Below are 56,778 nucleotides of genomic sequence, written 5' to 3'. Positions count from 1 at the left end.
CCAGACCCGCGCCAAGCCCCTGGGCCTGGAAGTGCGCCTGGCCAATTCGGCCGAAGAATGGAACACCCTGCTGGACGGCGACTACTTTGCCGTGCTGGCCCAATACCCCGCCACCAGCGGCCGCATTGACGACCTGCGTGCCGACGTGGAAAAGGCCCATGCCAAGCAAGCTGCCTTCATCGTGGCGGCCGACCTGCTGGCGCTCACCCTCATCACGCCACCCGGCGAACAAGGTGCCGACATTGTGGTGGGCACCACCCAGCGTTTTGGCATGCCCATGGGCGCCGGGGGCCCCCACGCTGCCTACATGGCCTGCCGCGACGAATTCAAGCGCAGCATGCCTGGCCGCCTGGTGGGCGTGAGCGTGGACGTGCATGGCAAGCCCGCCTACCGCCTGGCCCTGCAAACGCGCGAACAGCACATCCGCCGCGAAAAGGCCACCTCCAACATCTGCACGGCCCAGGTACTGCCCGCCGTGATCGCCAGCATGTACGCCGTGTACCACGGCCCCGAAGGCCTCAAGCGCATTGCACAGCGCGTGGCTGCCTATACCGCCGTCCTGGCCCAGGGCCTGAAGCAGCTGGGCGCCCCAGTGCGTGAGCAGGCGACCTTCGACACGCTGAGTCTGCACACCGGCGCCGCTACCAAATCCATAGCTGCTCGCGCAGTGCAGATGGGCGCCAATCTGCGAATTTACTTTGAAGAGTACCTGTGCATCTCGCTGGACGAGACCACCACACGCGCCGACATCGAGCTGCTCTGGAAGATCTTCGCCAAGGACGGCCAGGCGCTGCCCACCTTCGATGCGTTTGAAAAGGGCGTGGAGCCGCTGATCCCCACCGAGCTGCGCCGCGCAAGCAGCTACCTGACGCACCCGGTGTTCAACACCCACCACAGCGAGACGGGCATGCTGCGCTACATCCGCCAGCTGTCCGACAAGGACCTTGCACTGGACCGCAGCATGATCCCGCTGGGCTCGTGCACCATGAAGCTCAACGCCACCAGCGAGATGATCCCCATCACCTGGCCCGGGTTCGCCAACGTGCACCCGTTCGCCCCCGCGGACCAGCTGGTGGGCTACAAGGAGCTGGACGAGCAGCTGCGCGCCTGGCTGTGCCAGGCCACGGGCTACGCGGGCATCAGCCTGCAGCCCAACGCGGGCTCGCAGGGCGAATACGCTGGCCTGCTGGCCATCAAGGGCTACCACGAGTCGCGTGGCGAAGGCCACCGCAACATCTGCCTGATCCCCAGCAGCGCACACGGCACCAACCCCGCCAGCGCCCAGATGGTGGGCATGCAGGTGGTGGTGACGGCCTGCGATGCCAATGGCAACGTGGACCTGGTGGACCTGAAAGCCAAGTGCGAACAACACAGCGCCAACCTGGCCGCCGTGATGATCACCTACCCCAGCACGCACGGCGTGTTCGAGACCAGCGTGAAAGAGCTGTGCGCCCTGGTGCACAGCCACGGCGGCCGCGTGTACGTGGACGGCGCCAACATGAACGCACTGGTCGGTGTGGCCGCCCCCGGCGAGTTTGGCGGCGACGTGAGCCACCTGAACCTGCACAAGACCTTCTGCATCCCCCACGGCGGTGGCGGCCCCGGCGTCGGCCCCGTCTGCGTGGTGGAAGACCTTGTGCCCTTCCTGCCCGGCCATGCCACAGCGGGCGTGGCAGGCGGCGTGGGCGCCGTCAGCGCTGCCCCGCTGGGCAACGCTGCCGTGCTGCCCATAAGCTGGATGTACATCCGCATGATGGGCGCCGAAGGCCTGCAGGCGGCCACCGAAACCGCCATCCTGAGCGCCAACTACATCAGCGCACGCCTCAAGGACCACTACCCCACGCTGTACGCGAGCGAAAACGGCCATGTGGCCCACGAGTGCATTCTGGACCTGCGCCAGCTCAAGGACACCAGCGGTGTGATGGCCGAAGACGTGGCCAAGCGCCTCATTGACTACGGCTTCCACGCGCCCACGCTGAGCTTCCCGGTGCCCAACACGTTGATGGTGGAGCCCACCGAGAGCGAAACCCTGTTTGAGCTGGACCGCTTCATCGACGCGATGATCGCCATCCGCGACGAGATCCGCCAGATCGAAGCAGGCAAGCTGCCGCAGGACAACAACCCGCTCAAGAACGCCCCGCACACCGCAGAAAGCCTGCTGAGCGGCGAGTGGAACCGCCCCTACACCCGCGAAGCGGCTGCCTACCCCGTGGCTGCACTGCGCAGCAACAAATACTGGTCGCCCGTGGGCCGCGTGGACAACGTGTGGGGCGACCGCAACCTGAGCTGCAGTTGCATCCCGGTGAGCGACTACGCCTGACCCTGCCATAGCGACCCCGGCGGCGCGTCCGCTGCCGTGGCTCTTGGCCTTCCAAGCCCTGGCGCTCGCGTGCCCAGGGCTTTTTTCGTGGTGCCGCTCCCACAGGCCGTGGCACGAACGCGCATAAGATCGCGGGCTGCGTTGTGATTCACTCTTTCAGGAGCCCCCTTTGCGAAACCTCTTGTGCCTCTTGCTCGCCACCGTTGTGATGGCCCCCGCCGCCATGGCCCAGACCTCCAAGCCCGTCACAACGGCCAGCGGCTTGATTTATGAATCACTCAAAGACGGCACGGGCGAATCGCCCAAGGCCACCGACACGGTCAAGGTGCACTACAAGGGCACGTTCCTCGACGGCAAGGAGTTCGACAGCTCCTACAAGCGCGGCGAACCCACCTCGTTCCCGCTCAATCGCGTGATCCCTTGCTGGACCGAAGGCGTGCAGCGCATGAAGCCCGGTGGCAAGGCCAAGCTGACCTGCCCACCTGCCATCGCCTATGGTGCAGCCGGTGCGGGCGGCGTGATTCCCCCCAACGCCACGCTGAACTTCGAGATCGAGCTGATCTCCGTCGGCCGCTGATCCCATGCTGCTGAAGGTCGGCGACCTCGCGCGGCGCACCGGGCTCACGGTGCGCACGCTGCACCACTATGACGAGGTCGGACTGCTCAAGCCCTCGGGCCGGTCGGACGCAGGGTACCGCCTGTACAGCCAGGCTGACGTGCAGCGGCTGCATGGCATCCAAACCATGCGCCAGATGGGCCTGGCGCTCAGCGACATTGCCGAGCTGCTGGCGGGCGACGGGGTAGCACCCGAGCGCATCATCGGCCAGCAGATCCGCGCGCTGGACCAGCAGATCACCCAGGCCACAGAGCTGCGCGGGCGCCTGACCATGCTGCGCGACGGTCTCATGGCGGGTGCCGAGCCCGACATGGGCAACTGGCTCGAAGCGCTGGCGCTGATGACGACCTATGGCAAGTACTTCAGCACCACCGAACTCAAGCAGATCTTCACCAACTGGAGCCTGATCGAGGCCGACTGGCTCATTGTGAAAGACTTGGTGCGCAGTGCCATGGACCGCCAGCTGCCACCCGATTCGCCCGAAGTACAGGCATTGGCCTACCGCTGGATGGCGCTGATGCTGCACTGGATGGGGGGCGACCTCGATCTGCTGGAACGCTGGGGCCACATGTTCCGCACCGAGCCCAGCGCCCAGGGGCGCAACCATGCGCCGCCCGGTGACATGATTGCCTATGTGGAGGCCGCCATCGATCTTCGCCTGGCATTGCTGATGAAATACCTGACCCGCGACGACCTGCGTACGCTGGGCCATGTGCCGCACACCGCCTGGTCGGCGCTGGAACGCGATGTGCAACAGTTGCTCGACCGCCAGATACCCACCCACCACGCCGACGCAGCGGCTGCGGCCCTGCGCTGGAACGCGCTGTTCAACCAGCTGACACGCAACGATGCGCAATTGCGCCACAAGCTGCTCACGGCGTCGGCCAACGAGCCGCTGTTGCAGGCCGGCTCGCCGCTGAGCGCGCCTGTGCGTGCCTACCTGCAGGCAGCGCTGGCACAGGCGATGCCAACGCCTACTTGGACCGCTGCAGCTGCCGCCCCTGAGGCGGCCACACCGTCGCCAAAAAGCCACTGAAAGTGCTTGACCCTCACGCAACGTGAGGCCTCACAGTCGGTCCCCATGAACGGATCGACACCCTCTTCCAGCAGCTCCGGCCCCACCCGGCGGCTGCACGCGCTGGACAACCTGCGCGCCACCATGATGTGGCTGGGCATCGTGCTGCATGTCTCGGTGCTCTACATGAGCCGGCCATCGCCCCTGCCCTGGCACGACGACCAGTCCAGCCCCATGGCGGACCTGCTGGTGGCGGTGATCCATGCCTTTCGCATGCCCTTGTTTTTCATCCTCGCCGGGTTCTTCGTGGCGGCACTGGTCCAACGGCACGGGCTGGCTGGCATGGTGCGCAACCGGCTGCGCCGCCTGGGACTGCCCTTTGCGCTGTTCTGGCCGCCGCTGTTCGTGGGCTGCGCGTTGCTCGGGCTGATGTTCCTGCACCGCATGGCCTATGGCACCTGGGGCGTGGACCGTAGCTTGCTATCCCGGGGCCCCAACGTGCCCCAGGGTCCGCCCACCATGCACCTGTGGTTCTTGTGGATGCTGTTGTGGCTGGCGCTGCTGACGCCCGTGGCATGGACAGCGGTGCGAGTCTTGCCACACAAGATGCAGCAGGCCCTGCAACGCAGCGCCCTCTGGCTGGGTGGCACGCCCACCGGTCTGCTGGCGCTCACCCTGCCGCTGGCCTGGATTGGCGCGGGCTACGACCACGGCATCGTCACGCCCAGCGGTTCCTTTCTGCCGCCGCTGGCGGAATGGATACACAACGGACTGTTTTACGGCTTTGGCCTGTGCCTGTATGTGCACCGCAAGGCGCTGATGACACGCTATGAACGGCACTGGCCTGCGCTGGCGGGCCTGGGGCTGGTGGGCTTTCTGCTCACCGCGCTGCTGGCAGAGGTGCTGGCTCAGCCCGAGGCATCGGCCTTTGTGCTGGTGCTGGTCACCGGGGCGTTTACCGATCTGCTGGCCGCGCCCGTATCGGCCACGCGCCACCTGCAGTTCTGGATGGCGCTGGCCTACAACAGCGCGTCGTGGCTCTGGAGCTTTGCGTTGATCGGGCTGTTTCTCCGCCATGTGGGCCAGCCCCGCGCCTGGCTGGCCTACCTGGCCGACAGCTCGTACTGGGTGTACCTGGTGCACCTGCCACTCACGATCGGCCTGGGTGCGCTGCTGTACGGCCTGCCTATCCCAGCCCTGGCCAAGATGCTGATCAACGTGCTGGCCACAACGGCCCTGTGCCTGACCAGCTACCACCTGTTTGTGCGTTTTACCGCGGTGGGCCGCTTGCTCACGGGGCGCACGCACACCCGTCATTCTTTGGGAGACCTCGCTCATGCGACCTGATACCTCACCCCGTCCTGCCCCCTTACCCGGCGCAGGCCCTGCAACCCCACCCGCAGACCCGCGCGCCGCGCTGCTAAAGGACCGCAACTTCCGCTGGATGATTGGCGGCTCAGCCCTGTCCATGCTGGGCGACCAGTTCACGCTGATCGCGCTGCCCTGGCTGGTGCTCCAGATGACGGGCGACACGCTGGTGCTGGGCACCGTGCTGGCCCTCATCAGCGTGCCACGCGCGCTGTTCATCCTGATCGGCGGCGCGCTGGTGGACCGCCATTCGCCCAAGCAGGTGCTGATGATCACCAAATACGTCAACCTGGTGCTGCTGGCCGCGCTGGCTGGGCTGGTGTTTGCTGGCACGCTGTCGTTGTGGATGGTGTATGCGCTGTCGCTGGGCATTGGGTTGGCCACGGCCTTCAGCATTCCGGCCGGCACGGCCATGATGCCGTCGGTGGTGGCACGCCCCCAGCTGCAGGCCGCCAACGGCATCAGCCTGGGCCTGCGGCAGCTGACGATGTTCCTGGGGCCCTTGCTCGCGGGGCTGTTGATTGCACTGTTTGGCGCCGGTGGCGCGGCCCACACCGCTGCGGATGCGCCAGCACACGCCAACGCCACTGGCATCGGCATCGCCTTCGCGCTGGATGCGCTGAGCTTCGCCGTGTCGGCCTGGACGCTGTCCAAGGTGCAGCCCCTTGTAGGCCTTGCGGGCCTTTCCGCCCCCACGGTCGCGCCACAGGCGGTGCTCGCATCGGTGGCGCAGGGCCTCGGTCACTTCTGGCGTGACAACGAGCTGCGCACCTGCTTTTTGTACTGGAGCGCCATTGCCCTGTTCATCATGGGTCCCATCCATATCGCCATTCCGGTGCTGGCCAGCAGCAGCCCCCAGCTCGGTGCCGCCGCCTTCGGCATCATCGTGGGCGCCCATGGTGCGGGCACGCTGCTGGGCATGGTGGTGTCGGGCATGGTGCCCCGGCTGCGGTTCGGCAGCCTGGGCATGACCATCCTGGCGTTCGACGCCATCATTGGCGCGCTGTTCATGCCGCTGGGCCTGATCACCGCCGTGTGGCAGGGCGCGGTGCTGATGCTGGTCATCGGCCTGCTTGGCGGCTTCATGCAGGTGAGCGTGTTCACCTGGATCCAGCACCGGGTCCCGCCCGCCCTGCTGGGCCGCGCGATGAGCCTGTTCATGTTCATCTTCATGGGCCTGGCACCCATCTCGGCCGCCGTCACCGGCTGGGTGATGAAGAGCATCACGCTCACCCAGCTGTTCGCGGCCAGCGGCGGAACGCTGGTGGTGCTGGCGGCACTGGCCTTTGTGCTCACACCCATGCGCCGCGTGACGGATGCAGCGCCCGCCACACGCTGAGGCTCCCCACGCAAAAAAGGCTGGACCACTGTCCAGCCTTTTTTGTGCCTGAGGAGGAGATCCTCAGACTTCGGTCACGAACTGCTCGCGGGGGCGGCGCACCTTCTTCAAGTTCACCAGCCAGTCGCCTTCGTCGGCGCGGTAGCCCAGCGGCAAGATGGCGACGCTGCGCAGGCCGCGTGCCCGCAGGCCCAGGATTTCATCCAGCGCGTTGGGGTCGAAGCCTTCCATGGGCGTCGAGTCCACTTCTTCAAAGGCCGCAGCGATCAGGGCTGCGCTCATGCCGATGTAGGCCTGGCGGGCTGCGTGCTGGAAGTTCACTTCGGCATCGCGCTGGGGGTAGCTGCTGAGCAGCATCTGGCGGTAGTTTTCCCAGCCTTCGTTCTTGAAGCCACGCTGGTCATTGGTCAGGTCGAACATCATGTTGATGCGGTCGGCCGTGTAGTTGTCCCAGGCCGCAAACACCAGCAGGTGCGAGCCGTCGGTGATCTGGGCCTGGTTCCAGGCGATGGGCTGGATCTTGGCGCGCACAGCGGGGTCGGTCACCACGATGATTTCGAACGGCTGCAGGCCGCTGGAGGTGGGCGCCAGGCGGGCGGCTTCCAAAATGCGCTCCACCTTCTCTTGCGGCACCTTCTTGGCGGGGTTCATCTTCTTGGCGGCGTAGCGCCATTGCAGCTTGTTCAGCAGGGGTTGGGCGAGGGTGGTGTCTGTGGTCATGGCAGCGTCCTGAAAGAAGTTGTGGATCAAGGGATGTATCGATGGTGGAACTGTAGGCACCCCACGGTGGTTCGGTAAGCCCTGCCAAAGAAACGGATTGTTCGCAATTCATCAACAATCAACCCACAAGCGCTTTGCAACCGCGCTCTGATGGTGCAGCCGCCATTGCGTGGTGCCAGATGGGCAGGCGTACACTTGAGAAAGCCTGGGCGAGCGCCCGGGCACGCACCCGGCTGACCGCGCCCCTTCATGAGTGAACCCGACCTGTCTTTTCTGGACCCTGCAGGCCGCCAGCCCGCAGCTGCAGAGCACATGCCCCGCCCACCTGCCAGCTCATCCAGCCCATCCCGCACGCCCGGCGCTTCGGCAGAGGGCCTGGTGGCCGATCTGCGCGCCTACCAGGCCGAGCTGGAAAACCAGAACAAGGTGTTGCGCTACAGCCAGGCCGTGGCCGAGAGCGCCTACGAACGCTTCGAGACCCTGTTTGCCAGCGTGCCGTTGGCCCTCATGGTGGTGGATGACCACGACATGGTGGTGCAGGCCAACTCCATGGCGCACCGCTCGTTCCAGCCCACCGAGCGCGACCGGCCACTGACCGCGCTGATGCCCTTTGTGTGCCCGCAAGACGCCGCCCGCGTGCGCGAGGCCTTTACCCAGGCGCAAGACCTGGGGCACAGCGAGGTCAAGGAGGTGGTCTTCCTCATCAGCGACGCCGCGCGCATCACCGGCGACCTGCACATTGCCCACATCGAGGCACCGCAAACCAGCGGCCCACCGCTGTCGCAGTTTTTGTGCGCCGTGATCGACCAGGGCCCGCTGCTGGCCGAGCGCCAGGCCTTGCAGCACAGCGCCGAAACCCTGCAGCAGCGCAACGAGCAGATCCGCGCCAGCGAAAAGCGGCTGGAGGCCGTCATCAACTCCGCGCTGGACGCCATCATCTGCGTGGACCAGCACCAGCGCATCACCGTCTTCAACCCCACGGCGGCCGCGCTGTTCCAGTGCAGCGCCAGCGATGCGCTGGGCAGCACGCTCGACCGATTTTTGCCCGACGCGGCGCAGGCGCTGGCATTTGCCCAGCTCACCACGCAGGCCCTGCTGGGCGAGATGACGGCCCTCACCGCCAGCGGCAAGGAGCTGGCGGTGGAGGTGAGCGTGTCGTTCGAGCGCCATGCAGCAAGCGTGGGCGGCGGCGAGACCACCACCGTGTTCGCGCGCGACCTCACCGGTCGTAAAAAGGCCGAGGCGCACCGTAATGAACTGGAAGCCCAGCTGCGCGAGTCGCACAAGATGCAGGCCGTAGGCACCATGGCGGGGGGCATTGCGCACGACTTCAACAACATCCTGGGCGCCATTCTGGGCAATGTGGAGCTGGCCAAGGCCGACTGCGCAGCAGGCTCGCCCGTGCTGGAGAGCCTGCTGGAGATCGACAAGGCCGGCCGCCGCGCGCGCGACCTGGTGCGCCAGATCCTCACCTTCAGCCGCAACGAGCCCCCGCAGCGCTCGGCCGTGTCGCTGGCCGAGGTGGTGCACGACACCGAGCGCCTGCTGCGCGTGACCCTGCCCCCAGCCATCGAACTGCACATGCAGCTGCAGGCGGGCCTGCCGCCCGTGCTGGCCGATGCCACGCAGGTCGAGCAGGCCCTGCTCAACCTGTGCACCAACGCCGTCCATGCGATTGGTACCGAGCGCGGCAGCATCCATGTGGAGGCCGCCACGGTGCAACCCGACCAGCGCCTCACCGAACGCCTCGGCCTCGCGCCCATCGACTATGTGGCCCTGACGGTGCGCGACACCGGCCCCGGCATGGACGCCGCCACGCTGGAACGCATCTTTGAGCCCTTCTTCACCACCAAGCCCGTGGGCCAGGGCACGGGCCTGGGCCTGGCGGTGGTGCACGGCGTGATGCGCACACACGAAGGTGGTGTGGACGTGCAGAGCACGCCCGGCCAGGGCAGTCGGTTCACGCTGTACTTTCCGGTAGCGACTGATGCCACGGCCAGCACCCCAACCAGCGCGGCGGCCGATGTGCCCACCCACCCGGCGCCGCAGACACAGCCCCCAGCCACCGAGGCTGCAGCGTCCGCACCAGTCCACACCGCACCGCCCAGCACCACACCCGCCAAGAAGCACCACGTGATGTACGTGGACGACGACCAGGCCCTGGTCTTTTTGGTACAGCGCCTGCTGCGCCGCCGGGGCTACGAGGTCAGCGGCTATACCGACCCCCACGAGGCCACGGCCGCGTTGCGGGCCGCCCCACAGGCCTATGACCTGCTGGTGACCGACTACAACATGCCCGGCTTTTGTGGTGTGGATCTGGTGCGCGAGGCCCGCCTCATCCGCCCCGACCTGCCCGTGGCCCTGGCCTCGGGCTACGTCACGGCCGAGATCGAACAGGCCGCGCTGGCCGAAGGCGCGCAGGCCCTGATCCATAAACCCAACGACGTGGAGGAACTCTGCGCCACCGTGCAGCGGCTGATCGTGGGCCATGACCCTGCCTGAGCCCGTGGCAGATGGCGTACAGGCGCTGTACGAAGACGATGACCTGCTGGTGCTGTGCAAGCCCTCCGGCCTGCTGTGTGTGCCCGGCCGGGGGCCCGACAAGCAAGACTGCCTGAGTGCCCGCGCACAGCTGCGCTGGCCCGGTGCGCTCGTCGTGCACCGGCTGGACCAGGCCACCTCGGGCCTGGTTCTCATGGCACGCCACATCGACGCGCAGCGCCGCCTGGGTCACGCGTTTGCCGAGCGCCTGGTGCACAAGCGCTACCAAGCGGTGGTGCAAGGCCGGCTGGGCACCGTGGGCGGCGACTGGAGCGAGATCGACCTGCCCATTGCCGCCGACTGGGAGCGGCGCCCGCTGCGCGTCATCGACCACGGCGTGGGCAAACCCAGTCTGACCCGCTGGCGCGCGCTGGCGCACGACGCGACGGCACAGACCACACGCATTGAGCTGGAGCCCCTGACCGGCCGCACCCACCAATTGCGCGTGCACCTGGCCGCCATCGGCCACCCCATCCTGGGCGACGCGCTGTATGCCGATGCCGCCACGCAGGCACAGGCGCCACGCCTGCTGCTGCACGCCAGCCACCTGGCCTTTGCGCACCCCGGCACGGGGGAGCCGGTAGCACTGGAGTGGGCGGCCGATTTCTAGCCAAATTACCCGCTAGCGCTAGTGAAACATGCGCAGACCGCTATCCATTCGATAGCAAAAGTATGTGCTGGTCACCGCCCTCCCGGCGGCACGGGGCGCGACATGGCCCACTGCACGGCCAGGATGCTTGCCAGCACCACCAGCATGCCCACCAGCGACACCCCCGTCATGGCCTGCCCCAGCAGCGCCCAGCCCAGCAGCACCGCCGTGACGGGGCTCAGCAGCCCTAGCGACGACACCGCCACCGACGGCAGCCGCGCGATACCACGGAACCACAGCGCATAGGCCACCAGCGCGCCTGCCAGGCTGAGGTACAAATAACCCGCGATATTGGTGAGGGTGAGTGCAGGCAAAGGCGGGTCCACCGCCCACGCTACCGGCGCCAGCATGAGGCCGCCCGCCAGCAACTGCCAGCCGGTAAACGCCAGCACCGGCAAGTCAGACAGCCAGCGCCGCGACCAGAACGTGCCCGCCGCCATGCACAGCGTGCCCACCAGCGCGGCCGCCACGCCCACCATGTCCCAGCGCGCACCGGGCGACAACAGCAGCGCCGCCATGCCCAGCACACCGAAAGCCCCCGCAGCCAGCGCCAGTGCGGACGGGCGCCGGTGGTCCAGCGCCCAGGTCAGGCCCATCACCACCAGCGGCCCCACAGCGCCCACCACGGCCGCCACGCCGCCGGGCAACCGGTAGGCCGCCACAAACAGCAGCGCCTGGAACACGCCAATGTTCAGCGCCGCCAGCACCAGCAGGCGCCGCCACCCCACCCAATCGCCCCAGGCCGGCCAACGGCGGCACCACAGCACCAGCAGCAAGCCCGCGGGCAAGGTGCGCAGCAGCGCGGCGGTAAAGGGCCGGTCGGGCGGCAGCAGCTCGGTGGTGACGATGTAGGTCGAACCCCAGATGACGGGCCCGAGCGCCGTGGCAAGCGCATCCAGCCATACCGAAGAGCTTGCTGTGGATTGTGCAGAGGTCATGTATTTATCTTCAATTCAAGACAATTCAACCACCACAAGCCCATGGCCACCCCACGCCCACCCGACACCGTCGATGCCATCCTGGCCCAGTGGAAGCGCGAGCGCCCCGACCTGGACGCCAGCCCCATGGGCCCCATCGGGCGCATCAAGCGCTGCGCCGTGCTGCTGGAGCGGCGGCTGGATGAAACCTTTGCCGAGTTCGGCCTGAGCCGCTGGGAGTTCGACATGCTGGCCACGCTGCGCCGCAGCGGCGCGCCCTACTGCCTGGCGCCGACCACGCTTTTCTCCACGCTCATGGTCACGTCCGGCACGATGACGCACCGCATGGCCAAGCTCGAAGGCCAGGGCTGGATTGAGCGCCTGCCCAACCCGGCCGATGCCCGCAGCTCGCTGGTGCAGCTCACGCCCCAGGGGCTGGAGCTGATCGACCGCGCGGTGGAGGCCCACGTGGCCAACGAACACCCCATCCTTTCGGCCCTCAAGGCGGCCGACATAGCGGCTCTGGACGCACGGCTGGCCTTGCTGCTGGCATCTCTTGAGTCACGCAGAGGGCAGTGACGGCTCCCGCCCCTGTGTACTGCGCAGTAACATGGCGGGATGCCTCAAAACCACCTCTACATCCTTACCGGCGCATCGCGCGGCATGGGCCTGGCCATGGCCCAGCAGCTTTTGCGCAGCGGCAACACCCTGATCTGCATTGCCCGCAGTGCCAACGACGACCTGGCCGCCGAGGCCCGGGCCGCAGGCGTCACCATTGAACAGTGGCAGCAAGACCTGTCGCAGGGCGAGCAGGCGGCCCATAAGCTGCAAGCCTGGCTGCAGGCCCAGGGCCCGCAGGCGTTTGCCAGCGCCACCCTCATCAACAACGCGGGCATGATCCCGCGCATTGCGCCGCTATCGGCCAGTGACGTGGACGACCTGGCCACCGCCCTGCGTGTGGGGCTGGAAGCGCCCATGCAGCTCACCGCCGCCTTCCTGGGCGCGACGGACACCTGGACGGTGCCGCGCAAGGTGCTCAACATCTCGTCGGGCCTGGGCCGCCGGGCCATGGCCTCGCAGGCCGCTTACTGCGCCGCCAAGGCGGGCATGGACCATTTCACGCGCTGCGTGGCGCTGGACGAGGCCCTCAAGCCCCATGGGGCCAAGGTATGCTCGCTGGCTCCCGGTGTGATCGACACCGACATGCAGGTCCAGCTGCGCGGCGCCGACCCGGCCGCCTTCCCGGACCGCCAGAATTTCGCCAACCTCAAGACGGGTGGCCAGCTCACATCGCCCGCCGACGCCGCCACCCGCGTGCTCGCCTGGCTGGAGCGCGCAGACTTCGGCATCAACCCGGTGGCCGACGTGCGCGAGGCGTGAGCCCGATTACTCCTAATTTGATAGCTGCTACCGCATGATTCACTAGCGCTTGCAGCCGTTTTGACCTGAATTTCTCTGAAAGGACCTCCCCATGACCCGTGAAGTCGTCGTCGTCAGCGCAGTGCGCACCGCCATTGGCACCTTTGGCGGCAGCCTCAAGGACGTGCCCCCCACAGAACTGGGTGCAATCGTCGTGCGCGAATCGCTCGCCCGCGCCAACGTGGAAGGCAAGGACGTGGGCCACGTGGTGTTCGGCCACGTAGTCAACACCGAGCCCAAGGACATGTACCTGTCGCGCGTGGCGGCCATCAACGGCGGCTGCGCCGAGGGCACGCCCGCGTTCAACGTCAACCGCCTGTGCGGCTCGGGCCTGCAGGCCATCGTCAGCGCCAGCCAGTCCATCCTGCTGGGCGACACCGACGTGGCCATTGGCGCCGGAGCCGAGAACATGAGCCGCGTGCCTTTTGCCAGCCTGAACATGCGCTGGGGCGCCCGCATGGGCGACACCAAGATGGTGGACATGATGATCGGCGCGCTGCACGACCCCTTCCACAACATCCACATGGGTGTGACGGCCGAGAACATCGCCGCCAAGTGGGGCATCAGCCGTGAAGACCAGGACAAACTGGCGGTCGAGAGCCACAACCGCGCCGAACGCGCCACGCAAAACGGGCTGTTCAAGGACCAGATCGTGCCCGTCACCCTGAAGAGCAAGAAGGGCGACGTGCAGTACGCCACCGACGAGCACTTCCGCCCCGGCGCCACGATGGACGACCTGGCCAAGCTCAAGCCCGTGTTCCTCAAGGAAAACGGCACGGTGACCGCTGGCAACGCCTCGGGCATCAACGACGCGGCCGCCGCCGTGGTGCTGATGGAAGCCGGTGCCGCCAAGGCCCGTGGCGCCAAGCCCCTGGCCCGTCTGGTGGCCTATGCCCATGCGGGTGTGGACCCCAAGTACATGGGCATCGGCCCCGTGCCCGCCACGCAGCTGGCGCTGAAAAAGGCAGGCCTTACCGTCAACGACCTGGACGTGATCGAAGCCAACGAGGCCTTCGCCGCCCAGGCCTGCGCCGTGACCAAAGACCTGGGGCTGGACCCCGCCAAGGTCAACCCCAACGGCTCGGGCATCTCGCTGGGTCACCCCATTGGCGCCACCGGTGCGCTTATCACGGTGAAGGCGCTGCATGAACTGCAACGCATCCAGGGCCGCTACGCGCTGGTGACCATGTGCATTGGCGGCGGCCAGGGCATTGCGGCGATTTTTGAACGCCTCTGACCCGCACTGACCTGCACGCGGGTGCGCACACTGCCATCGCCACCCGCGATGCTGCCACCCGCTATTGGCAATGCGAGCGCCACAGTCGATCAGCGATCATTGGCGCCCGCTGCCCCAGATCAGCCGGGCCCCAGAAGCTGCCCCCCAGCAACTCAAAGACGGCCCGCACACCACTGAACCGACGGAGACACCCCTCACCATGATGCGCACCCTGCTTTCCTTCACCGCCCTCGCCTTCGCGCTGGGCACCACAGCCCACGCCCAGGCGCCAGCCCCTGCGGCGGCCTACCCGGCCAAGCCCATCCGCCTGATCGTGCCCTTCCCGCCCGGCGGGGGCACCGACATCCTGTCGCGTCTGGTGGCCACCAAGCTCACCGAGAGCGCCAAGTGGACCGTGGTGGCCGACAACCGCGCCGGCGCGGGCGGCACCATCGGCATTGGCGAGGCCGTCAAGGCCGCGCCCACGGGCTACGAGCTGGTCATGGGCCAGAAGGACAACCTGGTCATCGGCCCCTGGCTGTACAAGAACCTGCCCTGGGACCCCACCAAGGACCTGACCGCCGTGGCCCATGTTGCCTACACGCCCGTGGTCATTGCCACCAGTGCCAACTCCAAGTTCAAGACACTGGCCGACGTGGTGGCTGCCGCCAAGGCTGCGCCCGGCACCATCACCTACGGGTCGCCCGGCAACGGCACCTCCATCCACCTGGCGGGTGACCTGTTTGAGAAGGCTGCGGGCATCAAGCTCAGCCACATCCCGTACAAGGGCTCCAACCCCGCGCTGATGGATGCGCTGTCGGGCAACGTGGACTTGCTCATGTCTTCGGTGCCATCGGCCATGGCCCAGATCAAGTCGGGCAAGCTGCGCCCGCTGGCCGTGACCTCGGCCAAGCGCAGCTCGTCCATGCCCGAGGTGCCCACCGTGTCCGAATCGGGCTTCAAGGACTTTGATGTGAGCACCTGGTACGGCGTGTTTGCGCCCGCCGGCACACCGGCCACCGTGGTGAACGTCGTCAATGCAGAAATCAACAAGCTGCTGGCCACCCCTGAAATGAAGGCCGCCATCCACGCCCAGGGCGCCGAGCCCGAGGCCATGTCGGCCGCTCAGTTCAACACCCTGCTCAAGGCTGACTACGCCAAGTGGAAGGGCATTGTGGAAGCCTCGGGCGCAAAGATTGAGTGACCCCCTGCGGCGCTTGCTGCAATAAAAAACGGCTCCGAAAGGAGCCGTTTTGCATGGGGCAAAAACAATCAGTCCCGCACCACCAGCACAGGGATGTGCACCACACCCAGCACACGCTGCGTGACGCTGCCCAGCACCAGCTTTTCCAGGCCACGGCGGCCATGCGAGCCCATCACGATGAGGTCGGCGCCCGTGCTCTCCAGCGCGCGCAGGATGCCGTCGTGCACTGCATGGCCCTCCCCCACCACGGTGGTGACCTGCACACCCGCATCGGCCATGGCCTGCTTGGTGGCATCCAGCGCTGCGTTGGCCTCGGCCGTGGCGGCACTGATGTATTGGGCCTGTCCGTAGGCAAAGTCGGCACCCACGCCGGTGAAGGGATACGGGTCGATCACATACACCGCAGTGACGGCGCTGCCAAAGGTCTTGGCCAGGCCTGCGGCCTTGGAGACGGCCAGCATGGAGGTCTTGGAACCGTCGACAGGAACCAGAATGTGCTTGAACATGGTGCTACTCCTTGAATGAGGGGTGAGACCAGGCTTGTGGCCTGACCATGGGCGACAGTGTGAACCGCCACCATACCCCGCATCTTGATTCGCATCAAATCGGATGCACTTCTGCCGCAGTGTTCACCCCCCCGACGGCGCCTGCCCCACCACGTCCGCACCCTGGAAGTTGCCCCGCCGGCAGGTCACCACCAGGGTGTCGCGGTAGCCCCCGTCCTGTAGCGGCTGGATAGGCGTGGACTCGTGGATCATGCGCGCATCGTCCAGCAACAGCAGGGACCAGGGCTCGGTCAGCGTAAAGCGTTGTCCGGCAGGGCCGTTGGCCTCAAACACCCGCGTCTCACCGCCCTTGACGCCCTCGCGCCCCACCAGAAACACCGCAACCAGATCCACGCCATCGCGGTGGGCACCTTCGGGTGTGGGGCGGCCGATGCCGTCAGTGGTGTCGATGCGGAACTGGTGCGCCTCGACAAACCAGGTCACCGGGGCCTGAGGCCCGGCAAACACAGCGTCCGACACGCCCGCCAGAGCGGCGAGCAACTGCTGCCACACGGGCTGCGCTACGGTCGCGGGCTCCATGGGAGCAAACCAGCGCTCCATGCCGCCGTGCAGGGCGTTGTACTCCACTGGCTGCCAGTGGGCACGGTGCGGCACCTGCTGCATCTGTCCCTGCTGCAGCACAAAACAGGCATGGCGGCGGCGACGGTAGCGGCCACCATCCTTCAGAAATTCATCGGGAGGAAGAGCTGCCCAATCGGTAATGAGTGCCATGAGCGCCGACAGATCACAGCCGACCCACTCGGCCACTGCGGCCGGGCTGAGCACCGCAAAACCGCTGTGGCGCAACTGGCTGGCAACATCAGCCGGTTGGGTGAAAGGGGGAGAAAAGGAGACTTGGGCCATAGAGGCCCGAGCTTAACCGCTGGTGCGGCCCCCTCTTCTGCGCGGGCGCAAACCCTGCGAAATGCAGGGGGCTCAGTCCCGATGGCCATGGCCCTTGCCACGGCCTTCTCCGCGCCCGGGACCGCGATCGTGGTCATGGCGGTCATCGTGGCGATGGTCATGGTCCCAGCGGCGGTCGTCCCGGCCATGGGGCCCGCGGTGCGGGTTGCCGCGGCGGGGAGGTGGCTCCTGCACAAAATACACCGGCTGGCTGCAGGCGTTATAGCGTGCGCAGTGCTTGCTCCAGTTCTTGGCATGGCCGGGCGGCACGTACATGTAGATGGGCGCACGGGGCACCACCACCGCAGGGCGCTGGATGATGACGGGCTCTGCGTATAGCAGCGGTGGTGGTGGCGCGTTGCCAATATTGATGCGGCCATACACACCGGGAGCCAGTTCGCCCCCCACGGTGGCGTTGACATAGGCCTGCGCATGGGCGCCGCCGCCCAGGCCCAGCAGCGCCGCGGCAGCCGCGCCAGAAACAAGAAGGCGGATCGTGGGAAATAGATTGTTTTTCATGGAAAGCTCCTGCGGACTGCCCCACCCTGCACACGAACATCGATGCAGGGTGAAGGAGGCCGTGTGTCAGTCATACGGTTGGCCGTACGATGGGTCACATGGCGTGCCGTACCTTACACCGTTCACAGGCTACCCAATGTCAGCCAATGGCGACAATTGTGGGCAACCCATGGGCAGCCCAGGGGTAACGCCCAGCGGAGGGTACCCTGCCGACAAAAAAGGCGTCACCAGGTCGTCGCGCTGGCCACCGACTGCACCAGTGCATCGGCAGGCCCGGGGCGCCCGAACAGGTAGCCCTGCCAGGTGTGGCACCCCAGACTGGCCAGCATGTCGCGTTGCTCCTGGGTTTCTACGCCCTCGGCAATCACCCCCAGGTCCAGACTGTGGGCCAGGGTGACGATGGTACGGGCGATGCTGGCGTCATTGGCATCGGTGAACAGATCGCGCACAAAGCTCTGGTCGATCTTGAGCTGGTCAAGAGGCAGGCGTTTCAGATAGCTCAGGCTCGAGTAGCCCGTGCCAAAGTCATCCAGTGAGAAGCCCAGGCCCGACGCACGCAAAGTGTCCATGCGCAGGATGGTGTCCTCCACATCGTCCAGCAGCAGAGTTTCCGTCAACTCCAGCTTCAGCCGGTGCGGGTTGGCGCCGGTTTCTTCCAGTACGCCCAGCACTTCATCCACAAAGTGGCTGTGGCGGAACTGCCGGGCGCTCACGTTCACGGCCAGGGTCCAGTGGGCTGTCTGCGGGTCGCGGGCCCACTCCACCAGTTGCAGGCAGGCCGTGCGCAGGATCCACACGCCCAGCGGCACGATGAGGCCTGAAGCCTCAGCCACTGGGATGAACTCGGCGGGCGACACCAGCCCGCGCTGCGGGTGCTGCCAGCGCACCAGGGCCTCGGCGCCCACAATGCCGCGCTGCTGGTGGATCTGCGCCTGGTAATGCAGCAAGAATTGCCCGTCGCGCAGGCCGTCGCGCAAGCCCGCCTCCAGCAGCGTGCGCGCGGTCACGTTGGCCTGGGTGCGCGGGTCAAAGAACCGCAAGGTGTTGCGGCCAGCGCCCTTGGCCTGGTACATCGCCAAGTCGCCGTGCTTGAGCAATTCGTCCACCGAGCCGCGCGCATCCGCATACAGCGCGATGCCGATGCTGCAGGAGCTGTGGTGCGCGTGGCCGTCGAGCTGGTAGCTCTGGCTGAGCGCCTGCAACACCGTGCGGCCCACCGTTTCGGCCTGGGCAGCGGCCTCGTGCACCTGGGGACTGAGCCCCTCCAGCAGCACCACAAATTCGTCCCCTCCCAGGCGTGCCACGGTGTCCCCCATGCGCACACAGCCCCCCAGGCGCGCAGCCACCTGGCGCAGCAGCTGGTCGCCCAGCTCGTGCCCTTGGGTGTCGTTCAGGTCCTTGAAGTTGTCCAGATCCACAAACAGCAGCGCACCGCCCGCGCCTGAGCGTGCGCTGGCGGCCAGGCTGTGTTGCAGGCGGTCATTCATCAACCGACGGTTGGGCAGGCCGGTGAGCGGGTCGTAGAAGGCCAGCAGGCGGATTTCCTCCTCGGCCGCCTTGCGGCTGGAGATGTCTGTCTGCGTGCCCACGTAATGAGTGATCTCGCCGCGCGGCGAACGCACAGTGGTGATGGTGATCCAGGCCGGGTATTCGGTGCCGTCCTTACGCCGGTTCCACACCTCGCCCTGCCACATGCCGCTGGAGTGCAACGTGTTCTGCATGGCCGCGTAAAAAGACGCATCCTGCCGGCCCGAGTGCAGCAGGCGCGGCGTCTGGCCCACCAGTTCATCCACCGAGTAGCCCGTCAGCCGCTCGTAGGCCTGGTTGGCCTTGAGGATGCGCTGGTCTGGCCCCGTCACGATCATGCCCTCGAACGACTCGAACACCGTGGCAGCAATCTGCAGTGACTCTTCGGCCTTGCGGCGCTCGGTGATGTCGGTGGAGATGCCGCACAGCGCATAAATGCTGCCGTCCGCATGGCGCAGCGGTATCTTGATGGACAGGAACGCACGCGTCTCGCCCGTGGCGGCGGGGGTGTTGACTTCTTCAGCCTCCAGCGTCTCGCCGTCCTCCAGCACCCGCCGGTCATTGGCCCTCAGCCGTTGCGCCGTGGCTGCGTCGAAAAACGCCGCATCGTCATGGCCCAACACCTCGTGCGCCGGCCGGCCAAAGTAATGCAGCGTGTGGTGGTTGGCGTATTGGTAACGGTAGTCTTTGCCCTTGATGTAGATGAGCGCGCCCACGCTGTCCAGAATGGTGGCGAGCTTTTGCTCGCTCTCCCGCAGGTGGCGCGTACGCTCTTGCACCTGCCGGCGCAAGATGGCGACCATCAACGCAGCCAGTAAGCTGAACGCCACCAAGCCCGCCAATCCTCGCCATACCCAGGGCGAAATCTGCACCCCGGGGTCTTGCCCGCCCCAGTGGCGCATCACCTGGGCATACGCGGGGTCCGCGCCACTGCGCCATGCCTCGACCGACCGGTCGATGGCCGCCAGCACCTCGGCGTTGCGCCCGGGGCCGGTCGCGAAGAAGAGCGCAGCGGGCTGGAACACAATGCCCGTATCTACCACCCCGTAGCGGGCCGAATGAAAGTTGCCGAACAGGTGGTTGGAGATGACCGCATCGGCCTCGCCCCGCTGCACCATGGCAAACGCTTCGATGAGGCTAGGGGCATCCACCAGAGACACCTGGATGCCAAAGCTGTCCACCATATTCAAGAAGGTGGACCGCTGCACGGAGCCCTTGAGCACCGCCACCCGCTTGCCCTGCAGGTCGAAAAGCGAATAGATGGGGGCGCCCGAGGTCCGGTAGATCTGCGACCAGCTGTGCAGCACCGGCAGGCGGTGAAAGTCGTACAGGATCTCGCGCTCGGGCGACCGGGCCACATCGGGCATAAGGTCCAGTTGCCCCTCTCGCAGCGCATCCAGGCAGTCCTGCCAGCTACAGGGCACATATTTCAGGGTCCACTGCTCGCGGGCCGCCACCAGTTGCAGCAGGTCCACAAAAATGCCTGCAGCCTTGCCATCGGCATCCACAAACACCTTGGGCTCGTTGGAATACACCCCCACACGCAGCTCGCGCGGGGCGGCGGCGATGCTGGCGCTGGCCGTCAATACGGCCACCCACACAATGCCTTTGAGCCACGCGGCGCAGCGCCGCACCAGCCAGTTCACGCCAGGTTTCACACCGGCCCCCTTGGTGATGGAGAACCCATAGTAACGAATGCTTGCAAAAACCTCCAAAAATTAACTGCCGTGCGCCGGTTGGGTTAGCATCTGCTCCACCCCCCCGCCCCGCCCAGGAGACAGCGATGCCCCATGAACGCCGCCACTTCGTCCGCGTTGGTTTTGATGCGCCGGCCCTGCTGACCACGGCCACCGCTGCGTTCAGCGTGCATGTGCTGGACCTGTCCCTCAAGGGCGCGCTGATCATGGTGCCGGCACAGGCGGCATTGGGGCAAGGCACGTTGTGCCAACTGACCATTCCCCTGGCCGACACGGGCAACCACATTGCCATGTCCACCGAGGTGGCCCACGTGCAGGGCCTGCACACCGGGCTGCTGTGCAAGGGCATCGATCTGGACAGCGTCACCCACCTGCGCCGCCTGATCGAGCTGCAACTGGGCGACCCCGCCCTGCTGGAGCGGGACCTGGGCGAGCTGACGATGGCGGGCGCGGCGCACTGACGGCTGCCGCAGGCGCGAGCGGCGCTGCTGCAGCGGCGCCTCTTTTTCTCTTTGCGCGCTGGTCAGACCAGCCGGTGCCGCCCGATCACTGCGCCTCCTGCTCCTGCAGTGCGCGCCACATCACCTTGCCGCTGCCGCTCTTGGGCAACGCAGGCACAAACTGCACGATGCGCGGCACCTTGTACACCGCCATGTTCTCGCGGCACCAGTCGATGATCTGCTGCTCGGTGGTGTCCTTGTGGGTGGCACGCAGCACCACCACGGCCTTCACCGTCTCGCCCCGGTAGCTATCCTTGGCGGCGATGATGCAGGCCTCCTGAATGGCAGGGTGGCGGAACATCAGCGCTTCGACCTCGGCAGGCCACACCTTGAAGCCGCTGGCATTGATCATGCGCTTGAGCCGGTCGGTCAGGAAGAAGTACCCGTCCTCGTCCATGCGCCCCAGGTCGCCCGAGCGGAAGAACCGCTTGCCCTCGAACTCGATGAAGGCCGATGCCGTGGCATCGGGCCGCTTCCAGTAGCCCTCGAACACCTCGGGGCCATGGATGATGATCTCGCCCTGCTCGCCCACGGGCAGTTCCTGCAACGTGTCGGGGTCGATCACCCGCGCATCGGTGCTCATGAACGGAATGCCCAGGCACTGCTGCTTGGGATGGTCGGGCGGGTTGGCGTGCGACGGGGCGGCCGTTTCGGTCAGGCCATAGCCTTCCGCGTAGCGCAGGCCGTATTGCTCCAGCAGGCGCTGCGCTACAGCCTGCGGCATGGCCGCGCCGCCCCCGCCGATATAGGCCAGGCTGGACAGGTCATAGCTGGCAAAGTTCGGGCTACCCAGCAGGTCGATGACCATGGTGGGAATGTTGGTCCAGGTGGTGACCTGGTAACGCGATATCAGGCGCCCGGCCAGGTCGCGGTCCCAGCGGGGCATGATGACCAGCGTGGCGCCGCAGTAAATGGACGTGTGCATCACGCTCACCATGCCGGTGATGTGGAACATGGGCACCACCGCAAGCGTCACATTGTCGGCAGACCCATTGCCCCACAGGCTGCTGGCCACCGCATTGTGCATGACGCTTTTGTGCAGGTGCATGCAGCCCTTGGGGAGCCCCGTGGTGCCGCTGGTGTAGGGCAACAGCGCCAGGTCAGTCGGGCCCACCGACAAGGCCGGGGGTGCGTCGGTGCATGCCAAGGCGTCCACCCACGCGTGGGCCTGCCCGCCCTCCAGCGCAGGCAAAGGGTGGCGTGTGCCCAGCCAGTCCATCCACGCCTCGGGCGGCGCATCCATGCCGGTCACGGCCACGTCAAACGCATCCGAGAACTGCGTGACCACCAGATGCGCCAGCCCCTCGCCAGCGGCCAACGCGTTGCTCGCCTTGGCCATCTCCGGGGCCAGATCGCCGGTGGTGATTGCCACCTTGGTGTCGGGGTCGGTGATGTAGTGCTTGAGTTCCTCGGCCCGGTTCATGGGGTTGACCGGCACCACCACTGCGTTGGCCCGAAGGATGGCAAAGTGCGCCATCACCAGCTGCGGGCAGTTCTGCATGCACAGCACCACCCGGTCGCCACGCTGCACCCCCAACTGGGCCAGCCGCGCAGCCAGGCGCTCCGCGCCTTCCATCAGTTGCTGGTAGCTCACAGTGGTCCCGAAAAACACCAGCGCGGCCTTGTCGGGGTAACGGCGTGCATTGGTCGCCAGGTTGTCCCATAGCGAGGTGGCAGGTAGCGTGATGGCATGGGGAAGACGGCGGGGCCAGAACTTGTAGTGAGGTCGCATGGGGCTGGATTTCCTTAGAAGCCACCAGCCTAGGTCGCATGGAGCCCGAGGACATTGGGGATGCCACTGATGCATGGTCGCGCAGGTGACCGTTGCACCATGGCGCGCAGACGGAACACGCTGTCGACGAAAACAAGTGGTTACCAAATGCCTTGCCGCTAAGATCGCCGGAAGGCAGCAGTGCTGGGTCCACGCGTTCATTCAGCCAGTTGCCGCACGAAGGCCGACGTCGCCCCGCCCTCAACACACCGCATCACACTCTGCACAGCATGCTCACAGCCCTGTACTACGCATTGATGCTGCTCGTCGGATATGTCTGGTACCGCTATGGGCAAAAGCTACTGCGCCAGGGCCCACGGGACGACAGCGGCGAGTACACCAAATCACCACTGGGACCTTTCAGCTTTCTGGTCGTGGCGGGGATCGGGTGCTATCTGCTATACGAAGCGTTGCGCGCTATGGTTCTGCGCCAGATTCCGTGCGTTGGCAAGGGCTGCGCAGGGCAGATCTACACGCTGGCCGAGCATGCCGACAAGTATTGGGCGAACCTGTTTTTCGTGGTGTGGATGGTGGTTGCGCTGGCGTATGCCATGTACGTGACCTTCAAGCTCTGGACACGGCCCTGACGTCCGCAGGCACCTGTCCGAGTCGTGCTGCCCGGTGGGCCAACTCACATCGCATATCGCTGCCGGGCGCACGACCTGCAGACCAGCAGCCCTTTCAGCTTTGAATCTGCGCCCACAGCTTGTCCAGCCGCTTCACACTCACCGGCTGCGGCGTGCGCAGCTCTTGCGCGAAGAAGCTCACACGCAGTTCCTCCAGCAGCCAGCGCAGCTCTTGCATGCGCGCATCCACCGCCCCCTTGCGCTCGGCCACCAGGCGCCAGTAGCGCTGCTCTTGCGGGCGCAGTTCGGCCAGCTTGGCTGCGTCGCGGGCGGGGTCGGCCCGGTACTTGTCCAGCCGTAGGGTTATGGCCTTGAGGTAGCGGGCGTAGTGCGCCAGTTGCGCCCAGGGGGCCACGGCGATGAAGTTCTTGGGCACCAGGCGTTGCAGCTGTTGTTGCGCGTCGGCCGTCGCATCCGGGGCGTTCTTGGTGTCCTTGATCTTGCGGGCAGCGGCGGCGTATTCGGTGAGGATGGTGGCGGCCAGGCGGGCCACCTCGTTGGCGATCAGCGTGAGGCGGCCCCGGCCCTCTTCCACGCGGCGCTTGAAGGCATGTTCGTCGGTAGGCAGCGGGTCGAGCAGGAAGGCACGGTCCAGCGCCACGTCGATGATCTGGGTGCGCAGCTCTTCCTGCGTGCCCAGGGGCATGTAGGCCACGGCCATTTTCTGCAGGTCGGGGATATTCTTTTCCAGGTACTTGAGCGCGTCCTTGATCTGCAGCGCAAACAGGCGGCGCAGGCCGGCGCGGTGCTTGGCGGCGGCCACTTCGGGCTCGTCGAAGACCTCGATGGTCACAGCGTCGCCGCCATCGATGAGGGCCGGAAAGCCGATGAGCATCTGGCCGCCCTTTCTGATTTCCATGAGCTCGGGCAGCTCGCCAAACGTCCAGGTGGTGTAGCGTTGGCCAGCGGGCGCCGATGGGGGCGCGTTGACAGGCTTGACGGCGGCAGGGGGCGCACTCTTTACTCCTGATCTGATAGCACCTTGGGCATGATTCTCTAGCGCTTGCGGCGCTTTTTGCTTCAGATCCGCTGTATCGGCGGCTGTACTGCCCAATTTGAGCCCCGCCAGCGCCTGGAAGGCCCCCCGCGCCTTGGCGCCCCACTCCGCCTTGAGCGCGCCCAGGTTGCGGCCATGGCCCAGCTGGCGGCCATGCTCGTCCACCACGCGGAAGTTCATGAACAGATGTGGGCTGAGCATGTCGAGCTTGAAGTCGGCGCGCTTCACGTCCAGCGAGGTCTCGTCGCGCACCTGCTTGAGCAACACATCGGTCAGGCTGCCCGTGCCAAAGCGCTCGGGCGCACCCAGCAGCTCGGCCAGGCGCGTGGCAGATTCGGGCAGCGGCACAAAGCGGCTGCGCGGGCGCTGGGGCAGGCTTTTGAGCAGGGCCTGGATCTTGTCCTTGAGCATGCCGGGCACCAGCCATTCGCAGCGCTCTTCGCTCACCTGGTTGAGCACAAAGAGCGGGATGGTCACGGTGATGCCGTCACGCGCATCGCCGGGCTCGTGCAGATAGCTCGCAGCGCAGTCCACGCCCCCCAGGCGCACCGTCTTGGGAAAGGCGTTGGTGGTGATGCCTGCAGCCTCGTGGCGCATCAACTCCTCGCGGGTGAGCTTGAGCAGGTCGGGTTGCTTTTTGCTTTCCTCGCGGTACCAAGCCTCAAAGCTGTGGCCGCTGCACACTTCGGGCGGCAGTTGCTGGTCGTAGAAGGCGTAAATCAGCTCATCGTCCACCAGCACGTCCTGCCGGCGGGACTTGTGTTCCAGCTCTTCAACCTTGGCGATCATCTTCTGGTTGGCGGCCAGGAAGGGCAGGCGCGTCTCCCAGTTGCCGCCCACCAGGGCTTCGCGGATGAACACCTCACGCGCAGCGTGCGGGTCCACCTTGCCGAAGTTCACGCGGCGGTTGTTGTAGACCACGATGCCGTAGAGCGTGGCGCGCTCCAGCGCCACGACCTCGGCAGACTTCTTCTCCCAATGCGGGTCCAGCAGTTGCTTCTTCAGCAAGTGGCCGCCGATCTGCTCCAGCCACTGCGGCTCGATGGCGGCGATGCCCCGGCCAAACAGGCGCGTGGTCTCGACCAGTTCCGACGCGATGATCCAGCGGCCGGGCTTTTTGTTCAGGTGCGCGCCGGGGTGCTTGTAGAACTTGATGCCACGCGCGCCCAGGTACCAGTCTTCCTCGTCGCTCTTGCAGCCGACGTTACCCAGCAGGCCGGCCAGCATGGACAGGTGCAGTTGCTCGTAGCTGGCGGGCTGGGTGTTGATCTGCCACTTGTGCTCGGTCACCACCGTGAGCAGCTGGGTGTGGATGTCGCGCCACTCGCGCAGGCGGCGGATGCTGATGAAGTTCTGGCGCAGCAGCTGCTCGTACTGGCGATTGCTGAGCTTGTGGGTGGCGGCTGGGGCGGCGGGTATTGCTGCTGCAGCAGCCGCTGCAGGCGCGCCGCCGCGCCGCTCCACGGGCAGGTACGCCTGCGACGGCGCCTTCTGCGCGGCCATGGCCTTTTGGGCGCGGGCCGACGGCAGGCTCGGCGCCCCGCCCCGGGCCTCGTTGATCCACTTCCACAGCTTCAGATAGCCGCTGAACTCGCTCTTGTCGTCGTCGAACTTGGCATGCGCCTGGTCGGCTTGCTGCTGCGCTTCCATGGGGCGGTCGCGTACGTCTTGCACGCTCAGGGCGCTGGCGATGATGAGCACCTCGTCCAGCGCCTTGCGGTCGCGCGCCTCGATGATCATGCGGCCCACGCGCGGGTCCAGCGGCAGGCGCGACAGCTCCACGCCCATGGGCGTGAGTTCGTTGGCATCGTCCACCGCGCCCAGCTCGGCCAGCAGCTGGTAGCCGTCAGCAATCGCGCGGCCCGAAGGTGCCTCGATGAACGGAAACTGCGTGACGTCGCCCAGGTGCAGCGACTTCATGCGCAGGATGACGCCTGCCAGCGAGCTGCGCAAAATTTCGGGGTCGGTAAAGCGCGGGCGGCTGTTGAAGTCTGCCTCGTCATACAGACGGATGCAGATGCCGTTGGCCACCCGGCCGCAGCGGCCGGCGCGCTGGTTGGCCGCAGCCTGGCTGATGGGCTCGACCAGCAACTGCTCCACCTTGCTACGGAAAGAATAGCGTTTGACGCGCGCTGTGCCTGCATCAATGACGTATCGGATGCCCGGCACCGTGAGCGAGGTCTCGGCCACGTTGGTCGCCAGCACGATGCGGCGGCCCGTGTGGCCGTCAAAGATGCGATCCTGCTCGGCTTGCGACAGGCGCGCGAACAGCGGCAACACCTCGGCATTGCGCATCACCGGCTGGTGCGACAGGTGCTTGCGCAAATGGTCTGCCGCCTCGCGGATCTCGCGCTCGCCGGGCAAAAAGACCAGGATGTCGCCCGCCGCGTTGCCCTGCCACAGCTCATCCACGCCATCGGCAATGGCCTCGTTCAGACCGTAGTCGCGGCTTTCTTCAAACGGGCGGTAGCGTTGCTCGACCGGGAAGGTGCGGCCCGACACCATAATGACCGGCGCTGGACCTTTAGCGGATTCGAAGTGCTTGGCAAACCGGTCGGCATCAATGGTGGCCGAGGTGACGATGACCTTCAGATCCGGCCTGCGGGGCAGAATCTGGCGGATGTAGCCCAGCAAGAAATCGATGTTGAGGCTGCGTTCGTGCGCCTCGTCGATGATGATGGTGTCGTAGGCCTTGAGCAGCGGGTCGGTCTGCGTCTCGGCCAGCAAGATGCCGTCGGTCATCAGCTTGACGGACGCATCGCGGCTCAAGCGGTCCTGGAACCGCACCTTGAAGCCCACCACGTCGCCCAGCGGCGTGTTCAGCTCTTCGGCAATGCGCTTGGCCACGCTGCTGGCTGCAATGCGGCGCGGCTGGGTGTGGCCAATCAGCTGCCCTTTCTGTCCGGGCTTGGCATTGCACTTGCCCCGGCCCATAGCCAGTGCAATCTTGGGCAGCTGGGTCGTCTTGCCCGAGCCGGTTTCACCGCACACGATGACGACCTGGTGCTTCTCGATGGCCTCCATGATCTCGTCGCGCTTGCCCGATACGGGCAGGGATTCGGGGAACTCGATGGTGAAGGCGCGACGGGAAGGCGAAGCAGAAGAAGGCTCTGGCGGCCGCTGATCGGGAGAAGACATGGGGCGCAATTATCGGGCCGCAGTGTGCTTTTGGCGCGACAGATGGGCCTAGACCCTCATCTTGGGCTTGTCAGGCTTCAGGCACGTCGACACAATCGCGCCTTTCTTGTTTCAGCCCGCACCGGGCGCATCGTCCGCCGCTGAAACCACCCTGGAGGTCACCGCTATGTTTGTTCCCTTGTTCGCTCCCGCCTGACCACTGTCCACCGCCCCGGCTGGACTGTGTTTTCACGCATCCAGCCATGGCAGACAAGCGACCTCCTGCACTCCCGTGCAGCGCTCCACAAGCCCTGGCTTATTTGCCGGGGTTTTTTGTTTGTGGAATGCACACATGAGTGCCAAAAAACTGTCTCGGGCCTTCGCCCAGGGTGAAATCAAGAAGCTGCGCCGCATGAAGCAGCCCCTGGTGCTGAAGCTCGAAGCCTCGGGCCCGCCCCGAAACCCTGTGGCCGCAGCGCTGGCCCAACGCAGCCTGTCCAGCGCGGCAGGCAAGCACATCCGAACCCGTGGAGCCCAGCGCCGCGCGGACAACGTCGCCCTGCGCAAGGCGATCCAGAGCCCCTTTTTGAACGATTGACATGAACCCCTTCAACACCCCCCTGCCGCCACACCTGCGGCATCCCATCCCGCATCCGGCGCTGGCCGATGTGCCAACGCACGCGGTGCATCCCGCACCCGTGCGTGCCCAAGCGGTCGGGCCTTCCCGGGTGCTTGCCAGCAGCGCAGAACTGGCCCAGCGCCAGCAGGCTTTGGCCCGCGCGGCGTTGCAACTGAAAGCCGAGCTTTTCGGCATCGACGACGTGATCGACCGCGTGATCAATGCCATCCGCGCCTGGTACGTGCTGCCGCAGCTCATCACCCGGCCGGTCATCGTGTGCCTGTGGGGCCTGACCGGCACGGGCAAGACGCAGCTCACGCGGCGGCTGGCCCAGCTGCTGGGCTTTTACGACCGGTTTGTGGAAGTGCAGATGGAAGGCTTCAGCCACGGCGCGAGCTACCGCAGCTCGTCCATCTCCGGCATGCTGGGCGACTCAGGCATTCACGAGGGCATGCCGGGCATCCTGGTGCTGGACGAGTTCCAGCGCTTTCGCACGGTGGATACCAAGGGCGCCGACGTGAAGGTGGAGCGCTACCAGGACGTTTGGACGCTGCTGTCCGACGGGCGCCTGCCGCCAGCCTTGAGCGCTCTGTCCAACATCGAGCGCAAGCTGGCCGATGCGCACTACGAGGCCGAGCGCGCCGAAGATGACGACGACCGCGCAGGCAAGAAGCCCTACCGCTTTCAACTGGATGCCTGGGATGCGCAAGAGCTCAAGCGCATGCTGAAGCTGCAGGAGCCGCTGTCCGCCATCATGCAGTGGCCGCCCGCCAAGGTGCAGGCGCTGTTTGCCAGCTTTCAGCAGTCCAGCCATGCGTGGGAGACCGATTACAGCAAGCTGCTGGTGTTTTTATGCGGCAACCTCGACGAGATGTACCACGAGACCGCACAGCGCGTGGAAGACTGCGACACCGATGCCGACATCTTTCACCGCCTGACGCGCAAACTTTCGCTCATCGATGTGAAGAAGGCGCTGGGCGAACGCTTCAAGCCCGAGCAGATCGCCCGGCTGGGCAATGAACATGTGGTCTACCCGTCGTTCAGCAAGGCGACGTATGAGCGCCTCATCCATAACCTGTGCACCCGCTATGTGGACGATATTGCCGCGCAGTGTGGTGTGCGGTTTGCCATCGGGCAGGATGTGCTGAGCGAGTTGTATGCCAACGCCGTGTTCCCTGCGCAGGGCACGCGGCCATTGTTCTCCTCAGTGCACGCGATCCTGAGCGCCAATCTGGTCAACGCCGCGTTGTGGGTGGTGCAAGAGCAGCTCTCGCTGGAGCAAGAGTTCGTCATTCACCTGGCGCCCGACAAGCGCCACCTGCTGGTATCGGGCCAGGGGCCTGCAGGCAGGGTGCAGGCTGCGTTTGCGGTGACGCTGGAGCTGAACCGGCTCAAGCAGCGGGCCAACGCAGACTTTCGGGCCCTGCTGGCGGTGCATGAGGCGGGCCATGGGTTGGCCTACTGCGTGTTGTTCGGCCACGCTCCGCAAGAGGTGAAGATCAACATCGCCTCGTTCGAGGGCGGGTACAACAGCTTCTCCAGCCTCAAGGCCACCACACGCCAGAACGCGCTCGACATGATGTGCGTAGGCTTGGCAGGCCGCGTGGCGGAGGAACTGGTGTTTGGCGAAATGGCCTGCACCACCGGGGCCGAGCAGGACTTCAAGCAGGTGACGGCCGAAGCGGCGCGCTACATCCGCCACCATGGCTTTGGCGCGCGGCTGTCCCGCACCGATGTCACTGTGGAGATGGACAACCACGTCAACACCGACATCGGCCCCAGCAACGAGGCCATCGAAGCGCTGATGCAGCAGCAATACCAGCGCGCCCAGGCACTGCTGACCACACACCATGAGGCACTGGGGCGCACGGTGGACGCGTTGCTGGCACACGGCACCATCGCCCCCGCGGAGATGGTGGCGCTGCTGCAAGGCTGCGACATTGCGCTGGCGCCCCCCTCGGACGCTGCGGGCACCTTGCCCGAAGAGGGTCTGGTGCTGGAGCCGTTTGGTGCCAAACTCAGCGCGTTTCGCGCACGCGGGGCGGCGTCCGCAGCGCCCCAGCTGGTGTGACACCCTGGACGAGGGACCAAGGATCAAGGATCGACATGGCCAGCGGGTTTTCCGAGTCCGGCGACGGGCTGCACTACGCCGAGCACATCTCGGTGCCGATGCGCCTCGAAAGACGCTCCCCACCATGTGCTGCGCCTGACAGTGCGTGGCGAGCCCCCCATGCAGCGGGGTGGGTTTGACCGGCCGGAAGATGCCGAACGCTGGCGCCGCCGCATCGCGGCGCTGTTCGATGGTCATCCTGGCTGAGCGTGCAAATCCCGGCACCCGGTCCCTAAGGACACTTATCATTCGCACCTCGCGCATTACCACCACCGTCCCAACCGCCCTCCTCCATGTCCGCCGTTTTCAACTTCACCTTCGTCCCCTGGTTCCGCTCGGTGGCGCCGTACATCCACAAGTTCCGCAACCAGACCTTTGTGATCGGGCTGACGGGTGAGGCGATTGCGGCCGGCAAGCTGCACAGCATTGCGCAAGACCTGGCACTGATCCAGGCCATGGGCGTGAAGATCGTGCTGGTACACGGCTTTCGCCCGCAGGTGAACGAGCAGCTGGCGGCCAAGGGGCATGCGGCCAAGTATTCGCATGGCATCCGTATTACCGACTCTGTGGCTCTCGACTGCGCGCAAGAGGCCGCTGGGCAGCTGCGCTACGAGATCGAGGCCGCCTTCAGCCAGGGCCTGCCCAACACGCCGATGGCGGGCGCCACGGTGCGCGTGATCTCGGGCAACTTCCTCACGGCGCGGCCCGTGGGCATTGTGGATGGGGTGGACTTCCAGCACTCGGGCCTCGTGCGCAAGGTGGATGTGGCCGGCATCCAGCGCACTCTGGACATGGGCGCGCTGGTGCTGCTGTCGCCGTTTGGCTTCTCGCCCACGGGTGAGGCCTTCAACCTCAGCATGGAAGAAGTGGCCACCAGCGTCGCCATTGAGTTGCGGGCCGACAAGCTGATCTTTTTGACCGAGGTGCAAGGCATCCGCATGTCGCCCACCGAGCCCGAGAGCGACGACAACCCCATCGACACCGAGCTGCCGCTGGCCGCCGCGCAGGCCCTGCTGGCACAGTTGCCGCCCGCCCAGCAGCCCACGGACACGGGCTTTTACCTGCAGCACTGCGTGAAGGCCTGCAAGGCCGGTGTGGAGCGCAGCCACATCCTGCCGTTTGCGGTGGATGGCTCGCTGCTGCTGGAGGTGTATGTGCACGACGGCATCGGCACCATGGTCATCGACGAGAAGCTGGAAGAGCTGCGCGAGGCCACGATCGACGATGTGGGCGGCATCCTGCAGCTGATCGAACCCTTCGAGAAGGATGGCACGCTGGTCAAGCGCGACCGCACCGAGATCGAGCGGGACATCGCCACCTACACCATCATCGAACACGACGGCGTGATCTTTGGCTGCGCCGCGCTCTACCCCTACCCCGAGGCCAAGACGGCGGAGATGGCCGCCGTGACGGTATCGCCACAAAGCCAGGGCACGGGCGACGGCGAAAAGCTGCTCAAGCGCATCGAGCAGCGTGCACGCCTGCTGGGGCTGGACAGCATCTTTGTGCTGACCACCCGCACCATGCACTGGTTTATCAAGCGCGGCTTCTCGCCGGTAGACCCTGACTGGCTGCCCGACGCCCGCAAGCGCAAGTACAACTGGGACCGCAAGAGCCAGGTGCTGGTCAAGAAGCTCTAAGCACGGGTGAACGCAACGCGTGCGGTCGCCACGGCGCGCGCCACCTGGGCAATCGCCGCATCCCGCTGCTCGCCGGACGCTGTAGAGCGCGTGAGGTAACAGGTCACCAGCACCGGCGCGCCGCCGCCCTGCGGCCACAGCACGCCGATGTCGTTGGCCGTGCCGCTGTCGCCCGCCGTGCCTGTCTTGTCGCCCACCTTCCAGCCCGGCACACCGGCGCGCAGCCGTTTGTCGCCCGTGCTGGTCTCCACCAGCCAGCGCTGCAGCCAGGCCCGGGACGTGGGGCTGAGCGCGTTGCCCAGCACCAGTTTCTGCAGGGTCTGCAGCATGGCCAGCGGCGTGGTCGTGTCACGCGGGTCCCCCACGGCAGCCTCATTCAGCGTGGGCTCGGTGCGGTCCAGCCGCGTGACCTCGTCACCCAGCGAACGTACGAATCCGGTGAATCCGGCCGGGCCGCCATGGCGGGCCAGCAGCACATTGGCGGCGGTGTTGTCGCTCAGGCTCACGGTGGCAGCGCACAGCTCGCCCACCGTCAGGCCACCACCGTCGCCCGCACGCGCGCCGCTGACGGGCGAGTACGCCACCACGTCGGCCGCTGCGTAGTGCACACGCGCATCCAGCCGCTCCTTGCCCTGGTCCACCAAGGCCAACATCCAGCCGGCGAGCACCAGCTTGAAGGTGCTGGCCATGGCAAAACGCTCGTCTTGCCGCCAGCCCAGCGCCAGGCCCGACCCGGTATCGAGCATGGCCACACCCAGGCGGCCCTGCGCAGTGCGTTCGATGCTGGCGAGGGCTTCGCTCCACGCGCGGGTGGTCTGGTCGCGCCGGTCGGGGTTGCGGACGGCTGCGCAACCCCACAAAGGCAGGGCCGTGGCGGCCATCAAACCCAAGGAAAACTGTCTTCTTTGCATATCGATTGGAAGCGTAGTGGGGAACAAGGCCCGAACGATACGGAGGTTCAGCCCCCAGCACCATCGACAATAATTGCCAAAAGCCCCAAGAAAAACTTTGATCTTTTGGCGCCATGCACTTGCCGCTCAACGCCCTGCGTGCCTTCGAGGCCTCGGCCCGCCACCTGAACCTGACGCGTGCCGCCCAGGAGCTGCACGTGACCCAGACCGCCGTGAGCCAGCACATCCGCAAGCTGGAAGACCGGCTGGGCAAACCGCTGTTCCGGCGCCTGCCGCGCGGACTGGCGCTGACGGACGAAGGCCAGGCACTGCTGCCCGTGGTGGTGGAGTCGTTCGGCAACCTGCAGCGCGCCCTGGAGAAGCTGGGCGACACCCGCCCGCGCGAGGTGCTGACCGTGGGGGCCGTGGGCACCTTTGCCGTGGGTTGGCTGCTGCCCCGGCTGCGCGACTTTCAGCAGGCCTGCCCCTTTGTGGACCTGCGCCTGCTCACGCACAACAACCGGGTGGACATGGCGGGCGAAGGGCTGGACTACGCCATCCGCTTTGGCGAAGGCGCCTGGCACGGCACGCAGGGCGACCGCATCATGGATGCGCCCATGTCCGTGATGTGCTCGCCCGCCCTGGCCCACGGCCTGCGCACGGCGGCCGACTTGGCGCGCCAGCCTTTGCTGCGCAGCTACCGCACCGACGAATGGACCGCCTGGTTTGAGGCTGCGGGGGCGCCCTGCCCCGTGGTGCGTGGCGCGGTGTTCGACTCGTCCCTCACCCTGGCCGAAGCAGCGGCGCAGGGCGCGGGCATGGCGCTGTTACCGGTGAAGATGTTCGCGCGCGAACTGCAGCAGGGCCGTCTGGCACAGCCCTTTGCACAAGAGCTGCACCGGGGCGCCTACTGGCTGACAAGGCTGCAGTCCCGCCCTGCCACGGGGGCCATGACGGCGTTTCGGGACTGGCTGCTGGTGCAGGCCAGCGCCGGCACGGGGGGCAGCACTGGTACCAGCATCAGCGCAGAGAAATTGGAGTGATTTTGGCCGGTAGCGCTAGTGCATCATGCGCCAATAGCTATCAATAAAATAGCAAATTGTCCGAAGGTATCGGCACCCACTGGGGGACGATGCGCCACCCGGGCGCCCGGCGGAATCAAAAACCCATCGCCGTCACATCCACCGCGTCCACCTGCCCCGCCTCCAGAAACTGTTCGCCATACCGCAGGTACACCCGCTCCCGCACAAACACCTCGAACAGGTCGGGGTCGATGTGCCCGTTGTCGCGCATCTTGCACATGATGGCGATCGCTTGCGACAAGGTCATGCCGCTCTTGTAGGGCCTGTCTGCGGCTGTCAGCGCTTCAAAGATGTCGGCAATGCCCATCATGCGGGCCTGCAGCGACATCTGCTCGCGCGTGAGGCCGCGCGGGTAGCCTTTGCCATCCATGCGCTCGTGGTGGCCGCCCGCGTATTCGGGCACGTTTTGGAGGTGGCGCGGCCAGGGCAGCGTCTCCAGCATCTTGATGGTGGCGACGATGTGATAGTTGATGGTGTCGCGCTCGGCCTGGTTCAGCGTGCCGGAGCGGATGGTGAGGTTCTCCACCTCTTCGGCCGTCAGAAAGCTCGTCTGCACCCCTTGGGGGTTGCGCCAGTGGCGCATGGCGGCGATGTCGCGCACGCGCTGCTGGTCCTCGGGGCGCATGGCCTCGGTGCCGGTGTTGCAGCGGCGCAGAAACTCGCGGTCTTCCTCCAGCGCATGGATGTCGTGTTGCAGGGCCTGCAGCTCCTGCCCCTCGGCCCGCGCGTCCACCACCGGGCGCAGCGCCAGCTGGCGGCGCAGCGCGGCCAGCTCGGCGTCGCGCTTGAGCACCTCAAACCGCGTGTCCACCAGGCCGATGCGGTCGTAGATGGTCTGCAGCTTGGTGGCTTTGTCCACCACATGCACGGGGGTGGTGATCTTTCCGCAATCATGCAGCAGGCCTGCCATCTTGAGCTCGTAGCGGTCGCGGTCGCTCATCTTGAACGCGGCCAGCGGCCCCTCGCGGGTGGCATCCACGGCTTCGGCCAGCATCATGGTGAGGGCCGGTACGCGCTGGCAGTGGCCGCCGGTGTAGGGCGATTTTTCGTCGATGGCCAGGTTGATCAGGTTCACGAACGACTCGAACAGGCGCTCCAGCTGCGTGATGAGCAGCCGGTTGGTCAGCGCAATGGCCGCCTGCGACGCCAGCGACTCGGCCAGGCTCTGGTCGGCCTGCGAAAAGGTGATGACCTCGCCCGTGTCCGGGTCGCGCGCATTGATGAGCTGCAGCACGCCGATGAGTTCGAGGTCATGGTTCTTCATCGGCACCGTGAGGAACGACTGCGACCGGTAGCCCGTGCGCTGGTCAAACGCGCGTGTGCCCGAAAAATCAAACCCTGCGGCGCTGTAGGCGTCGGCAATGTTCACCGTGCGGTCGTGGATGGCCGCGTGCGCCGCCACCAGCGAATCATTGGGCCCGCCGTCGGCCGTGCGCAGGGGCAGCAGCGGCAGGTCGATGGGCTTGCCGGTGGTGCCTCCCAGGCTGATGCCGAGAGAGTCGGTGCGCAGGATCTCGAACTTGAGCGCCGACTGGTCATCCGTCACGCTGTAGAGCGTGCCGCCGTCGGCGCCCGTGATGGTCTTGGCGGCCTCCAGGATGTTCTCCAGCAGCCGGTCAATGTCCCGCTCGCGCGAAAGCGCGGCGCCGATGCCGTTGAGCTGCTCCAGCCGACGGAACAGATTGAGAGTGGATTCCTTGCTCATGCGACCACCTTGCAAGCAGCGTTGGTAACCCCGCATCGTAACGAAAGGTGACAGCTATCATCACCCTTCCTGTTTCAAAAACGCCTTTTTCGTGGACTCGGTCACACCCCGCTTTCTCACCGCCGCGCTTTACCAGTTTGTGGACCTGCCAGACTTTGCGGCGCTGCGCGAGCCTCTGCAGACCCTGTGCGACGCGAACGGCGTGCGCGGCATGCTGCTGCTGGCGCCCGAGGGCATCAACGGCACCATTGCGGGCGAACCGCAGGGTGTGCACGCCGTGCTGGCGTGGCTGCGCAGCGACGCGCGCTTTACCGCCCTGCAGCACAAGGAGGCGCTGGCCGAGCGCATGCCCTTCTACCGCATGCGCGTGCGCCTCAAGCGCGAGATCGTCACCCTGGGCGTGCCGGGCCTGAACCCTGCGCGCAACGCGGGCACCTATGTGAAGCCCGAGGACTGGAACGCCCTCATCGACGACCCTGGCGTGGTGGTGGTAGACACACGCAACGACTACGAAGTGGGCATTGGCACGTTTGAGCGCGCCATCAACCCGCACACGCAGACCTTTGCAGAGTTTCCGGCCTGGGTCGAAAAAGAAAAACAACCCGGTGGCGTGCTGGCAGGCAAGCCCAAAGTCGCCATGTTCTGCACCGGCGGCATTCGCTGCGAAAAGTCCACTGCCTTCCTCAAATCACAAGGCTTTGACGAGGTCTACCACCTCGAAGGCGGCATCCTCAAATACCTGGAAACCGTGCCTGAAGAAGAGAGCCGCTGGCACGGCGACTGTTTTGTGTTCGACGAACGTGTGTCGGTAGGCCATGGCCTCGCACCGGGCCACCACCAGCTGTGCCGCTCCTGCCGCATGCCGCTGGGCGAGGCCGAACTGCAGTCGCCGCACTATGTGCCTGGCGTGAGCTGCCCCTATTGCCACGGCACCCGCACACCCGAGCAGGAACGCGCCCTGGCCGAGCGCGAGCGGCAGATGCAGCTGGCCCGGCAGCGCGGGCAAGAACACATCGGCGCGCAGCAACCCGGCCGCCCCCCGCGCACTGCGGCCAAGGACGCCGGTGACGACGGCGTGGATGGCACAACGTGACCGCCCTTCCCGTCCTGTACTCGTTCCGCCGTTGTCCCTACGCCATGCGTGCGCGTCTGGCCTTGGCCGTGAGTGGCCAGGTGTGCGAGCTGCGGGAGGTGGTACTGAGGAACAAGCCCCAGGGGCTGCTGCAAGCATCCCCCAAGGGCACGGTACCCGTGCTGGTGCTCCCTGGCGGCCAGGTGCTGGAGCAGAGCCTGGACATCATGCTGTGGGCGCTGGCGCAGAACGACCCGGAAGGCTGGCTCACCCCCAGCAACGGCACTGTGGCGGACATGCTGGCGCTGATTGCCGAATGCGACGGCCCGTTCAAGCAGGCGCTGGACCGGTGCAAATACCCCAGCCGCTACCCCGACGCCGACCCCGCCCTGGCCCGCACCCAGGCGGTGGATTGGCTGCAAACGCTGGAGGCAAGACTCGCCCACCATGCCTGCCTGTATGGCAACCGGGCAGCCCTTGCCGACATGGCCATTGCGCCCTTTGTCCGGCAGTTTGCCGGCATTGATGACGGCTGGTGGAGTGCCCAACCGTGGCCGCGTTTGCGGGCCTGGCTGGCCCACTGGCAAGCCAGCCCGCTGTTTGAGCAGGTGATGCCCAAACTGCCCGCCTGGGTGGACGGAACGCAAGGCGTACCATTCCCGCACAGCACCGGGATGCCCGGCTGACGCCACCGTCCCGAATCTGCTTGAGATCGGTGCCTTGGGCACCATCTGTTCCACAGCACACCACGCTCCGTGGCGCCAAGGTCACCACGGAGCAACCCTTCTCCACCTCATGCACCGCGCAGCCTCCCCAGGGCTTCACTGCGCAGAGCCCTCCCCCAAGCCCCCACTCGACCCATTACCCCTGCATGAAAATCATCGACGAAATGTTGAACCTGGACCTGCTCACCCACGAGCAGCACCTGCAAATCAGCGCCTGGATCGCGCGCTCCACCTCGCCGGAAGAGATACTGCAAATGCCAGCGCCACTGTGGCAAGCCGTGGAACGCGCCAGCCAGACCATGGGCATCAACGAGGACCTGCTGCGCCCGCCGTCGATGGATGCAGGGGGAGTGGTGCTGGGCTAGTTGCAAGCCAATGCCGGCAAGGGCGTCTCTCACCGCAGAGCAGCCGGCGCCTGAAAACCTTCCAGCATGAAAAAAGCGCTCCGAAGAGCGCTTTTTGGGGGCTGAGCCAGGGCTACCGTCAAGCCACCGAGTAGCCAGAGCCCCGCTGCGTGCCGCCCTTCAAGGCACGCACCAGCAGCGCCAGCAGCACCAGACCAAAGCCCACAAAGCAGATGAACGACCAGTTGGCAATCGAGCCCCCGAGGAAGGTCCAGTCGATCGCGGTGCAATCGCCCGAGCCGCGGAAGATCATGGGGATGGCGCGGCTGATGGGGTAGTTTTCGATCATGCCGTAGAAGTCGCGGCCGCAGGTCGCGATCTCCGGTGGGTACCACTGCAGCCAGCTCTGGCGGGCTGCCACAAAGGCACCAAACCCGGCGGTGACCAGGGCCAGCACCCCAAAAGTCATCCACCAGCCCCGATTGCCTCGCGCGCTCGCCAGGGCCGTGAATACCGCCACACCAATGAGCGCGTACCGCTGCACGATGCACATGGGGCAAGGCTCCAGGCCCACCACATGCTGCAAATACATGCCAAAGGCCAGCATCGCCACACAGGCCACGCTGATCAGCGCCAGCACACGGCGCGGGGCCTGATCGATCCAGTTCAACAACATCTTTGTTATCCCTCTAAGCCGCGCAGTGCCTGGCGCGGCATCCCCAGGGAAGCTGCTCAGATACCAGCGGCGTGATCCAAGAACACTCGGGCGCGGCGTGGTGTGACCACCAGCGTTTCACCCTCTTTGAAACCCATTTCCTTGAACTGCTGCGCAGGAATCTGCGCTTCGATCAGGGACTCTGGGGACGCATTGTCCGCTGGTTTGTGGTCGTCGGTCGGAATAAGTTCCAGGCGCGCAATCGGTCCCACCACAATGGCACGGCTCAGCTGGGCCACGATGCCACGGGGACGGCCTTCGGCGTCCAGGCCTGCGCCGGGGGAGTAGCGCTCCACGTCCAGGTCGTGCGGACGCACATAGGCAAAGGCCTTGGCGTTCTGCGCGGCCTGGTGCTCGGGCGAGTCGATCTGCATGCCATCCAGATGCACCAGGCCTTCATGGGCCCGGCCATGGAACAGGTTCACATCACCCAAAAAGCCATACACAAACGGGCTGGCGGGCTGGTCCCACACCTGCTGGGGCGAGCCGCTTTGCTCGATCTTGCCCTGGTTGATCACCACCACGCGGTCGGCCACTTCCAGGGCTTCTTCCTGGTCGTGGGTCACGAAGATGGAGGTGACATGCAGCTCGTCGTGCAGGCGGCGCAGCCAGCGGCGCAGTTCCTTGCGCACTTTGGCATCGAGCGCGCCGAAGGGTTCGTCCAGCAGCAGCACCTTGGGCTCCACTGCCAGGGCGCGGGCCAGCGCAATGCGCTGGCGCTGGCCGCCCGACAGCTGCGAAGGATAGCGCTCGGCCAGCCAGTCGAGCTGCACCAGCTTGAGCAGGTCCATCACCTTCTTCTTGATCTGCGCCTCGTTCGGACGCTCGCTACGGGGCTTGACACGCAGGCCAAAGGCCACGTTCTCGAACACCGTCATGTGGCGGAACAGCGCGTAGTGCTGGAACACGAAGCCCACATTGCGCTCGCGCACATGCACGTCGGTGGTGTCTTCACCGCTGAAGTGGATGGTGCCCACGTCGGCTGTCTCCAGGCCCGCGATGATGCGCAGCAATGTGGTCTTGCCGCAGCCCGAGGGGCCGAGCAGCGCAATGAGTTCGCCCGAGGCAATGTCCAGGCTCACATCGCGCAGCGCCTGAAAGTCGCCAAACTGCTTGCTGACGTTACGGATTTCAATGCTCATGTTCTGTTTCCTTCACACGCCAGCGGGCGCGGGGCGCTCGGGCGGCAATTCGGCGGCGGCCTTCAGGGCCTGCTCGTTGCGGTGTTCGGCAATCGTCTTGATGACCAGCGTGACCAAGGCCAGCAAGGCCAGCAGCGAGGCAGCGGCAAACGCGGCCACCGATTGGTACTCGTTGTAGAGAATCTCGACGTGAAGCGGGATGGTGTTGGTCTGGCCCCGGATGTGGCCCGACACCACCGACACCGCGCCAAACTCGCCCATGGCCCGGGCGTTGCACAAGATCACGCCATACAGCAGGCCCCACTTGATGTTGGGCAAGGTCACGTACCAGAAGGTCTGCCAGCCGCTGGCACCCAGCACGATGGCCGCCTGCTCCTCGTCATTGCCCTGCGCCTGCATCAGCGGGATCAATTCGCGGGCGATGAACGGAAAGGTCACGAACACGGTTGCCAGCACGATGCCGGGCACGGCAAAGATGATCTTGATGTCATGCGCCGCCAGCCACGGGCCAAACCAGCCCTGGGCACCAAACATCAGCACATAGATCAAACCGGCCACCACAGGCGACACGGAGAACGGCAAGTCCACCAGCGTGGTCAAAAACGCCTTGCCCTTGAACTCGTACTTGGCAATGCACCAGGCCGCGGCCACGCCAAACACCAGGTTCAGCGGCACCGCAATCAGCGCGGTGATGAGCGTGAGCTTGATCGCCGACCACGCATCGGGCTCGCGCAAGCCTTCCAGATACGCACCAAAGCCCTTGCGCAGCGCCTCGGCGAACACGGCGGCCAGCGGCAACACGAGGAACAGCAGCATGAAAGCCAGTGCCAGCGCGATGAGCGTGTAGCGCACCCATGGCGCCTCGGTGGTGCCGGCCTGGGCGCGGCGAACAGTTCGAGAGTTGGCACCGCTCATGCTGGAGCCCCCGCGTGGCGGCGCTGCCAGGCTTGCAGCGCGTTGATGATGAGCAGCAGGATGAAGGAGATGACCAGCATCACCACGGCCACGGCGGTGGCGCCTGCGTAGTCGTACTGCTCCAGCTTGCCGATGATGATGAGCGGCGTGATCTCCGACACCATGGGCATGTTGCCCGCGATAAAGATCACCGAGCCGTATTCACCCACCGCCCGCGCAAACGCCATGGCAAAGCCGGTGAGCAGTGCGGGCGTAATGGAGGGCAGGATGACCTTGGTGAAGGTCTGCAGGCGTGTGGCGCCCAGGCAGGTAGCGGCCTCTTCCAGTTCCTTCTCGGCGTCCTCCAGCACCGGTTGCACCGTACGCACCACAAACGGCAGGCCGATGAAGATGAGCGCAATCACAATGCCTGCGGGCTTGAAGGCCAACTGGATGCCCATGGGCTCCAGAATGCTGCCCACCCAGCCGTTGCCTGCCAGCAAGGCGGTGAGCGAGATGCCCGCCACAGCCGTTGGCAGCGCAAAGGGCAGGTCTACCAGTGCGTCCACGATCTTCTTGCCGGGGAACTTGTAGCGCACCAGCACCCAGGCGATCAGCAGACCAAACACTAGGTTGACCAGCGCTGCGATGAACGATGCGCCAAACGTCAGCCGGTAAGAAGCCAGCACCCGCGGCGCGCTGATGGCCGCCCAGAACTGGTCCCAGGTGAGGGTGAAGGTTTTGAAGATCAGTGCCGACAGCGGGATCAGCACGATGATGCTCAAGTAGAAAAGGGTGTAGCCCAGTGACAGCCCAAAGCCGGGCAGCACGCGCTTGGGCGCGCGCCGTCCGGCCGGGGCGGCGGCCACGGCAGTCGCAGCGGTCATAGATGCAGTGGTGAGTCGGGAAAAGCGCCGGGCCTACTTACTTGGCGCCGGGCGTGTAGAGCTTGTCGAACTGGCCACCGTCATTGAAGTGCACCTTTTGCGCTTCGGTCAGCGAGCCGAAATACTTGGCCACGGTGAACTGCTTGAGCGGCTTGAACGTAGATTCGTACTTCTTGAGCACCTTTTCCGAGCGTGGGCGGATGGCGTGCTTGGCGGCGATCTCCTGGGCTTCGTCCGAGTAAAGATAGTCCAGGTAGGCCTTGGCCAGCTGGGCCGTGCCCTTTTTGGCCACAGTGCGCTCGACCACGGCCACGGGGTTCTCGGCCACCACGCTCACCGAGGGGTAGATCGCATCGACTTTGCCCGCGCCAAATTCGCGGTCAATGGAAACCACTTCAGATTCAAAGGTAATGAGCACGTCGCCCTGGTTGCGCTGCAGGAAGGTGGCAGTGGCATCGCGCCCGCCCTTGGCCAGCACGGGCACGTTCTTGTAGAGCTTGCTCACGAACTCCGCCGCCTGCGCGTCGGTGCCGCCCTTTTCACGCACGGCGCCCCAGGCGGCCAGGTAGGCATAGCGGCCGTTGCCGCCGGTCTTGGGGTTGACCACGATCACCTGCACGCCGGGCTTGATGAGGTCGTCCCAATCCTTGATGTTCTTGGGATTGCCGTTGCGCACCAGGAACAGCATGGTGGACGTGGTGGGCGATGCGTCGTTGGGAAACTTCTTGGCCCAGTCCTTGGCAACCACGCCGTTGTCGGCCAGGAACTGCACGTCGGTGGTCGTGTTCATGGTCACCACATCGGCAGCCAGGCCGTCGTTCACGGCGCGCGCCTGGGCGCTGGAGCCGGCGTGCGACTGGTCGATCTTCACGTCCTGGCCGGTGGTCTTCTTGTAGTGGGCGGCAAAGGCAGTGTTGTAGTCCTTGTAGAACTCGCGGGCCACGTCGTACGACACGTTGAGCAGCGAATTTTGAGCGGCAGCCATGCCGCTCGCGGCCAGGGCCAGGGAGGCCAGGAGGGTCTTGAGTTTCAGAGAAGTCATGGTGAGGTCGGCCAAAAAATGCTGGAGATTCCGCATTGTGCGGATCCCCTCTTAAAACTCAAAAGAATATATTTTTGTTAATTAATCGAAAATCGGCATATGAACGCTCTCAGGGGTGCGCTGACGTCAAGCCACCCGGGCCCGCTGCTGCTGCCCAGGCGAGTGATTTCTGATCCCATAGACCTCAAGCGCTAGTGCAATATGCGCAGAAAGCTATCAATAAGATAGCAATCAGGCGGCGGCAGAGGACGCCTGCGCGTAGCCACCCATGGGTCGGTTGCCGGTGTTGTCGCCTTCCAGCGACTGCAGCAACGCCCAGCCCAAAGGCCATTCGCCATGGCCCGAGTCAATATTGATGTGCCCTGCGTTCTGCATGCGCACAAACTCGCTGCCCCAGGCCCGCGCATAGGCGCCCGCCAGGCGGATGGGACAAAACGGGTCGTTGCTGCTGGCCACCACGATGCTGCGGTACGGCAATGCGGCATAGGGCACGGGGGCAAAGTCGCTCAGGATGGCGCGGCGCTCGGGGTCCGCCGGGGCCACCAGCAGCGCGCCGCAGACCTTGGCCGCAGCCTCAGGGCCCATGTGGGTGGTGGCAATGCAGCCCAGGCTGTGCGCCACGATCACCACAGGCTGGGGCGCAGCCAGTACCGTCTTTTCCAACTGGCTCACCCAGGCCGAACGCGTGGGCGTGATCCAGTCGTCCTGCACCACACGGCACGCATGGGGCAGGCGCTCGGCCCACAGGCTCTGCCAGTGGCCGGGGCCCGAGTCGCGCCAGCCGGGGACGATGATGATGGAGGTGGTAGCGGTCACAGGCTGGGATTCTGCGAGCCAGCCTTTAAAACCCAAACGACTTAATTTTTGTTATTTAATCGCCAAATCATCTAAAAACACTCGCATTTCGGCGCTGTCAGTACCCCACGATCTTTTTTTCGCGGGGTTTAACCCCTTTGGCCCGACCCGTTCGTTTCACCCAGCACCACCACTTTTTTTGATGGAGCTGCCATGAAACCCCGTTCACTCCCCCTGCCCGCCCTCGCCGCCCTGACAGCACTGCTGGGCCTGGCCCACCTGCCTGCCCAGGCCATTGGCCGCCTGGCCGATGTCACCATCGTGGACCGCGACACCGGCGCCACGCTGCCGGTGCACTACGCCCGGGGCGAATACTGGGTGGCCGGGCGGCCCGGGGCGCGCTATGCCATCACCGTGCGCAACCGGCTGGGCGAGCGGGTGTTGGCCGTGCCGTCGGTGGACGGCGTCAATGTGCTCAGCGGCGAAACCGCTGCGTGGGACCAGCGCGGCTACGTGTTCTCGCCCTACGAGCGCTACCAGATCACCGGCTGGCGCAAGAGCGACAGCCAGGTGGCGGCCTTCGAGTTTTCCCACATTGCCAACTCGTATGCCGCCCGTACGGGTCGGCCGGCGCATGTGGGCGTGATTGGCGTGGCCCTGTTCCGCGAACAGCTGCCGCTGCCCCAGCCTGCCCCCGCCATCACCCCCGAGCCCTACAGCCAGCGCCGCGACAACGGCCTGGGCCTCGGGCGCCTGCGGGAGGAACCCGCATCGCCCGCAGCTGCTGCACCGGCTGCCCCTGCCCCATCGGCAGAGGCCGAGTCCTCTGCCCGCTCGCAGTCTGCCGACAGTGTGGCCAAGGCCGCCCCCATGCCATCGGCCAAGCTGGGCACAGCACACGGCCAGCGCGAGACCTCGGTCGTCACCCACACCAGCTTCACGCGGCTGCAGGAGCAGCCCAACGAAATCATCAGCATCCGCTACGACAGCCGCGAGAACCTGATCGCCAGCGGCGTGATCCGCGAGCCCATCGCCCGGCCCTACGTGCCGCCGGTGCCGCGCGCGTTTCCGCAGTCGGACAACCTGTCGTACGTGCCCGACCCGCGATAGGCCTGGGCCAGCCCGTGCGTGCATGAGGGTTTCGCATAATGCCCGGGTGCCCGCCGCCCCACCCTTTGACGATGCCCACGACGCCGACGAAGCGCTAATGCTGCGCTATGCCACGGGCGACATGGCCGCGTTTGACCGGCTGTACGCACGGCACGAGCTGGCCGTGTGGCGGTTTGTGTTTCGCAGCGTGAAGGTGCAGGCGGTGGCCGACGACCTGCTGCAGGACGTGTGGTTTGCCGTGGCGCGCAATGCCGCCCGTTACGAGGTGAAGGCCAAGTTTCGCACCTGGTTGTTCACCCTGGCGCATAACCGGCTGGTGGACCACCTGCGCACCGCCAAGCACCACACCAGTCTGGATGCGAGCGACGACGATGCGCGCACGCTGGCCGATACGCTGGTGGCCGACTCGGGCTTTGGGCCCGTGCGGCAACTGCAGTCGCGCGAGCAGGCGGCTGCGCTGATTGCGGCGGTGGAGCAGTTGCCACTGGAGCAGCGCGAGGCCTTTTTGCTGCAAGCCGAAGGCGACCTGAGCGTGCAGGAGATTGCCGAGGCCACCGGCGTGGATTTTGAAACCGCCAAGAGCCGCCTGCGCTACGCACGGGCCAGCCTGCGCCAGCACCTCAAGGAGTTTGTATGACCCGGCAGGACGACGAACTGGTCCGGCGCTACCACGAAGCCAGCGAACAGGAAGGCGACCGCCCCGGCGCGCATGTGCGCGAGGCCGTGCGTGCACATGCCCAGATGATCGCCAAGGCTGCGGCATCGGCATCAGCAGGCCCGGTGACGGCCCCTGCCGCCAACCAGGCCCGCTGGAAGATTTCGGCCCTGGCCACCCTGGCCGTGGTGGGGCTGACCGGCTTGCTGATGCTGCAGTTTGAGCGCGGCACGCCCGAAGAGCGGGACGCTGCTTTCAGCCACCGCCGGGCCGAGGCGCCGGCAGCCCCAGCGCCAGCGGCCCCGCCAACGCCGCAGCCACCGGCTGAGCCCTCACCAGCCACTTCGCGCGCACCCGAAAGCGCGCAGAACAATGCGCGGAACAGCACCGGCCGATCGGCCGACGCCTTGCCCTCCAAGCCCTCCACGGGAGCCGCCCCAGGACCTGCGCAGACACCAGCACCCACTCAGCCTGCAGCCAAGGCGGCGCCCGCATCGCCTTCGGTCACTGAACAGGAAGCCCTGTCAGAGCCTCGCGCAGCAGGCGTCCTCTCCGGTTTCCCAGCATCGCCCCCCGCACCCGCGACGGCCGCAGCCCCACGTGCCGAGTCCGGTGCTGAAAGGCGCGAACGCGCAGCAGCCTCCGCAGCACCGGCCCTCCAGGAGGTCGCTCCGGCAGCCCCCGCTCCGGCTGCAGCACCAGCCGCCCGCAGCGCTATGGCTGACTCTGCAACGCGCGACCACCGCGCGGCTGCCGCAGCCCCTGCCATGCAAAAAAATCTGGGTGCAGCCTTGCCCGGTACCGTCTGGGAGGCCGCCCGTACGGGCCAGACCCAACAGGTCGAAGCGCTCGTTCAACAGGGCACACCGGTGGACGCCCGCGACCCCGAAGGAAAAACCGCTCTGATGCTGGCCGCGATGAACGGCCACACCGCCACCGTGCAGCGGCTGCTGGCCCTGCGCGCCAACCCGACGCTGGTGGATCGCGATGGTCTGACTGCGGCGCAGCTGGCGGCACAGCGGGGGCACGCGCGCCTGGTGGAGTTGCTGGAAGCGGCGCGCTGAAAATCGCACCGGCAGGCCACACAGGGCCTGCGTCATGTTCGCATGGGAGCCCTGGAGGCACCGGTCGGTGGCAGCGGAGAATCAGCCGCTCGTCAGAATCATCAGAACCGCACCGCCTCGAACGCAGGGTGCAGTGCGTCGATCCAGTGATCCAGCTCATCCTGCGTCACGTGCAGGTGGTCCATGCAGGCCTGGCCGTGCTGGGTCCACTCGCGCGTGGGGGCCAGGCCGTCGTGCTGGTTGACCAGAAACTCGGCCAGCAGGCCCAGCGCCACCAGGTGGCGCACCGTGGGGTCAAACCGCTCGTCGTTCAGGCACGCAAAGTCGTGGTGCAGCCAGATGGCCTGGGCCACGTCGCCCGGCAGGTGCCAGGTGCGCGCCACGATGGCGCCCATCACCGCGTGGTCGGTGCGGTGGCTGGCGTTCTCGGTCTGGGTGAAGGTGCGGTCCTTGCGCGCCAGGGCCTCGGTCACGGTGCCCGCATAGCCGCGCACCGCTTTTACCAGCACCGGCATGCCCACATGGCAGAACAGCCCGAAGCTGTAGCCCAGGCCCGGGTCCAGGCTGTAGAGCTGGTGGCCGATGTGCTCACACGCCATGGCGCGGCGCTGCGAGCTTTCCCAGAAATGCTCCAGCAACGGCGAGCGCACCTGCAGCGCATTGCGCGTGATAAAGGCGGACAGCAGCTCAACCGCCGGTTGCAGCCCCAGCACCGTCAGCGCCATGCCCACGGTCTGCACCGGCTGGGCCAGGCCGTACAGCGGGCTGTTGGCCAGCCGCATCACGGCGGCGGCCAGGGCCACGTCGGAAGACGCCAGCTGCTCCAGCGCGGTCGAATCCAGCTCAGGCGCCGCCACGATCTGCTGCAGGCGCAGCAGTGACTCGGGGCACGGCGGGATGACGATGGCACGCACGGCAGGGTGTACGCGGGCCTGCCGGATGTCTTGGTCGATGGGGTGTGGAGCGGTCACAAAAAGTCCCCGGGCCGCCGCGTGTACCGACCACACGGACGGGCGCAGCCCGCACAGTTGCAATTCGTTGCATTGTGGCGCCAAAAAGTGCTCTGCCCACCGAACCCGTGCACAGGCGCAGGCTTTGCGCCCAGTGCGTCAGGACCTGGCCTTAGAACCTGGCCTCAGATATTGGCGCCGTCGAGCCCTTGCAGGGCCTGCCGCGTGCTCAGGCTGCTGCGGCCCGGCATGGCCTCGCCCAGGTAGTCCAGAAAACGCCGCACCGCGGGCGACAGCCCCCGGCGCGAGGGAAACACCGCGTGCACGATGGCGGGCGCGGGAGCCCAGTCGGGCAGCACCCGTACCAGCTTGCGCTCGCGCATTTCTTCCTGGCACATGTAGTCGGGCATCCAGCACACCCCCGTGCCGGCCACCGCCGCGTATTTGAGCGTGAGCAGGTCGTCCGCCACATAGCGCGGCGTGTGCTGCACCTGCTGGTGCACGCCGCCCGGGCCGATCAGATTCCAGGTGGAGCGTCCGTCGGGCGCCGACATGGCGATGCTGTCGAGCTTGGCCAGGTCGTCCAGCGTCTTGGGGGTGCCCTGGCGGATCAGCAGCTCGGGGCTGGCCACCAGGATCTGTGTGGTGTGGTCCAGGCGCTTGACGACCATGCTGCCGCTGTCATCCACCGAGGGGCGCACGCGCAGCGCCACGTCGATGCCCTCTTCCACCAGGTTCACCGCGCGGTTGCTCACCAGCATGTCGATGCGCACCTCGGGGTACTGGGCCAGAAACCGAGGCATCAACTCGGCCACCACGGTCTGCGCCAGCGTCACCGGGCAGCTCACGCGGATGGTGCCGCGCGGCGTGGTCTGCACCTGGGCCACCGTGTCGGCCGCGGCCTGGGCCGACTCGCGCATGGCCTGGCAGTGGCGCAAATAGGCCTCGCCCACTTCGGTCAGCGAAAGCTTGCGGGTGGTGCGTTGCAGCAGGCGCACGCCCAGCTGCGTCTCCAGGTCCGACACCCGGCGCGACAGGCGCGACTTGGGGATGCCGAGCGCGCGGCCCGCAGCGGCAAAGCCACCGCGCTCCACCACTTCGGCGAAATACAGCATGTCGTTGAGGTCTTGCATGGACAGGTCCGTAACACTTCAATCGTTCTATGGATAGAACAATCTATCGCAAGTTCACTACCTTATCAACAAATCGATCCATCTCCACAATTCATTCCATGGCCACACGCTGTGGCTCCGATCCACAGAACCCAAGGAGTTCCCTCATGCAACTGCTTCACGTTGACTCTGCCATCACCGGTGATCAATCCGTGTCCCGCCAACTGACCGCCCGCACCGTGGCCGCCTGGCAAGCCGCCCACCCTGGCACCACCGTGCAATACCTGGACTTGGCACAGCAAGCGCCTTCGCACCTGTCGGCCCAGTCGCTGGGTTTCCGCACTGGCCAGGCCGCTGCGACCGAGGTGGAACGCAATGAAAACGCCCTGTCCGAGGCGCTGGTGAGCCAGTTCCTGGCCTCCGACGTGATCGTGATCGGCGCGCCGCTGTACAACTTCTCCATCCCCAGCCAGCTCAAGGCCTGGATCGACCGCCTGGCGCAAGCCGGCCGCACCTTCAAGTACACCGACAAGGGCCCCGTGGGCCTGGCCGGTGGCAAGACCGTGATCGTGGCGTCCACGCGGGGCGGCGTGTACTCCACCAGCGAAGGCGGCCAGGCCATGGAACACCAGGAGAGCTACCTGAAGGTGGTGTTCGGTTTCTTCGGCATCACCGATGTGCGCTTTGTGCGCGCCGAAGGCGTGGCCATGGGCCCGGACGCCAAGGCGGCCGCACTGGCCTCGGCCAACGTGGAAATTTCCACGCACACCAGCGTGGCCGCCAACCAGGGCCGCGTGTCGCAGGCCGCCTAAGCGCAGCAGCAACCACGGCGCGAAGGGCGCAAGCCCTGCAACCCCCTAGAACCCGGCCGCGTGCCGGGTTTTGGCTTTTATCCTGCCAAAACGGCCGGATGCGCTAGTGGAACATGCCTGGGCAGCTATCATTTTTGATATACCGCGCACGGCAATGCGGCGCACAGCCCAGCCCAAGCCATGGCCGCAGTCACTGCGCTGCGTGTGGCGCCTGCCGCTGCAACCAATGCTCAGCCAGCTGCCGGGGCGGCAGGGCCGGTGCAAACAGCCAGCCCTGAAAGCGCTCGCAGCCCATGCGGATCAAAAACTGCAGCTGCTCCTCGGTTTCCACACCTTCGGCCACCACCTCCAGCCCCAGCGTGCGGGCCAGCGCGTTGACGGTGGCGCAGATCTCGCGGTCGTTCACGTCCACCACGATGTCGCGCACAAACACCTTGTCGATCTTCAGCTCGCTCACCGGCAGGCGCTTGAGCTTGATGAGCGACGAGTGGCCGGTGCCAAAGTCGTCAATCGACAGCGCAAAACCCGCGTTCTTGAGCTCTAGCGCGATGGCGTACAGCGACTCGTCCAGCAACTGCGACTCGGTGATCTCCAGCACCAGGCTGGCGGGCGTGACCCCGGCACGCTGAGTCACACCCAGCAGGGTCTGGGTGAAGCCCGGCTCGCGCAGCTGGATGGTGGAGACATTGACCGACACCACGGGCACCTGCCAGCCCTCGGCACGCCACTGCGCCATCTGGCGGCAGGCGGTCTCGAACACCCACAGCCCGATGGGCACGATGAGCCCGCTCTCCTCGGCCAGCGGGATGAACTCGTCGGGCGGCACCGCCTTGCCATCCACCGACCAGCGCAGCAGCGCCTCGGCGCCCACGGTCTGGCGCTGCTGGTTAAGCTGGGGCTGGTAGACCAGCGCGAACTCGCCCGCCTGCAGCGCGTTGTGCAGGCGCCGGCGCAGCTCCAGCCGCCCGCGCGTGATCTGCGTGAACTCTTCGATGTAGAAGCGGTACGAGCCGCGCCCCGCACTTTTGGTGGCATGCAGCGCCGAATGCGCGTGGCGCACCAGCTCCACGCTGTTGGCAGAGTCGTCCGGGTACAGGCTGATGCCCAGGCTGGCGCCCATGTACTGCGCGCCCACCTCCGACAGCTCCCACGGCTGCGCCAGGCCTTCCACCAGCGAGGCCGCCAGCTGCGCCAGCTCGGTGCGCGACGCGGGGCGCAGCAGCATCACCGTGAACTGGTCATTGGCCAGCCGCGACACCAGGCCCTGCCCCGCCAGCAGCTGGGTGATGCGCTGGCCCACCTCACTGAGCAGGGCATCGCCCACGCGGTGGCCGTAGGTTTCGTTCACGCTCTTGAAGTGGTCCAGGTCGATTAGCAGCAGCGCGACGCGGCGATTGGTGCTGTGCGTGTCGCGTGCCGCTTCGGCCACGGCGCGCTCCAGCGCGTCTTCAAAGTAGCGGCGGTTGGGCAAGCCGGTGAGCGCGTCAAAGTGCGCCACGCGGTACAGCTGCTCTTCGTTGCGCAGCACGGCGGCCTCGGCCGTGCGCAGGCGGTTGAGCAGGCTCACCACAATGGTCTGTCGCAGCGCGGCCAGCAGCAGCACCAGCAGGCAGCACACCAGGATCAGTGCCTGCATGCCCGCCCGCCCATCGGGCGCCACAAACAGCAGCACCAGGGTAACGGCCGCCAGCGTCATGGACAGCAGCGGAACGTAGTTCATGACCTGGTCGCACTGGCGGCGGTAAGCCGCATCTGCCGACACGGCAAACCGCAGCCAGCGCGCGCCCCAGCCCAGCACCAGCGCCGACACACTGAAGCTGGCGTTGAACCAGATGCCCGGCTGCACCGTGCCGCTGATGACCATGAGGTTCCACTGCATCCAGCTCAGGCCATAGCCCAACAGGCCCAGCAGCACCAGCATGTGAGAACGCTCGATGCGCACCCCCACCGTAGGAATGGCCAACGCCGTGACGCCCGCCGCAGCCAGAAACCCCGCCGGGTACAGCACCAGCACCGTGCCCACGGCCAGCGAGTCCACCTCGCCCGAGGGTAAATAGATCACCAGCGTGAACGCCAGCAGCGCCAGCACCGTACCGCCAAAGTCCAGCGCCGCCGGGTAGGCCCGGTCGCGCGACAGGCGTGCAAACGTGGCGCGGATAACGGTGGCTGCCCACAGCGGCCCGCCCGCCAGAAACAGCAGGTCGGCGGGCGCAGGGAAAGGGTTCCAGTCCAGCGCCACCTGCACGTTCCACACCATTTGCCCCAGAGCCACCAGCACAGCAAAGCTCAGCAGGCCGGTGTGCAGCGCGCGGTCGGTGGGCGGCGCCTGCCGCCAGCCGCGCCAGGCCCAGAAGGCAGACAGCCAGAACGCCAGCGTCCAGGAGGTGTTGTCCAGAAACAGCCGCGCGCCCGGAGAAGGCACCCACAACGACGCCAGGAACGACAGCGTGGTTGCACTCAACCAGACCGCTGTGAGGATTCGTTCCGCGAAGGACATGGGTCAGTGCTGTGGTGGGGAGGGAGTGCTGGGCGCAGTTGCTACAGAACGTTACCCCTCCCATTGTGGCCGCAAGTGCGGCCCACCTTTTCCCCCTGCGGTCTGCCGGGGCACTGACACAAAACGAAGCTACCAAAAAAATAGCACCCAGCGACCATGGGATGGGCGATGGGTGCCAAATGGCTTGGATGTTTTTGCTACCCCCCCGGAGCTGCGGCGCCACAACACCACCGCCTGAGCGCGAGCGTCGGAGGGCTGCGCCCCATGGTCTGGGGGTACCGGCTCAACCCGGTACTGCCCTGCTCGCGCAAGGAGAGAGAACCACCACCGCTCCGGGCCGCTGCCGGCCCGTCGCTATGGTGCGTTCCGTCGGGGTTTTAGAACCCAGGCAACACCGATCCCTTGAACTCGGTCTGGATGAACTTCTTGATTTCTTCGGAGTGGTAGGCCTTCACCAGCTTGGCCACCCAGGGCTTGTCCTTATCAGCCTCGCGCACGGCGATCAGGTTGACGTAGGGGCTCTTGGCGTTTTCTTGCGCAATCGCGTCCTTGCCGGGGTTCAGGCCTGCCGACAGCGCAAAGTTGGTGTTGATGGCCGAGGCGTCCAGGTCGTCCAGCGAACGGGGCAACTGGGCCGCGTCGAGTTCGACGAACTTGAGCTTCTTGGGGTTGCTCACCACGTCCAGCGGCGTGGCCTTGAGGCCCGCGCCGTCACGCAGCTTGATCAGGCCCTTGTCCTGCAGCACCAGCAGCACGCGGCCGCCGTTGGTGGGGTCGTTGGGGATGCCGAACTTGGCGCCTTCCTTCAGGTCTTCCAGCTTCTTGACCTTCTTGGAATACAGGCCGATGGGGAAGTTGACGGTGTAGCCCACCGACACCAGCTTGTAGCCACGGTCGGCCACTTGCGCATCGAGGTAGGGCTTGTGCTGGTAGCTGTTGGCGTCCAGGTCGCCAGCGGCCAGCGCAGCGTTGGGCTGCACGTAGTCGCTGAACTCGACGATCTGGATCTTCAGGCCGTCCTTCTCGGCGACCTTTTTCACCTGCTCAAAAATCTGCGCGTGGGGGCCGCCGGTCACGCCCACCTTGATAGGCTTGTCCTGGGCCATGGCGCCTGACGAGAAAGTGGCTGCGGCAGCCAGGGCCAGGGCGGATTGCAGGAGAAGGCGCTTGTTGTTGTTCACAGGGAAAACCTTTCGTTGAGAGATGGCTCGCATCCTAGGGTTTCCACGATAAAACGGGAACAACTAAGTTTTCATTTCATTACAACTCAATCGCATAACAAGTACTCAGCGCTGTTTCCTCAGCCCGCTTAGTCAGCCACGCAGCGCCACGTTATTCAGCTTGTCCAGCCGCTCGGGCCAGGTGCCTTCCACTGTCGCGCCCTGCAGCAGGATGCGCGTCCAGGCAACCCAGGCGTCCCACTGCACGCGCTTGTCCCACGCATTGCCCCAGGCGCTGAACAGGTGCAGCGCGCTCTCGGCGGCGGCCTTGGCGTCGTCCTTGCGGCCCGCGGACAGATACAGCTGCGCCAGCACCATCTGCGGCTCGCCCACCCAGGGGTTGTGGCGCACGGCGCTTTCCAGCACGCCGGTGGCCACGTCCAGGTCCACCAGCGGCTGGTCTTGCTGGATGACCGACCAGTACAGCGAGGTGGCCGCCGCCTCGTTGGCGGCCGACAGGTGCTGCGAGCAATGTGCAAACACGGGCGGCATGGGCAGCACGTCCTTCAGCCCCGGGTGCTGCAGCGCTTTGGCCAGCCCGTTGATCTGGTGCACCATGCGCCCCGACGGCCGCATGGGCCCGGGCCAGAGCGATGCAGCCCAGTGCGCCTTCTGGTTGCGGTGCTGCACGTCCGGAAAGCGCGAAAAGATGTCGTCTTGCCAGCTGAACCACTGCTCGATGGTGTCCGCCATGCTCACGATGATGAAGGCCGCCACCTCGTAAGGCGTCAGCACGTGGTCCTGCCCATCCTTTTGCAGCACCAGGCTGCCGTCGGCCTCCAGCGCATGGGCCAGCACCTTCTGCACGAACTGCGTGCGCGACTGGGTGCAGAACAGGTAGACCAGGTGCTCGGCCGACTCACCCGCAATCTCGCGCACCCGGGCACGCTCCTTGGCGGGATCGAACTTCACCAGGTCCACAAACGCATTGCCATACACGCTGTGCAGCAGCCCCAGCAGGCGCACATCGCGCGGCTGCTGCCACACCGTCAGCGTGCGCGTCACGCCCACCAGGTGATGGCGAAACGTACCCGCCTTGTGCCAGTCCTGCCCCACATTGCGTGCCAGCACCGTGGGCAGCACGGGTGCCAGCTCGGGGTCGCGGGTCAGCCATTCATCGTCCAGCAGCGGCAACGCGCGGGCAAACAGGTCAGGGTCCAGGGGGTGAAGCGGCAGGGTCATGGGGTTGTGTCTCCGGCGTTGAGGGTGCAGGGAATGCAATGTACACACAGTATCTGCCCCCACGGCGGTTGCGCAAGCACGAGGGCGACCCGGCCCGTACACCCCGCACGCGCCTGCACGGCGGTTCGGTCAGCCCCATTGCGTGCTGCGGGCCTCTAGGCTCAGAGGCTGAGAGCTTTTTAGCCGGGCCCGAAAGGCGCGCCCATACGCCTCGGATCTAGGCGCAAAGCACAGCCATAGCTCAGGCTATGGCGAGCATTGGTAACGACGAGCCGGGGCGTATGGGCGTGCCAGGCGGGCGTGGACAAAGGACTCTCAGCCTCTCAGACCAGCCGCACCTCAAAGTAAGCACCCTCACCCTCCCCCAAGTCCCGGAACCCGGCCTGCCGGGCCGCCACGCTGGCCTTGCCCCATGCCTTGAGCAGGGTGAGATCGCCCGGGGACACCACCTCGGGCGGCGACTCCTCCAGGCTCTGCATGGTGTCCAGCGCGGCCGCCACCTGTTCGGGGCCGCCCAACTGCTTTTCCAGGGCCCTGGCGTACCGGGTTTCGGCGGCTATGCGCTCCTTGGCCGGAAGCTCCTCGGGGTAGTCGCGGAGGTTGACGACGTACGTGGATTCGATGACTTGCATGGCGCTGCTTCTCCTGTGGTTTGATACTGTATAAATATACAGTTTTTTCCAGAGAAATTCGAGCGCTGAAAGATTCCCCCACAGAGCGCGGGAGAAAGGAAAGATTGTTCTCAATACTGGAACAGTTAGTTTGCGACTGGGTGGTTTTTCCCTGAACACCATCGGCGTACAGTTCATCCCATCGATGAGCCGAACCCGCAAGGCGACTCACCGAACCCGGTTCAGGAATGGTTTTTGACCCGGCTTTTTTGAGACGCTTTTTAACTTTCAAGGACTTTCATCATGAACAAGACCGCTCGTTTCCTCTCCGTTGCTGCTGTTGCCGCTTTCGCCGCGTTTGGTGCCCATGCTGACGAAGCCGATGGCTCGCAATTCGCCCTGAAGTTCGACACGAACCGCACCCGCGCTGAAGTGGCTGCTGAAGCCGTCACCGAAGCCCGCACCCACAGCATGGAACCCGCAGGTTCGCGCGTGGTGACCTACAAGTCCACCGCTGACCGCGCTGCAGTGCGTGCCCAGGCTGCCGAAGCTGTGCGCACCGGCCAGATCCCTTCGGGCGAATTCAGCGCCATGTAATTTGGCAGACCAACTGCTGAGATTGGTTTGAAGCAGTTGCGGGACTTCCCATGGTGGTGGCACTTCGCGCGGTGCGGGTGCTGCTGCCATGGGGAGTGTTAACTGAACCGCAGGGGCGGGCAGGCAAAAAGGGCTCCTTTTGGGAGCCCTTTTTGTTGGTGCCTGCGGCGTAGCCTCGCCCCCCCAGGGCGCCAGGCGCGACCCTGCAACGTCACTTACAGCGACGGGTCGATCAACACCTTGGCCCCGGTGTTGCGCGGGCCGTAGAAGGCGATGGACTCTGCACTCAGTGCGCCCGCCAACGACACGGTACGCGCGTAGTGGCTGGCGAACGTGGTCTTCAGCTCGGCCGCCACACGCTGGCGCAACGCCTGGGTCGCCTCGTCACCAATCTTCTGCAGAAACGGAAACAGCAGCCACCCGCCCATGCCCCAGGCCATGCCAAAGGTGCGGTGCACTTCGGTCGGGCGCGTGTCCAGGTGGCCGTACAGATACACCTGCTTGTGCACGGCTGAGCCGTAGCGGCTGTATTCCTTGGCATTGCGGTTGATGGCGGCCTCCATGCACTGCAGGATCTGCCCGGCCAGCGTGCCCCCGCCCGTAGCATCAAACGCGATGGTGGCGCCCGTGGCGGCCAGCGCGTCGGTCAGCTCGGCCATGAAGTTGGGTGCGCTGCTGTCGCACACATACTGGGCGCCCAGCCCGCGCAGCAGCGCCGCTTGCTCAGGCTTGCGCACGATGTTGACCAGGCCGACACCGTCCTTCTGGCAAATCTTGAGCAGCATCTGGCCCAGGTTGCTGGCTGCTGCGGTGTGCACCAGCGCGGTATGACCTTCGCGCTTCATGGTCTCCACCATGCTCAGCGCCGTCAGCGGGTTGACGAAGCACGATGCACCCTCGGCCGCCGTGGTGCCCGCCGGCAGCGGCAGGCATTGCGCCGCCGGCATGGCGCGGTATTGCGAATACATGGCGCCACCAATCACCGCCACCGTGCGGCCCAGCAGCGCCTGCGCGGCAGGCGATGCACCCGCAGCCACGACCAAGCCCGCGCCCTCGTTGCCCACCGGCATGCTCTGCCCCAGGCGTGCTGCCATGCCGGGCATGGCCCGCTCCGGGATGCGCGCTGTGGCCACCGGCCGCTCGGCCGTGCCCGTGACCTGCACGGTCGACAAATCGGCCGGGCCCAGCAACAGACCGATGTCCGACGGATTGATGGGCGTGGCCTGCACCTGGATCAGCACTTCGTCAGGCCCCGGCGTGGGCACGGGTGTCGGCTCCAGGCTGATCTGCAAGGCGCCATCGGCTTGCACAAGCGAGCGCAACTGCAGCGCGGTGGTGGGGATGGAGGGGTTCATGGAGGACTCGCAGGTAGAAGATGGGACAAAGGGCCTGCACGCTGGACCGCGCAGTGTGGTGAAAGGGGCCGCTTTTTTGACGGCGCCGCACCACCACCAGCCCGCATTCTTGACCAAGCTGCGCGACCGCGCTGTCCCCTCGGTGAATGGCTGCCCACCCATGCGCAGCCCCCCATGCACTGGGACGAACGATGCACGCAGTGCGGTGCAGCTACGAGCCAGAAACGCTTTCACACACTCAGTCCAAAGTCATGCACGTGCCGCTTGACTTAGAGTGCGCTCTAACTTTCAGAATCGTTCCCATGGCATCCCTCCTCACCATTGCCGAAGTCGCCAAACGCACAGGCCGTAGAGCCTGTTTACGATCTCGCAGGGGTCGCGCAGCGGTCTTTGCGGGATGGGATGCAAGGCGCGGTGCGCAGTGG

At 65.9% G+C, this 56,778-nt stretch carries 48 protein-coding genes (1 of these 48 only partly in view); 25 read left to right on the top strand and 23 right to left on the bottom strand.

The genetic code is table 11. The features are described 5' to 3' along the window. The 5 genes from gcvP to ACODSM_RS20400 all read left to right on the top strand — a co-directional run. Positions 1-2,320: the 3' portion of an aminomethyl-transferring glycine dehydrogenase gene (gene gcvP / locus ACODSM_RS20420; protein WP_488806695.1), read on the top strand. 569 nt of this gene lie to the left of the window's left edge; only the last 2,320 of its 2,889 coding nucleotides appear in the window; its start codon lies beyond the left edge, outside the window; the stop codon is at positions 2,318-2,320. A 208-nt stretch (positions 2,321-2,528) separates the two neighbouring features. Then, a complete protein-coding gene (locus ACODSM_RS20415; RefSeq protein WP_291444767.1) occupies positions 2,529-2,897 on the top strand; it encodes an FKBP-type peptidyl-prolyl cis-trans isomerase in 369 nt (122 codons plus the stop codon). Between the two features lie 4 nt (positions 2,898-2,901). Continuing rightward, positions 2,902-3,972 (top strand): MerR family transcriptional regulator, encoded by a 1,071-nt coding sequence (locus tag ACODSM_RS20410; protein ID WP_488806694.1) that lies wholly within the window; start codon positions 2,902-2,904, stop codon positions 3,970-3,972. A gap of 45 nt (positions 3,973-4,017) precedes the next feature. Further along, positions 4,018-5,298, top strand: coding sequence for an acyltransferase family protein (locus ACODSM_RS20405; protein WP_488806693.1), 1,281 nt, complete (start codon positions 4,018-4,020; stop codon positions 5,296-5,298). Next, positions 5,288-6,658: an MFS transporter gene (locus ACODSM_RS20400; RefSeq protein WP_488806692.1), complete on the top strand. Its 1,371-nt coding sequence runs from the start codon at positions 5,288-5,290 to the stop codon at positions 6,656-6,658. The genes ACODSM_RS20405 and ACODSM_RS20400 overlap by 11 nt, the downstream gene beginning before the upstream one ends. A 63-nt stretch (positions 6,659-6,721) precedes the next feature. Here the strand turns inward: ACODSM_RS20400 and ACODSM_RS20395 are convergent, their stop codons facing one another. After that, the gene (locus ACODSM_RS20395) at positions 6,722-7,378 is read right to left on the bottom strand and encodes an NAD(P)H-dependent oxidoreductase (protein ID WP_056067837.1); all 657 of its coding nucleotides are present in this window, start codon (positions 7,376-7,378) and stop codon (positions 6,722-6,724) included. Between the two features lie 249 nt (positions 7,379-7,627). On the opposite strand from ACODSM_RS20395, the gene ACODSM_RS20390 reads away from it, so the two are divergent. Beyond that, positions 7,628-9,880, top strand: a complete 2,253-nt coding sequence (locus ACODSM_RS20390) for a PAS domain-containing hybrid sensor histidine kinase/response regulator (RefSeq protein ID WP_488806691.1) — start codon at positions 7,628-7,630, stop codon at positions 9,878-9,880. After that, positions 9,867-10,529, top strand: a complete 663-nt coding sequence (locus ACODSM_RS20385) for an RluA family pseudouridine synthase (RefSeq protein WP_488806690.1) — start codon at positions 9,867-9,869, stop codon at positions 10,527-10,529. Before ACODSM_RS20390 ends, ACODSM_RS20385 begins: the two co-directional genes overlap by 14 nt. A 71-nt stretch (positions 10,530-10,600) precedes the next feature. On the opposite strand, the gene ACODSM_RS20380 is transcribed toward ACODSM_RS20385, so the two are convergent. After that, a complete protein-coding gene (locus tag ACODSM_RS20380; RefSeq protein ID WP_488806689.1) occupies positions 10,601-11,506 on the bottom strand; it encodes an EamA family transporter in 906 nt (301 codons plus the stop codon). A gap of 42 nt (positions 11,507-11,548) precedes the next feature. Between ACODSM_RS20380 and ACODSM_RS20375 the strand changes: the two genes are divergently transcribed. The 4 genes from ACODSM_RS20375 to ACODSM_RS20360 all read left to right on the top strand — a co-directional run bounded on the left by ACODSM_RS20375 (position 11,549) and on the right by ACODSM_RS20360 (position 15,324). Next, the gene (locus ACODSM_RS20375) at positions 11,549-12,064 is read left to right on the top strand and encodes a MarR family winged helix-turn-helix transcriptional regulator (RefSeq protein WP_488806688.1); all 516 of its coding nucleotides are present in this window, start codon (positions 11,549-11,551) and stop codon (positions 12,062-12,064) included. Positions 12,065-12,103: 39 nt separating this feature from the next. Further along, entirely contained in the window at positions 12,104-12,865 is a 762-nt protein-coding gene (locus ACODSM_RS20370; protein WP_488806687.1) for an SDR family NAD(P)-dependent oxidoreductase, read from the top strand. 91 nt (positions 12,866-12,956) lie between these two features. Further along, positions 12,957-14,141: a beta-ketothiolase BktB gene (gene bktB, locus ACODSM_RS20365; RefSeq protein ID WP_110958877.1), complete on the top strand. Its 1,185-nt coding sequence runs from the start codon at positions 12,957-12,959 to the stop codon at positions 14,139-14,141. Positions 14,142-14,340: 199 nt separating this feature from the next. Next, positions 14,341-15,324 (top strand): tripartite tricarboxylate transporter substrate binding protein, encoded by a 984-nt coding sequence (locus ACODSM_RS20360; protein WP_488806686.1) that lies wholly within the window; start codon positions 14,341-14,343, stop codon positions 15,322-15,324. A 68-nt stretch (positions 15,325-15,392) separates the two neighbouring features. Here ACODSM_RS20360 and ACODSM_RS20355 read toward each other — a convergent pair whose 3' ends face one another. The 4 genes from ACODSM_RS20355 to ACODSM_RS20340 all read right to left on the bottom strand — a co-directional run bounded on the left by ACODSM_RS20355 (position 15,393) and on the right by ACODSM_RS20340 (position 20,476). Further along, positions 15,393-15,830: a universal stress protein gene (locus tag ACODSM_RS20355; protein WP_056067661.1), complete on the bottom strand. Its 438-nt coding sequence runs from the start codon at positions 15,828-15,830 to the stop codon at positions 15,393-15,395. A 123-nt stretch (positions 15,831-15,953) separates the two neighbouring features. Next, positions 15,954-16,733, bottom strand: coding sequence for a 2OG-Fe dioxygenase family protein (locus ACODSM_RS20350; protein WP_488806685.1), 780 nt, complete (start codon positions 16,731-16,733; stop codon positions 15,954-15,956). A gap of 72 nt (positions 16,734-16,805) precedes the next feature. Then, positions 16,806-17,291: a hypothetical protein gene (locus ACODSM_RS20345; RefSeq protein ID WP_422849421.1), complete on the bottom strand. Its 486-nt coding sequence runs from the start codon at positions 17,289-17,291 to the stop codon at positions 16,806-16,808. A 224-nt stretch (positions 17,292-17,515) separates the two neighbouring features. Then, a complete protein-coding gene (locus ACODSM_RS20340) occupies positions 17,516-20,476 on the bottom strand; it encodes an EAL domain-containing protein (protein WP_488806684.1) in 2,961 nt (986 codons plus the stop codon). A gap of 125 nt (positions 20,477-20,601) precedes the next feature. On the opposite strand from ACODSM_RS20340, the gene ACODSM_RS20335 reads away from it, so the two are divergent. Next, a complete protein-coding gene (locus tag ACODSM_RS20335) occupies positions 20,602-20,976 on the top strand; it encodes a PilZ domain-containing protein (RefSeq protein WP_209819826.1) in 375 nt (124 codons plus the stop codon). A gap of 85 nt (positions 20,977-21,061) precedes the next feature. On the opposite strand, the gene ACODSM_RS20330 is transcribed toward ACODSM_RS20335, so the two are convergent. Beyond that, the gene (locus ACODSM_RS20330) at positions 21,062-22,747 is read right to left on the bottom strand and encodes a long-chain fatty acid--CoA ligase (RefSeq protein WP_488806683.1); all 1,686 of its coding nucleotides are present in this window, start codon (positions 22,745-22,747) and stop codon (positions 21,062-21,064) included. Between the two features lie 269 nt (positions 22,748-23,016). Here ACODSM_RS20330 and ACODSM_RS20325 point away from each other — a divergent pair, with 269 nt between their 5' ends. Beyond that, positions 23,017-23,373 (top strand): hypothetical protein, encoded by a 357-nt coding sequence (locus ACODSM_RS20325; RefSeq protein WP_209819828.1) that lies wholly within the window; start codon positions 23,017-23,019, stop codon positions 23,371-23,373. A gap of 94 nt (positions 23,374-23,467) precedes the next feature. Here ACODSM_RS20325 and hrpA read toward each other — a convergent pair whose 3' ends face one another. Continuing rightward, the gene (gene hrpA / locus ACODSM_RS20320) at positions 23,468-27,547 is read right to left on the bottom strand and encodes an ATP-dependent RNA helicase HrpA (RefSeq protein ID WP_488806682.1); all 4,080 of its coding nucleotides are present in this window, start codon (positions 27,545-27,547) and stop codon (positions 23,468-23,470) included. 331 nt (positions 27,548-27,878) lie between these two features. Here hrpA and ACODSM_RS20315 point away from each other — a divergent pair, with 331 nt between their 5' ends. From ACODSM_RS20315 to argA, 3 genes are all read left to right on the top strand, one after another. Then, the gene (locus ACODSM_RS20315) at positions 27,879-28,124 is read left to right on the top strand and encodes a hypothetical protein (RefSeq protein ID WP_060985330.1); all 246 of its coding nucleotides are present in this window, start codon (positions 27,879-27,881) and stop codon (positions 28,122-28,124) included. A 1-nt stretch (position 28,125) separates the two neighbouring features. Then, the gene (locus tag ACODSM_RS20310) at positions 28,126-30,216 is read left to right on the top strand and encodes an ATP-binding protein (RefSeq protein WP_488806681.1); all 2,091 of its coding nucleotides are present in this window, start codon (positions 28,126-28,128) and stop codon (positions 30,214-30,216) included. Positions 30,217-30,548: 332 nt separating this feature from the next. Then, positions 30,549-31,895: an amino-acid N-acetyltransferase gene (gene argA / locus ACODSM_RS20305; protein ID WP_015014347.1), complete on the top strand. Its 1,347-nt coding sequence runs from the start codon at positions 30,549-30,551 to the stop codon at positions 31,893-31,895. On the opposite strand, the gene blaACA is transcribed toward argA, so the two are convergent. Beyond that, complete coding sequence (gene blaACA, locus ACODSM_RS20300) at positions 31,892-32,806, bottom strand: ACA family class A beta-lactamase (protein WP_488806680.1); 915 nt, start codon at positions 32,804-32,806, stop codon at positions 31,892-31,894. The two genes, argA and blaACA, sit on opposite strands and share 4 nt — an antisense overlap. A 113-nt stretch (positions 32,807-32,919) precedes the next feature. Between blaACA and ACODSM_RS20295 the strand changes: the two genes are divergently transcribed. After that, positions 32,920-33,828, top strand: a complete 909-nt coding sequence (locus tag ACODSM_RS20295; RefSeq protein WP_488806679.1) for a LysR substrate-binding domain-containing protein — start codon at positions 32,920-32,922, stop codon at positions 33,826-33,828. A 115-nt stretch (positions 33,829-33,943) separates the two neighbouring features. On the opposite strand, the gene ACODSM_RS20290 is transcribed toward ACODSM_RS20295, so the two are convergent. Further along, positions 33,944-35,572, bottom strand: a complete 1,629-nt coding sequence (locus ACODSM_RS20290) for a GAF and HD-GYP domain-containing protein (RefSeq protein WP_015014350.1) — start codon at positions 35,570-35,572, stop codon at positions 33,944-33,946. 91 nt (positions 35,573-35,663) lie between these two features. On the opposite strand from ACODSM_RS20290, the gene trhO reads away from it, so the two are divergent. From trhO to ACODSM_RS20275, 3 genes are all read left to right on the top strand, one after another. Then, the gene (gene trhO / locus ACODSM_RS20285) at positions 35,664-36,665 is read left to right on the top strand and encodes an oxygen-dependent tRNA uridine(34) hydroxylase TrhO (RefSeq protein ID WP_488806678.1); all 1,002 of its coding nucleotides are present in this window, start codon (positions 35,664-35,666) and stop codon (positions 36,663-36,665) included. Then, positions 36,662-37,330, top strand: coding sequence for a glutathione S-transferase (locus ACODSM_RS20280; RefSeq protein ID WP_291444492.1), 669 nt, complete (start codon positions 36,662-36,664; stop codon positions 37,328-37,330). Before trhO ends, ACODSM_RS20280 begins: the two co-directional genes overlap by 4 nt. A gap of 185 nt (positions 37,331-37,515) precedes the next feature. Next, the gene (locus tag ACODSM_RS20275; protein WP_488806677.1) at positions 37,516-37,734 is read left to right on the top strand and encodes a hypothetical protein; all 219 of its coding nucleotides are present in this window, start codon (positions 37,516-37,518) and stop codon (positions 37,732-37,734) included. 118 nt (positions 37,735-37,852) lie between these two features. Here the strand turns inward: ACODSM_RS20275 and ACODSM_RS20270 are convergent, their stop codons facing one another. From ACODSM_RS20270 to ACODSM_RS20245, 6 genes are all read right to left on the bottom strand, one after another. Continuing rightward, entirely contained in the window at positions 37,853-38,389 is a 537-nt protein-coding gene (locus ACODSM_RS20270; protein ID WP_209819835.1) for a disulfide bond formation protein B, read from the bottom strand. Between the two features lie 56 nt (positions 38,390-38,445). Continuing rightward, complete coding sequence (locus ACODSM_RS20265; RefSeq protein WP_488806676.1) at positions 38,446-39,570, bottom strand: sulfate/molybdate ABC transporter ATP-binding protein; 1,125 nt, start codon at positions 39,568-39,570, stop codon at positions 38,446-38,448. A gap of 12 nt (positions 39,571-39,582) precedes the next feature. After that, entirely contained in the window at positions 39,583-40,485 is a 903-nt protein-coding gene (gene cysW, locus ACODSM_RS20260) for a sulfate ABC transporter permease subunit CysW (protein ID WP_015014356.1), read from the bottom strand. Beyond that, positions 40,482-41,351: a sulfate ABC transporter permease subunit CysT gene (gene cysT / locus ACODSM_RS20255; protein WP_291444483.1), complete on the bottom strand. Its 870-nt coding sequence runs from the start codon at positions 41,349-41,351 to the stop codon at positions 40,482-40,484. Before cysT ends, cysW begins: the two co-directional genes overlap by 4 nt. 37 nt (positions 41,352-41,388) lie before the next feature. Then, positions 41,389-42,393 carry a sulfate ABC transporter substrate-binding protein gene (locus tag ACODSM_RS20250; protein ID WP_488806675.1) on the bottom strand — a complete coding sequence of 335 codons (1,005 nt, stop codon included), beginning with the start codon at positions 42,391-42,393 and terminating at the stop codon, positions 41,389-41,391. Positions 42,394-42,624: 231 nt separating this feature from the next. Continuing rightward, positions 42,625-43,209 (bottom strand): RBBP9/YdeN family alpha/beta hydrolase, encoded by a 585-nt coding sequence (locus ACODSM_RS20245; RefSeq protein ID WP_488806674.1) that lies wholly within the window; start codon positions 43,207-43,209, stop codon positions 42,625-42,627. A 192-nt stretch (positions 43,210-43,401) separates the two neighbouring features. Between ACODSM_RS20245 and ACODSM_RS20240 the strand changes: the two genes are divergently transcribed. The 3 genes from ACODSM_RS20240 to ACODSM_RS20230 are packed head-to-tail and all read left to right on the top strand — an operon-like array spanning position 43,402 to position 46,017. Next, complete coding sequence (locus tag ACODSM_RS20240; protein WP_488806673.1) at positions 43,402-44,298, top strand: hypothetical protein; 897 nt, start codon at positions 43,402-43,404, stop codon at positions 44,296-44,298. A gap of 22 nt (positions 44,299-44,320) precedes the next feature. Next, positions 44,321-44,935: a sigma-70 family RNA polymerase sigma factor gene (locus ACODSM_RS20235; protein WP_488806672.1), complete on the top strand. Its 615-nt coding sequence runs from the start codon at positions 44,321-44,323 to the stop codon at positions 44,933-44,935. After that, positions 44,932-46,017 (top strand): ankyrin repeat domain-containing protein, encoded by a 1,086-nt coding sequence (locus ACODSM_RS20230; RefSeq protein WP_488806671.1) that lies wholly within the window; start codon positions 44,932-44,934, stop codon positions 46,015-46,017. Before ACODSM_RS20235 ends, ACODSM_RS20230 begins: the two co-directional genes overlap by 4 nt. Before the next feature lie 101 nt (positions 46,018-46,118). On the opposite strand, the gene ACODSM_RS20225 is transcribed toward ACODSM_RS20230, so the two are convergent. Both ACODSM_RS20225 and ACODSM_RS20220 read right to left on the bottom strand, forming a co-directional pair. After that, positions 46,119-46,988: an HDOD domain-containing protein gene (locus ACODSM_RS20225; RefSeq protein ID WP_488806670.1), complete on the bottom strand. Its 870-nt coding sequence runs from the start codon at positions 46,986-46,988 to the stop codon at positions 46,119-46,121. 164 nt (positions 46,989-47,152) lie between these two features. Continuing rightward, complete coding sequence (locus ACODSM_RS20220) at positions 47,153-48,100, bottom strand: LysR family transcriptional regulator (RefSeq protein WP_110958896.1); 948 nt, start codon at positions 48,098-48,100, stop codon at positions 47,153-47,155. A 146-nt stretch (positions 48,101-48,246) separates the two neighbouring features. Here ACODSM_RS20220 and ACODSM_RS20215 point away from each other — a divergent pair, with 146 nt between their 5' ends. Then, positions 48,247-48,891, top strand: a complete 645-nt coding sequence (locus ACODSM_RS20215; RefSeq protein WP_015014365.1) for an FMN-dependent NADH-azoreductase — start codon at positions 48,247-48,249, stop codon at positions 48,889-48,891. 190 nt (positions 48,892-49,081) lie between these two features. Here the strand turns inward: ACODSM_RS20215 and ACODSM_RS20210 are convergent, their stop codons facing one another. The 4 genes from ACODSM_RS20210 to ACODSM_RS20195 all read right to left on the bottom strand — a co-directional run bounded on the left by ACODSM_RS20210 (position 49,082) and on the right by ACODSM_RS20195 (position 54,422). Then, on the bottom strand, positions 49,082-51,388 hold the full coding sequence (locus ACODSM_RS20210) for a putative bifunctional diguanylate cyclase/phosphodiesterase (protein WP_488806669.1): 2,307 nt from the start codon (positions 51,386-51,388) through the stop codon (positions 49,082-49,084). 377 nt (positions 51,389-51,765) lie between these two features. Then, the gene (locus ACODSM_RS20205; RefSeq protein ID WP_209819845.1) at positions 51,766-52,602 is read right to left on the bottom strand and encodes a MetQ/NlpA family ABC transporter substrate-binding protein; all 837 of its coding nucleotides are present in this window, start codon (positions 52,600-52,602) and stop codon (positions 51,766-51,768) included. A gap of 99 nt (positions 52,603-52,701) precedes the next feature. After that, positions 52,702-53,790 (bottom strand): DUF6817 domain-containing protein, encoded by a 1,089-nt coding sequence (locus ACODSM_RS20200; protein WP_116749659.1) that lies wholly within the window; start codon positions 53,788-53,790, stop codon positions 52,702-52,704. A gap of 323 nt (positions 53,791-54,113) precedes the next feature. Then, positions 54,114-54,422 (bottom strand): hypothetical protein, encoded by a 309-nt coding sequence (locus ACODSM_RS20195; protein ID WP_060985737.1) that lies wholly within the window; start codon positions 54,420-54,422, stop codon positions 54,114-54,116. A gap of 282 nt (positions 54,423-54,704) precedes the next feature. Between ACODSM_RS20195 and ACODSM_RS20190 the strand changes: the two genes are divergently transcribed. Then, positions 54,705-54,998: a hypothetical protein gene (locus ACODSM_RS20190; RefSeq protein WP_015014370.1), complete on the top strand. Its 294-nt coding sequence runs from the start codon at positions 54,705-54,707 to the stop codon at positions 54,996-54,998. A 215-nt stretch (positions 54,999-55,213) separates the two neighbouring features. Here the strand turns inward: ACODSM_RS20190 and ACODSM_RS20185 are convergent, their stop codons facing one another. Continuing rightward, complete coding sequence (locus ACODSM_RS20185; protein ID WP_488806668.1) at positions 55,214-56,353, bottom strand: zinc-binding dehydrogenase; 1,140 nt, start codon at positions 56,351-56,353, stop codon at positions 55,214-55,216. Positions 56,354-56,778: the final 425 nt, after the last annotated feature.

Source organism: Acidovorax sp. FG42 (assembly GCF_057809195.1).
Note: the sequence above shows the minus strand (reverse complement) of the source record. Positions and strands in the feature narration are given on the sequence as shown.

What these genes read in the sequence shown, in the direction of transcription:
- ACODSM_RS20215 (WP_015014365.1), top strand. Translation starts at nt 48,247, where the DNA reads ATGCAACTGCTTCACGTTGACTCTGCCATCACCGGTGATCAATCCGTG.
- ACODSM_RS20370 (WP_488806687.1), top strand. Translation starts at nt 12,104, where the DNA reads ATGCCTCAAAACCACCTCTACATCCTTACCGGCGCATCGCGCGGCATG.
- ACODSM_RS20200 (WP_116749659.1), bottom strand. Translation starts at nt 53,790, where the DNA reads ATGACCCTGCCGCTTCACCCCCTGGACCCTGACCTGTTTGCCCGCGCG.
- ACODSM_RS20235 (WP_488806672.1), top strand. Translation starts at nt 44,321, where the DNA reads ATGAGGGTTTCGCATAATGCCCGGGTGCCCGCCGCCCCACCCTTTGAC.
- cysW (WP_015014356.1), bottom strand. Translation starts at nt 40,485, where the DNA reads ATGAGCGGTGCCAACTCTCGAACTGTTCGCCGCGCCCAGGCCGGCACC.
- ACODSM_RS20375 (WP_488806688.1), top strand. Translation starts at nt 11,549, where the DNA reads ATGGCCACCCCACGCCCACCCGACACCGTCGATGCCATCCTGGCCCAG.
- ACODSM_RS20275 (WP_488806677.1), top strand. Translation starts at nt 37,516, where the DNA reads ATGAAAATCATCGACGAAATGTTGAACCTGGACCTGCTCACCCACGAG.
- ACODSM_RS20360 (WP_488806686.1), top strand. Translation starts at nt 14,341, where the DNA reads ATGATGCGCACCCTGCTTTCCTTCACCGCCCTCGCCTTCGCGCTGGGC.
- ACODSM_RS20405 (WP_488806693.1), top strand. Translation starts at nt 4,018, where the DNA reads ATGAACGGATCGACACCCTCTTCCAGCAGCTCCGGCCCCACCCGGCGG.
- ACODSM_RS20315 (WP_060985330.1), top strand. Translation starts at nt 27,879, where the DNA reads ATGAGTGCCAAAAAACTGTCTCGGGCCTTCGCCCAGGGTGAAATCAAG.
- ACODSM_RS20290 (WP_015014350.1), bottom strand. Translation starts at nt 35,572, where the DNA reads ATGAGCAAGGAATCCACTCTCAATCTGTTCCGTCGGCTGGAGCAGCTC.
- ACODSM_RS20350 (WP_488806685.1), bottom strand. Translation starts at nt 16,733, where the DNA reads ATGGCCCAAGTCTCCTTTTCTCCCCCTTTCACCCAACCGGCTGATGTT.
- ACODSM_RS20250 (WP_488806675.1), bottom strand. Translation starts at nt 42,393, where the DNA reads ATGACTTCTCTGAAACTCAAGACCCTCCTGGCCTCCCTGGCCCTGGCC.
- blaACA (WP_488806680.1), bottom strand. Translation starts at nt 32,806, where the DNA reads ATGCAAAGAAGACAGTTTTCCTTGGGTTTGATGGCCGCCACGGCCCTG.
- cysT (WP_291444483.1), bottom strand. Translation starts at nt 41,351, where the DNA reads ATGACCGCTGCGACTGCCGTGGCCGCCGCCCCGGCCGGACGGCGCGCG.
- ACODSM_RS20190 (WP_015014370.1), top strand. Translation starts at nt 54,705, where the DNA reads ATGAACAAGACCGCTCGTTTCCTCTCCGTTGCTGCTGTTGCCGCTTTC.
- ACODSM_RS20295 (WP_488806679.1), top strand. Translation starts at nt 32,920, where the DNA reads ATGCACTTGCCGCTCAACGCCCTGCGTGCCTTCGAGGCCTCGGCCCGC.
- ACODSM_RS20185 (WP_488806668.1), bottom strand. Translation starts at nt 56,353, where the DNA reads ATGAACCCCTCCATCCCCACCACCGCGCTGCAGTTGCGCTCGCTTGTG.
- ACODSM_RS20380 (WP_488806689.1), bottom strand. Translation starts at nt 11,506, where the DNA reads ATGACCTCTGCACAATCCACAGCAAGCTCTTCGGTATGGCTGGATGCG.
- ACODSM_RS20395 (WP_056067837.1), bottom strand. Translation starts at nt 7,378, where the DNA reads ATGACCACAGACACCACCCTCGCCCAACCCCTGCTGAACAAGCTGCAA.
- ACODSM_RS20240 (WP_488806673.1), top strand. Translation starts at nt 43,402, where the DNA reads ATGAAACCCCGTTCACTCCCCCTGCCCGCCCTCGCCGCCCTGACAGCA.
- ACODSM_RS20325 (WP_209819828.1), top strand. Translation starts at nt 23,017, where the DNA reads ATGCTCACAGCCCTGTACTACGCATTGATGCTGCTCGTCGGATATGTC.
- ACODSM_RS20335 (WP_209819826.1), top strand. Translation starts at nt 20,602, where the DNA reads ATGCCCCATGAACGCCGCCACTTCGTCCGCGTTGGTTTTGATGCGCCG.
- ACODSM_RS20345 (WP_422849421.1), bottom strand. Translation starts at nt 17,291, where the DNA reads ATGAAAAACAATCTATTTCCCACGATCCGCCTTCTTGTTTCTGGCGCG.
- ACODSM_RS20415 (WP_291444767.1), top strand. Translation starts at nt 2,529, where the DNA reads ATGGCCCCCGCCGCCATGGCCCAGACCTCCAAGCCCGTCACAACGGCC.
- bktB (WP_110958877.1), top strand. Translation starts at nt 12,957, where the DNA reads ATGACCCGTGAAGTCGTCGTCGTCAGCGCAGTGCGCACCGCCATTGGC.
- ACODSM_RS20210 (WP_488806669.1), bottom strand. Translation starts at nt 51,388, where the DNA reads ATGTCCTTCGCGGAACGAATCCTCACAGCGGTCTGGTTGAGTGCAACC.
- ACODSM_RS20355 (WP_056067661.1), bottom strand. Translation starts at nt 15,830, where the DNA reads ATGTTCAAGCACATTCTGGTTCCTGTCGACGGTTCCAAGACCTCCATG.
- ACODSM_RS20270 (WP_209819835.1), bottom strand. Translation starts at nt 38,389, where the DNA reads ATGTTGTTGAACTGGATCGATCAGGCCCCGCGCCGTGTGCTGGCGCTG.
- hrpA (WP_488806682.1), bottom strand. Translation starts at nt 27,547, where the DNA reads ATGTCTTCTCCCGATCAGCGGCCGCCAGAGCCTTCTTCTGCTTCGCCT.
- ACODSM_RS20400 (WP_488806692.1), top strand. Translation starts at nt 5,288, where the DNA reads ATGCGACCTGATACCTCACCCCGTCCTGCCCCCTTACCCGGCGCAGGC.
- argA (WP_015014347.1), top strand. Translation starts at nt 30,549, where the DNA reads ATGTCCGCCGTTTTCAACTTCACCTTCGTCCCCTGGTTCCGCTCGGTG.
- ACODSM_RS20205 (WP_209819845.1), bottom strand. Translation starts at nt 52,602, where the DNA reads ATGCGAGCCATCTCTCAACGAAAGGTTTTCCCTGTGAACAACAACAAG.
- ACODSM_RS20265 (WP_488806676.1), bottom strand. Translation starts at nt 39,570, where the DNA reads ATGAGCATTGAAATCCGTAACGTCAGCAAGCAGTTTGGCGACTTTCAG.
- ACODSM_RS20310 (WP_488806681.1), top strand. Translation starts at nt 28,126, where the DNA reads ATGAACCCCTTCAACACCCCCCTGCCGCCACACCTGCGGCATCCCATC.
- ACODSM_RS20330 (WP_488806683.1), bottom strand. Translation starts at nt 22,747, where the DNA reads ATGCGACCTCACTACAAGTTCTGGCCCCGCCGTCTTCCCCATGCCATC.
- ACODSM_RS20410 (WP_488806694.1), top strand. Translation starts at nt 2,902, where the DNA reads ATGCTGCTGAAGGTCGGCGACCTCGCGCGGCGCACCGGGCTCACGGTG.
- ACODSM_RS20385 (WP_488806690.1), top strand. Translation starts at nt 9,867, where the DNA reads ATGACCCTGCCTGAGCCCGTGGCAGATGGCGTACAGGCGCTGTACGAA.
- ACODSM_RS20220 (WP_110958896.1), bottom strand. Translation starts at nt 48,100, where the DNA reads ATGCAAGACCTCAACGACATGCTGTATTTCGCCGAAGTGGTGGAGCGC.
- ACODSM_RS20195 (WP_060985737.1), bottom strand. Translation starts at nt 54,422, where the DNA reads ATGCAAGTCATCGAATCCACGTACGTCGTCAACCTCCGCGACTACCCC.
- ACODSM_RS20230 (WP_488806671.1), top strand. Translation starts at nt 44,932, where the DNA reads ATGACCCGGCAGGACGACGAACTGGTCCGGCGCTACCACGAAGCCAGC.
- ACODSM_RS20390 (WP_488806691.1), top strand. Translation starts at nt 7,628, where the DNA reads ATGAGTGAACCCGACCTGTCTTTTCTGGACCCTGCAGGCCGCCAGCCC.